The sequence below is a fragment of the Bacillus sp. TH50 genome (assembly GCF_016650565.1).
GTDB classification, from domain to species: domain Bacteria; phylum Bacillota; class Bacilli; order Bacillales; family Bacillaceae_G; genus Bacillus_A; species Bacillus_A mycoides.
Genome location: NZ_JAEKFM010000007.1, coordinates 1 through 57,671, shown reverse-complemented (window position 1 = coordinate 57,671; position 57,671 = coordinate 1). Strand labels below are relative to the sequence as shown.

Here is a 57,671-nt window from a genome sequence, read left to right as displayed (position 1 = left end):
TTGGAGTCGGTGCATTCGAATATGCTCCTTATGCTATATTGAATTTCATCGTACCTATTATCTCAATCATTTATGGTATAACTGGCTTCACAATTACGAAGCTATCTGATATTGAAAAAGCAGACCTACTGAAAAAACAAAAAGCACAACTAGAAGCTTAAAATTTTTGAAACGAATACAACGGTAAATTTAGCTCATATATTGCACGAGGGCGCCCTTGTTGATAGGGCATTTCCTCGCCGCAAATATTGGCATATCTGTAATCAACTAATTTCTTTAACAGCCTTTCCGTCGATCGCCGAGTCACTTGTAAGTACTCAGAAAGATCCGCCGCTGTAAATTTCAATGATGGATGCGATTGACTAAACTGAATAATTTTTGACAAGTTTGCAGGACTAAGCTTCGTTTCCTTCGCTATTTTCATTAATTCAGGAGTATCGTTTTTTAAATTTTGTACTCTCTGTTCTTTCGGGAACGGACCAAATAATTCTTTATCACTTGTTAGTATATAAAAGCAGCTTTCTATCGGATTATTCTTTGCGAAACCTCGAGCGATTTTTGCATTTTGTTCCGCTTCATTTACTGTTTTTCCGTAACCAAATCCAATAGATACTGCGCCTTCTATATTCATAAATAAACGATCTATCGTATTTGTTTTTATACTCAATTCAATATCACCACGAGTTGTATACAAAATAAAAGTCATTTCATCAACTTGTTTAAATGAACCACGTAATTCTTTTGAAATTACATTTAATTGTTCAAGCGAGCTTTCTTGTAACTCTATAAAGGATATAATACAAGCACCAACAGTAGCTGAATGGCTTTTTGCTAACTCAGCTTTTATTTTTGCATCTTTTAACCCATGTATAATTGATTGCGTTGGATCTATCATACGCTCTGAAGGAATCCCTATTTTTTGAAGTTCATCGTAGACAGCGTGAATACTAGTTAAAGCTAAATCAACCTCTCCAGATTGATATTTAGCTAAATGAAAATCAATGATTCTCTTAATTTCATCATTACTCCATAACATATTTTCATAATCCATCACTTGCGGCGTTTCTTTTAGACCGATGTCATGGAACACATTTGTAATAAACGAACGATCTACTAAATCAATTGAAATTTTATGAGGTTGAATACTTTGATGGTATATTATAGAAAGGAGTGAAGATGCGACAGTTGTCTCGTCTTGCTGCAAATATACACTTGGAATTGGTAATTGTTCTCTTATTTCTTTTGCCATATAATAAGGTAGGGCACCTGAGAAAAAGATAGCATCACAAGGTTTTAAACGCTTTAATAGTTCAGAAGATTCTGCCGGATGAAGGTAAATATATGGATCAATCTCTATTTCTTCTAGTTTATGAGCAATAGGTAAAAGATTCTCCATAAACTCTTTTGAACCGACAACTGCAATTTTTATCATCATTTTCTCTAACTCCTTATCATTAATTAACGACTATTTAACGTCAACTATATCAAATGTACAAAACCATTGTAAACAGGAAGGGGTCTTTATTCAATGAAAATTACAGCTATTCATCTTTACGCAATTCGTTTACCACTTCGCAATCCGTTTGTTATTAGTTATGGTTCTTATTCTGATATGCCTTCTATTATCGTCAAAATGGAAACAGATGAAGGCATTATCGGTTACGGTGAAGGCGTTGCTGATGATCACGTTACAGGTGAATCATGGGAAAGTACTTTCCATGTTTTAAAACATACACTAGCTCCTGCTCTAATTGGGAAAAATCCAATGAATATCGAAAAAATACACGATATGATGGACAATACGATTTACAGTGTTCCTACAGCGAAAGCTGCGATTGATATCGCTTGTTTTGATATAATGGGCAAAAAATTAAATCAACCTGTATATCAATTAATTGGCGGACGCTATCATGAAGAGTTTCCTGTCACTCACGTCTTAAGTATTGCAGATCCAGAAGACATGGCTGAAGAAGCTGCCTCTATGATTCAAAAAGGTTACCAATCTTTCAAAATGAAAGTCGGTACAAATGTAAAAGAAGATGTAAAACGAATTGAAGCTGTACGTGAACGTGTAGGAAATGATATCGCGATTCGCGTTGATGTAAACCAAGGGTGGAAAAATAGTGCAAACACATTAACAGCACTTCGTTCATTAGGTCATTTAAACATCGACTGGATTGAACAACCTGTTGTCGCAGACGATATTGATGCAATGGCTCATATTCGTTCGAAAACAGATCTTCCGCTTATGATTGATGAAGGACTAAAAGGCTCTCGTGAAATGCGCCAAATTATTAAATTAGACGCAGCTGATAAAGTGAATATAAAACTAATGAAATGCGGCGGCATATATCCAGCTGTAAAACTCGCTCATCAAGCTGAAATGGCAGGCATTGAATGCCAAGTTGGATCCATGGTCGAATCATCTGTTGCCTCTTCCGCAGGATTCCATGTCGCTTTCTCAAAAAAAATCATTACTAGCGTCGAGCTAACGGGACCATTAAAATTCACGAAAGACATCGGAAACTTACATTACGACGTACCATTTATTCGCTTAAACGAAAAGCCAGGACTCGGCATTGAAATAAACGAAAATACATTACAAGAATTAACCGTCTTTCAAGACGTTGTACGCTAAAGGAGGACTAACACATGACGACTCTTTACGAAGGAAAATTAAAACAAAACAACGATCCATTTCACGTTACATTACTATCTTTAGAACATATGGAACAAATTTTATCATTACAAAACGTTGTAGTTGAAGCGCTAGAAGATAAAGGTCGTTTACAACCACTCTCGCTAGAAGAATTTCAATACATTCTAGAAGGAAATGGCATGATGATCGGTGCGTTTATACAAAACGAGCTCATCGCATTTCGTGCCCTACTAGTCCCTCCTATCGACGATGAACATTTAGGGCTTGATATTGGTCTACCAGAAAGTCAGCTACACCGCGTCATCTATCAAGAAATCTCAAACGTTCATCCAAACTGCCGAGGAAATGGCACGCAAAAAATATTAGCCACAGTCATCATGGATGAATTACAAAAAGAAGACAGCCAGTACGACTATGTTTGTTGCACCGTTGCACCTTTTAACATTCCTAGTTTAAAAGATAAGTTTGCGCAAGGGATGGAAATTGCTGCACTGAAGGAAAAGTATGGTGGTAGTATGCGGTATGTTTTTGTGAAGGAATTGCGTAAGGATACAGAAAGAGATTGGACGGATGTTAAAGATGTCCCGATGAGTTATGCTGATGAACAGCAGGCGTTGCTTTCGGAGGGGTATCGTGGATATGAGATGGAGAAAATAGATGGGCATTTCGTTGTGAAGTTTGGGCGATAATCTATATGAAAAAAGGAAGGGATACCCCTTCCTTTTTACGTTCTCCTCACTGAACAGTTCCTTGGTAAAGGAAATTATATTAACGATTCAACAAGGAATATCGATTTACCGACAAAAATCGATATTTCCTACTAAACCGTCATCTTCCAACTAGATAACGCTAACCAGTTTTCCATTTCCTTATAGTCAGGCATTATCTTCCCGACAAGACGCCAAAAAGAGCGATCATGATTTAAATGAACCATATGACACATTTCATGAACGACTACATAATCAATTACTCGCTGTGGTGCCATTGCTAACTTCCAATTGAATGTTAGTTGTAAATTTGAATCACAAGTTCCCCACGTACGACTACTATCCGTAATACGAATAGAACGCGGTTTTGTTTTAAAATTACTTTGATGCGCTTTAATACTCTTCTCTACTAATGCCTTGCACTGCTTATAGTAAAATCGTTTTAAAGCTTGCTGGATTTTCTCATCCTTAAGCTCATTCACATAAATGTGTAGCTTCTCCCCTTCAAAAACTGCATTGTCTTGCGTAATAGTTGCATCTTGAGAAATCTGTATCGGATACGTATTCCCTAAATACAGAAAGCCCTCGCCTTGATCATAATCCTTTTCCTGTGGACCAAGCGCTCGCTCCTGCATTTCCTTACGTGTTTTCTGAATCCAATCCCATTTCTCCTCTAACAATTGGACTAAGTATTCAACAGGCGTTCCCTTTGGAGCTTGCACTTCCACATTTCCGTACGAATCTACAAAAAGACGCACCGACTTTTTCTTCTTATAAGTTATATGAAAATTAATTGTCTCACCTAAATATGTATGTACCATTTCATCACCTAGTGTATTATTTTACAAATAAAAAAGAATAGGACACAAACGCCCTACTCTATCTATTATATCATTTACTGTTTCACCGAACTTATTATCCTCTGTACTTTACACCTAATCCCTTAATGAAATTCCTTGCGTATCTATCGCCACACTCTTTGTAATGCTTATGGCCTTTCTTTCTTAATAAAGCGCCTAACTCTCCTTTTGTTACGATGACGCCCACGCTGTCTAATATATCAAGCACATCTTCACTCGTTAAAGATAGTGCTATTTTCATTTTCTTTAAAAGAAGGTTATTGGCACTCTCCTTGCTCTGTACAGGTGCCGGTTGCCCTGGTTTCGGATCTTGCTTCCCTCTTTTTAAAGTAATAAATCCATTTAAAAATGCCTCTAGCATCATCATGTTGCATGTTAATACGTACTCATCTTCGATTACATCATCATCTTCCGCTTCATGTTGTGGACTTCTCTTTACTTTTGTAAGCATATCAAGTACGTCCTCTTTCGTTACTTCCATCCCGCCAAGTTCAAAGATTTCTACCATATCTATATCTCTTATATCTAAAGCGTACCTTACTCTTTTTAATATATCGTTGTTGCTCATTGCCATTGTATTTCCTCCTGAAATGTTGATTATAGTAATGCTTTTAGCATGTATAAATTAATATCGTTAAGTTACTACTTTAACATTTTAGAGGTAGGTTTTGTAGTCTTAGGTGGATTAATGCTTTTGGGGATGATTTTAAAACAGCAAAAAAGGATGGGATAATCACGCAAAATTACGGATGGGGATTTACTATTAATTAACACACTTAAAAATGGACTAACCTGATATAGGTTAGTCCATTTCTTTTTATGCAACTCTAATTTAGTGGGCAACTCAAACATGAATGTTACGCAAAATTCAGGTGAAATATATTGATTGTGTTTACTTAGGTTTTCCTTTTTATTTGTGGTACGGTTCACCGTAACTAATCTAAATGAGGTTATTGCTCATTATTTTCATAATTAAATTTAACAAAAAAGGTAGTGCCTTCCGAGCCTGTTTGAATTTCTATTTTCGCATTATGCCGGGTAGCAATAGCATAACATACGCCTAATCCCAATCCAGTTCCATTATCTTTGGTCGTGTAAAATGGAGTACCCAGTTTCTCTAATACTTCAGGCCTGATACCTTTTCCTTGATCCCGCACTGCAAGCACCACACAATTTTGACATTCCTTGTAGGTGCTAATGGTTAGAACTTTCCCTGTGCTCATCGCTTCTAAGCCATTACGGTATAGGTTTATTAATAATTGTCGTATCTCATTACGATTTAAAAATAATTCCGGAATGTCATTTGTATCGACTTGAATAGATTTATTTTGATTATACGTATCAATCTTTATTAAAGGAATAATATCGTGGATAATTGAATTTAAATCTAACATCTGCAAATCCGATTTCCTTGTATTACCGATTGAGAGAAATTCAGTAATAATAGAATTGGCACGATCAAGTTCTTCAATCATTAAATTAAAGTACTTATTATGTTTCTCATAGGTGCGCTCTTCTTTTAATAACTGCAAAAATCCTCTTACTGTTGTCATTGGATTTCTAATCTCATGGCTGATACCTGCTGCCATTTGTCCTATTAAATCTATGTTGGATAACCTTTTCAATTCCTGCTCATATTGCTTTTTTTCCGTTATGTTTTTAAAAATACAACAAATACCATCATCATACGGGTATGCAATAACTTCGTGCCAATATTCATCAGAGATAGAAAAAAATTCGAAATGAACTGTAATTCGTTCTGACATTGCACGATGAAATTCCTTATACATAACTGCGTCGACGCTACTCGGGAAAACCTCCCATATATTCTTACCTAATACATCTTTTGCTGTTTTTCTTTGTGGAAAATATTGATGCTTATTTACGTACGTGAATTCCCATTTATTATTCAAAGTAAAGAATCCATCTGTAATAATTTCAATCACACTTGTAACTTTTTCATTAGCAGCAGCTAGTTCTCTCGTTCGCTCTTCCACCATGCTTTCAAGTTGATCCATATATAACAAGTTTGAAAACGTAGGAGCTGTGGCATCAACGATAGATTTTGCCAGTTAAATTTGGGAATTATCGTAATTGTGAGCTTTTCCCTCTTTGCCAACGACGATTACCCCTAATACTTCTCCCATTGAAACCAATGGAATCATCAGTAGACCCTTACTATCTATATTTTTTGTTTGAATAACCTCTTGGATCTTGGCTTCATAGCTTTTCTCCATCCAATCCGCTTCTGTCCAATCACAGTCCTTGCTTAACTTCGTTGTTTTAATCGTTGTTTTGTCTAGCGGGTCTAAAAGGTGGGCAGCCATGTTTTTACTCTCTAAAATCTGTCCTAAGTAAAAAAAACATTTATCAAAACTCTCCTGTATCGAGGAACACATTGATAAATCACGGGTAACATCTAGTAACAGCTGCTTCTCGGCAATAAGGTTTTCCTTTTGTGTTAAATTATTTGCGTTTTGAATTGCGACCGCAGCCATATTTACATAAGCTTCAACACTTTGAATCTCTGAATCTGTTAAGTTCATTGGAACTCCATAATCAAATAAAAAAACCAGACCAAATAACTCTTGTCCAAATGAGATAGGCAGGGCTAATAAGGACTTAATTTTGAACGCATCAACTGGTCTTGGATCCGGCCGATGATCCTTTGAGGTATCAGGGATATAGATGGTTTTTTTTGTTTCAATAACTTCTTTTGCCAGTAAGTCTATTTCAGGATCAATTACCTGAGTATCGAGCGTTACGCCATTTATGGTCTCTGGTTTCCCTGCAAACCCTCTAAATGTTCCATCTTCCTGGGGTAAATAAATTCCAACAGCGTTGCACCTAACAATCTCCTCTGATATCGCCATTGTTACACGCTGTAATACTTCACGTAGTTCTAATTTTGTATTTATTATTTTTGTTATATTCGCGAGCCTAGAATATCTCGTCTGATCACTTAACATTCACATAGCCTCCAAGTTATAGGCATAATAAAATAAACATGATAATATCAGTGAAAATCAAGACCAACCTGCCATTTTCAATTTTCTCCTGTATTCTTTTCTTACCCTTGTTTTACATAGAATACCTCACTTACTTATGATACGGTTCACCTTAATTAAAATGAAACAAACACTCATAAAATCGCTACACCCTATCCCCTCTAACCTTCAAAAGTTACACTGTTTCACTATCTCCATCCTTATCAACACTCGCCTCAAACTTATCAAGCAACGCACGCACTTCATCAGTTGATTTCGTGTTCATCAATTGATTTCTTAGTTCAGCAGCTCCAGGGAATCCTTTTACATAAATTTTGAAAAAGCGATGAAGCCCTGTGATTGAGCGTGGTAGTACTTCTGCATATTGATCTTGAAGATCAAGCTGTAGTCTTAGAAGATCAAGGTGTTCTTTACTGCTATGTTCTCTTGGCTCTTTTTCAAAAGCAAATGGATTTTTAAAGATACCTCGTCCAATCATAACTCCATCAATACCGTATTTTTCAGCAAGTTCCATTCCAGTTTGACGATCAGGAATGTCTCCATTGATTGTTATTAGCGTATTTGGTGCGATACGGTCACGTAATTTTTTAATTTCCGGAATTAGTTCCCAGTGCGCATCTACTTGACTCATTTCTTCTCTTGTACGTAAGTGAATAGAAAGGTTCGCAATATCTTGTTTGAAAATGTGCGTTAGCCAATCTTCCCATTCGCTTAATTCTTTAAAGCCCAGTCGTGTTTTTACGCTGACAGGTAGTCCGCCCGCTTTTGCTGCTTGAATAAGTTCTGCCGCAACGTCTGGACGTAGAATAAGGCCACTACCTTTTCCTCTTGATGCTACATTCGGTACAGGGCAGCCCATATTAATATCGATACCTTTAAATCCTAGCTCTGCCATACCAATACTCATTTGGCGGAAATATTCAGGAGTATCTCCCCAAATATGCGCGACTATCGGCTGTTCATCTTCTGTAAAAATTAAACGGCCACGTACACTTTTCATACCTTCTGGATGACAATAGCTATCCGAGTTTGTAAACTCTGTGAAAAATACATCTGGGCAACCAGCTTCACTTACTACGTGACGAAAAACAACATCTGTCACATCTTCCATTGGTGCAAGTACGAAAAACGGTCGTGGTAAATCATTCCAAAAATTATCTATCATTTCAAATTCAAATCCTCTCAATATGAATACAATTTCAAACTCTCAATTTAAAAATATAAAGCCAAATAGCAAAAGTACATTTGGACATTTATATTTTGTGAAAATCAGCAATACTCATTTTAACTAAAATCGTTGCTGAATGGTATTTTTATAAACCAAAAAGCAGATGGTATAGATTTTTCTATATCAACTGCTTTTTTATTATACCAACTTAAGCCAAGCCACACACTCCACATGCGTAGTATGAGGGAACATATCAACAGGCTGTACTTCCTGTGTTTTATATCCGCCTTCTTCTAGCACTTTTAAGTCGCGTGCTAATGTTGCTGGGTTACACGATACGTATACGACGCGCTTTGGCTTCATGTCGATGATTGTGTTTAGTAATGCTTCATCACAGCCTTTACGCGGTGGGTCTACGACCATTGTGTCGGCGATTACGCCTTCTTTGTACCATTTTGGAATGACTACTTCTGCTTCTCCTACGCCAAATTCAGCGTTTGTCATGTTGTTTAGTGCTGCGTTTCGGTTTGCGTCTTCGATTGCTTCTGGGACGATTTCAACGCCGTACACTTTTTTCGCTTTTTGCGCTAGGAATAAGGAGATTGATCCGATTCCGCAATAGGCATCGATTACTGTTTCGTCACCATTTAATTTTGCGTATTCTAACGTTTTATCGTATAGCACTTTCGTTTGTTCTGGGTTTACTTGATAGAATGAACGTGCTGAAATCGCAAATTTAATGTCACCGATAAAGTCATAAATATATTCTGATCCGTACAGTACTGTCGTTTTGTCTCCGAAAATAACGTTTGTACGTTTCGTGTTTACGTTTTGAACGATTGATTTTACTTCTGGGAATTTCGCTGCGATTTCTTCAATGATTGCTTCTTTATTTGGCAATTCAGCTGTACGTGTAATGAAGACAAGCATAATTTCCCCTGTTACTTGTCCGTAGCGAGCCATTACGTGGCGAAGTGTTCCTTTGTTACGCTCTTCATTGTAAGCCGAAATACCGTGCTTTTCACAAATACGTTTTACTTCTTGAATTAATGTATCGTTTTCTTCCGCCTGAATTAAGCATGATTCCATATTAATGATGTCATGCGTTCCTTGACGATAGAAACCAGCTACAAGTCCACCTTCACGTTCTCCAATTGGCACTTGTGCTTTATTGCGGTATACCCACGGGTTTTTCATGCCAAGTACAGGATGAACAGGAACATCACTTAATCCACCGATGCGCTGCATAACGTCACGTACTTGTTTTTCTTTCGCTTTTAATTGTCCTTCATATGTTAAGTGCTGAAGCTGGCAACCTCCGCACTCGTTGTACACGGGGCATTCTGCATCTTTACGATATGGACTTTCTTGATGAAGCTTCATTAAACGACCGAACGCGAAGTTTTTCTTCACTTTAATAATTTTAATTTGCGCTTCTTCACCTGGTAATCCGTTTTTTACGAAAATAGGATATCCCTTCACTTTCGCAACACCGGCACCATCATGTGTTAAATCTTCAAACACTACGTCTATAAACTCGTTTTTTTCAACTGGTGGCGTCATTTTTATACTCATTTTCCGACCTCTCTTTTTCATAACACTGCGTTACATTTTATCATACTTATATGGTCTATTTCTATTGGAAGAAAAAAAGCTATTGACGATAGTTCTCTAGTAATGTTACGCTACTACTAATTTAATACGGACGATGTTACCTCATATATAGTCGATAATATGGATCGAGAGTTTCTACCCGGCAACCTTAAATTGCTGGACTATGGGGAAAACTAATGAATATTAGCCTATGTATAAAAAAGACTCCTATTGATTAGCTTTCTCTCATAGATGAAAGTGAATCCATAGGGTCTTTTTTTTATTTTTCAAAAAGGTCAGACATCTTACGTATGACATGAAACTTCCATTACTTTATTTTTAGTAATATAACGAGCGTTTTATGTAAAAACTTTATACGAACTTCTGAAAGGGGCAACTACATGCAATATGTAATGAGCATTATCGGTATTCTTGTCGTTTTAGGTTTATGCTTTGCTTTGTCAAACAACAAAAGTAAAATCAACTTCCGTGCAATTGCTATTATGATTGGTTTCCAAATTTTAATCGGTTGGTTTATGTTTGGCACAAAAATTGGTCAACAAATTATCATCTTCATTAGTAAAGTTTTCAACAAACTAATTAAACTTGGTACGACAGGTGTCGATTTTCTCTTTAATGGAATTCAAAGAGATTTTGTCTTTTTCTTAAATGTATTATTAATTATCGTATTTTTCTCAGCACTACTTTCTATCTTTAGTTATTTAGGTGTTTTACCATTCATCGTTCGTATTGTCGGCGGTGCAATTTCAAAAATTACTGGTTTACCACGCGTTGAATCATTCCACGCAGTAAACTCTGTATTCTTCGGTTCAAGTGAAGCGTTAATCGTTATTAAAAACGATTTACAGCATTTTAATAAAAACCGTATGTTTATCATTTGTTGTTCTGCGATGAGCTCAGTTTCTGCTTCTGTTACAGCATCATACGTAATGATGTTAGATGCGAAATATGTGCTAGCAGCTCTTCCACTAAACTTATTCTCAAGCTTAATCGTTTGTTCGTTATTAACACCAGTTGATACGAAAAAGGAAGATGAAGTGATTCAAAAATTTGATAGAACTCTATTCGGAGACAGCTTTATCGGCGCAATGATTAACGGTGCACTTGATGGTTTAAAAGTAGCTGGTATCGTTGCCGCATTAATGATCGCCTTTATCGGTGTTATGGAAGTTGTAAACTACGTAATTAGCGCTGCTTCAGGTGCAATGGGATATGCTGTTACTTTACAACAAATCTTCGGTTATATACTTGCTCCATTCGCATTCTTAATGGGTATCCCAACTCATGATATTATCCCAGCTGGTGGTATTATGGGTACGAAGATTGTATTAAACGAGTTTGTAGCAATCCTTGATTTAAAAGGCGCTGCTGCAACATTAGATCCACGTACAGTTGGAATCGTTACTGTATTCTTAATTAGCTTTGCAAGTATTAGCCAAATTGGTGCAATCGTTGGTACAATCCGTGCCCTTTCTGAAAAGCAAGGAAGCATCGTATCAAAATTCGGTTGGAAAATGCTATTTGCATCAACACTTGCTTCTATTTTATCTGCAACAATCGCTGGATTGTTTATTTAATAAAAAATCACCTTACTTGTTTAAGTAAGGTGATTTTTTGATTCTTTATGAAACCGAGTGAAATTCGATCGCTTCTTCTGTATTGATAATCCTATCTTTATATATACCTTTTATTGAAATATAAATGATAGATTTGTTTATGTTTTTTAACTTTCCTAATGAAAAATGATAAAGTAATCCATCGCTTTTTAAGGTCCACATCTTCCCACTCCATGGCCCAGTAGCTTTTTGTTCATCCGATGCCTTTATTTCACCTTCATATTCACACTCTCCAAAAGGAGTTTTAATTGTATTCTTCTCTGTATCAATTCGAATATTTTTAATTAGTTTCAAATTCTCATCAGAGAGAATTTGAATTTCATGGTCTTTCTTTTTAAAAAAGAGTTTTCCGTCTTTTGTATTTATATATTCTGCATTATTCATTTCATCTATCATAAAATCATATTCTTCTTTTGTAATACCCAAGTTTTGATGATAAGGAAAAGTTTTTTTCGGGATAATTTCTTCTTCTGCATACTTCAAATACCAATCTAAATTATTTGTAATGCTAGCGCTCATCTTATTTCCGATTTTCTCCAATTTCTCTTTTATCCCATAAGGAAATTCTAGCGTCATAATATCCGCCGTAACTTCCGCATTCATAAGGCGTGATGGAATATACTCCTCCACACTATTCGCTTTACTCACTTTACTTTGACAACCGACTATGAATAGCGATATGAAAAGGATATATACTAGTTTTTTATATTTCATTTCTGTTCTCCACTCCGTACATCATTCTTACTTACATTTATAGCGGTTCTTATTATAGTCCAAGATCCTGATATTTTAATAGAAACTACTCTACATATGCAAAATTTCATATTAATAAACCTTTCTCTTACTTTAAAATTAACTTAAATTATTTACCAAAATATACAAATTACAAATGAACAATGTTATAATTTGTAAAAAATATATTGGAGGATATTATGAAAGCTCACGCCCTTTTCGACTTCTTACACTTACTAGTTTTAAGCATGAAAAGCTATTATGTATGGGGAATGCCAATCTATGTATTCATTATCCCTCTTATTTTTGTAGTAGGTTATATCATTATCAAATCAAATAAGAAACGCAAGAATACCTCTATTCAAAGTCACTAACCTACCATTCACCTAAAAATGATATGATGAACAAGGGTATATCCCCACCTCTCTTATAGCGGTGGGGATTTTAATGTAAGTATGCAACATAATACACAATAGAAGGTGATTTTATGAGAAAATACGCAGCGATTGCTTTATGTACATCTGCCATTCTAGCAGGATGTAATACTAGCAATGTAGAGCCTAAAAAAGAAAAAAAGGTTCAAGAGGTTAAGAAACAAGAAGAGACGGTGCGGGAACAAGGTAAAATTTCTTATAATCCAATTACGCACGAATCTACAAACGCAAATATTCATATTACAGACATAAAAGATTCTTTAACCGAAGTACAATATAAAATTTGGCGCACTGCTGATGGAAAGGAAAGTGCTAAATCTTTTTCTTCTAAAGAGAAAGATCAACAATTTACACTTCCCTTTGATATAAAAGAATTTGAAGGAAAACGCGGTGAATATCAAATTGAAGCTACAGGAACAACAGAGGGCGGAAAAACTATTCCACTTACGAAATCTACTATTACTTTCGAGCAAAAAGTTCCTGTTCTTATGTACCACGCAATTGATGATTATCATGGACAAGGTATTAAAGATTTATTCGTATCGCCTGCTAACTTTGAAGCACAAATGAAGTATTTAAAAGAAAATGGTTATACTTTGTTAACGTTTGAACGCTGGGGCGATATAAATAAAGTAAACAAGCCGATTTTCGTTACATTTGATGACGGTATGAAAAATAATATGAATGCATTTCATGTTTTACAAAAACTAAAAGACGATACATTTAAACCAGCGGCAACAGAATATATGATTGTTGATAACGTTGATGTAGAAGGAGCTATTTCTACATCTGAAATAAAAGAAATGGTTGATTCAGGTATTTTTTCTGTACAATCTCACACAGCAACACACGCAGACTTGCCGAAAATTACAAACTATGATGAAGAGTTAAAAGGATCAAAAGAAAAGCTAGAGAAAATAACAGGTAAGCCTGTTATCGCAATTGCTTATCCATTCGGTCATGTAGATGATAAAGTTGTCGCAGAAACAAAGAAACACTATCAATTTGCAACAACAACGAAGCCTGGACAATTCATTACGAAAGGTGAACCTGATGAGTTGTTAAAAATGAAGCGTGTTCGCATACACCATACAACGACTGTAGAACAATTTGCTTCTTCGATTAAATAACTATTAGAGCTCAATACATTTTGAGCTCTTTTTACGTTATATTTATATATATTTTTAGAATTTTCTTGTATTATATATAGTAAGAAATCTTTCAAACTAAAGGAGATTATACATATGTCATTTGAACAAACGTTAGAGAAATATGCTGCCCTTGCAGTCAATGTTGGTGTTAATATTCAACCCGGACAAACTTTATCAATCAGTGCACCTCTTGAGGCTGTACAGTTTGTACGCCTAGTTACAGAAAAAGCATATAAATCTGGTGCAAAACACGTATATGTTGATTGGAATGATGAGACGTTAACACGCTTAAAGTTCGATCTAGCTCCTGAAGAAGCTTTCTCTGAATTCCCTTCTTGGAAAGCACATGCTCGTGAAGAATTAGCAAAAGAAGGCGCTGCATTTATGTCCATCTATGCAGAGAATCCGGATCTATTAAAAGGTGTAGAACCAAAGAAAATTGCAACAGCTCATAAAGTAGCTGGAGAAGCGATGAAAGTATACCGTGATTATGTACAAGCAGATAAAGTAAGCTGGTGCGTAATTTCTGTTCCTACGAAAGAATGGGCTGCAAAAGTATTCCCTGACGTAGCGCCAGAAGAACAAGAAACAAAACTATGGGATGCTATCTTCAAAGCTACTCGTGCTGATTTAGAAAATCCTGTGGAAGCATGGAAAGAACATGATGAAACACTACATACAAAAGTAGATTACTTAAACGAAAAACATTATAAAGCTCTTCACTATACAGGCCCTGGAACAGACTTAACAATCGAACTTCCAGAGAAGCATGTATGGGCTGGTGCTGGTAGCTTAAATGAAAAGAACGTAGCATTTATGGCTAACATTCCAACTGAAGAGGTATTTACAATGCCTCTTAAAACAGGTGTGAACGGCCAAGTATCTAGCACAAAACCGTTAGCATTTGCAGGTAATATTATTGATAACTTTACATTAACATTCGAAAACGGACGTATCGTAGACTATAAAGCTGAATCTGGTGAAGAGGCTTTAAAACATTTAGTAGAAACAGATGAAGGTTCTCACTTCTTAGGCGAAGTAGCTTTAGTACCTCATGATTCACCAATTTCAAACACAAATATTTTATTCTACAATACGCTATTTGATGAAAATGCATCTTGCCACCTTGCAATCGGAAATGCTTATGCATTTAACTTAGTTGGCGGAAAAACAATGTCTAAAGAAGAACTTGCTGAAAATGGCGCAAATGCTAGTATTACACACGAAGACTTCATGATTGGATCAGCTGAGCTTGATATCGACGGCATTACAGCTGATGGAAGACATGAGCCGATCTTCCGTAGAGGTAACTGGGCGTTTTAATAAAAATAAAAGGCTATCTTCCACGCCGGAAGATAGCCTTTTATGATGCCGATGACACTTTCAGTCCAATTACTCCTAAAACAATAAAGAGAATACAAAATGCTTGGAATAAATTAATATGCTCTTTAAAAAAGTACACACTAATGATTGTAATAAGTAGCGTTCCCACACCAGACCAAATTGCATAAGCAATGCTTAAATGAATCTTTTTAACAACGATAGCAAACACGCTGAAACAAATTCCATAGAATACGAAAATAAGTACACTTGGAACAAGCTTTGTTAAACCGTTCGATAACTTCATCGCAATCGTTCCAGCTACTTCAAAAATAATTGTTACGAGTAATAATAGCCAATATACCATACTAGAATCTCCTTCTCTGTTACCTTATAGAGATTCTAGTATACTACTTATAGTCCTAACGAAATATATTTAATTTCTAAATATTCCTCGATACCGAAATGGCCTCCTTCACGGCCGATACCACTTTCTTTAAAGCCCCCAAATGGTGCTTGTGCAACTGATGGAAGGCCATCGTTTAAGCCGATAATTCCGTACTCTAAAGCTTCACTAATTTGGAATGCTTGGCTAATATCTTTTGTGAAAATATAAGCAGCCAAGCCATATGGTGTATTATTTGCTCGTTCGATTACTTCTTCAACTGTTTTAAATTTCGCAACTGGTGCAACCGGTCCAAATGTTTCTTCATTCATACAAAGCATTTTGTCATTTGCCAATCCAATTACTGTTGGCTGAATGAAATAACCATCTAACTCTGCAAATTTATGGCCACCGTATAAAACTTCTCCGCCCTTTTGAATTGCATCTTCAATATGTTCTTGTACTTTCGAAACTGCATTCGCATCAATAAGTGGACCTACCGTTGTTCCTTCGCCGAATCCATCTCCGACTTTAAGCTGCTCTACAGCTGTTGTGAACTTCCCTGCAAATTCTTCATACACTTCTTCTTGAACAAAGATGCGGTTTGTACATATACACGTTTGTCCTGCGTTACGGAATTTCGAACCAATTACCGCTTCTACCGCCTTATCTAAATCAGCATCATTCATAACAATAAATGGAGCGTGACCACCTAATTCAAGCGAAACCTTTTTCATCGTTTGCGCAGCGCTAGCCATTAATTCTTTTCCAATTTCAGTTGATCCTGTAAAGGAAACTTTTCGAACGCGCTCATCTTCCATCCACGTATCAGCAATTGCTTTTGCACTACCTGTTACAATATTTATTACACCTTTTGGAATATCTGCTTCATGTGCTAATTCAACTAACTTCAATGCAGTTAATGGCGTTTGACTCGCTGGTTTCACAACTGCCGTACAGCCTGCTGCAAGTGCTGGAGCTACCTTTCTCGTAATCATAGCAGCCGGGAAATTCCAAGGCGTAATAGCTGCCATAACCCCAACTGGTTGCTTCATAACTAAAATACGCTTATTCGGATGAGAAGCAGGAATCATTTCACCGTATATTCGCTTTCCTTCTTCTGCGTACCATTCAACAAAACTATTTGCATAATTCACTTCACCAAGTGCTTCTGCAAACGGCTTCCCTTGCTCTCTCGTCATGATTGCTGCAATTTCTTCTTTATTTTCATCAATGAGCGTGAACCATTTTTTTAACTTTACTGCGCGATCCGCTGCCGTTAATTTTGACCATAATTTAAAAGCCTCATGTGCAGCATCAACTGCTTGCTTTGCCTCTGTAATCCCGCCCTTTGGTACAGTTGCAAATACTTCCTTTGTCGCTGGATTATTCACTTCGATTTGTTCTTGCAGTGTAATCCACTCACCATTTATATACATCGCTTTTTTCTCTAAGTTTACGAACGTCGCTTTTTTATCCAATGTTTTCTTCCTCCTCTATGAACTTCTTAATCTTCCTAGTAGCAGCAGATTGACTTATTTGTAAAAACTCAGCCACTTTATAACTTGATCCATACGTTTTATACGCTTTAAGAATAATATTTCTCTCTACCTCTTCCAGCATTCTATAAAGACTTTGTCCGGATTGTTCAACTGTGGCCTCTTGCATAGATAGTGGCAAATCTTCTACCATTACAAAATCATCTGCAGTGATAACAATTCGTTCAATTACATTTTCAATCTCTCTATTATTTCCTTCCCAAGGGTACCCTACAAACATTTGTAACGTACTAGGAGCTAACTTTACATCCCGTCCGTACTTTTTATTAAAATGCTGTAAATAATGATAGATGAGCGGCAAAATGTCTTCTGTTCTCTCCCGAAGTGGTGGAATTGAAATTGGAATGACATTCAGACGATAGTATAAATCTTTCCGGAATGTTCCTTGTTTCACCATCGTACTTAAATCTCTATTTGTTGCCGCTACAATTCTAACGTCCACCTTTTTTAATTCTCTTCCGCCTATAGGACGAAACGTTTTTTCTTGCAATACTTGCAAAAGCTTCGCTTGAATTTCAAGCGGCATTTCACCAATTTCATCTAAGAAAAGGGTTCCTTTATGCGCTGATTCTAATAGCCCCTTTTTCCCTTCACGATTTGCACCTGTAAAAGACCCACCTGAATATCCAAAAAGCTCAGATTCGATTAAATTCGTAGGCAATGCCGCACAATTAATTTCATAGAAACTTTCATTCTTCCGGTGACTCACTTCATGCAAATGGCGTACTAATCGGCTTTTCCCCACTCCAGTCTCACCTAATACGAGAACAGTACTATCTACTACTGATACTTTTTTTATTGTTTCGATTATTTTTTGCATAGCGATACTTTTAAAAATAAGTCCTTCGTGTTCATATGTTTCTCTTAATTCTTTTTTATATGTTTTTAACTGATTATCCATTTCCTCTACCTTTTGACGTAATTGATAGAGTTCTGTAAGATCACGAGAATAACTAATCACTCTTCTTAAATTTCCCTCATCATCAAAAACAGGCCTTGTACGAACATGCAAATACTCTCCTGATTTCGTTGTTTGAACAAGTTCAACTGGCCTTTTCTTTTCAATTACTTCTAACGTTGCAGACGGATAAAAAATCCCTTCTTTTTGTAGTTCTTTTACATGCTTTCCTACTAATTCCTTAGCAGAGAGCTGGTAATGTCTTTCACACATGCTATTTACACGTACAACGATTCCTTTATCATCCGTAACAAAAATTTCGTCAAATGCATATTCAAATACATCTTGTAAATCCATCAACACTCGTTCCTTTTCTGCAACCATCCTAGCCACCCCTTACTTTAAATCCATCGATTCACTTCACTACCTTTATTATAAAGTGAATTTTCTGCATTTTATATAGAGTAAGCTAGAATGTTTTCAATTTGTTATTTATACAAATCTATTTATATTTTTCAACACATAATTCGCTGCCTTGAAAAATACAGAATGCTATCACAACCACACCCTCACTTTGTTTTAGCTTGGCATGGGGCAGGAAAAGGGGCTGATCGATTCTATATATGACCAGATGCTCTCTTCCGCCTAAAAAGAAAAGCTTTATGCCCTTTTTTAAGTTATCCCAATTCTTTAAACACGAGCGATATTTGCTTGCTCATAACAAGCTTGCAATGATTCTTCAATTATTGTTAAACCTTCCTCAAGTTGCTCATCTGTAATCACTAATGGCATTAAAACACGAATAACATTTCCATATGTTCCTGCTGATAGTAGAAGTAATCCATGCTTATTTGCTTCTGCACATAAATTAGACGCTAGTGTTTTATCAGGCGCTTTCGTCTTGCGATCTTGAACGAGCTCGAATGCACACATTGCCCCTAAGCCGCGCACATCACCGATGCAATTATATTTGTTTTTCATCTCTTGGAATCGGTTCATTACGACTTTCCCTACTTCTATCGCTCTATCATTTAATTTCTCTTTTTCTATTACATCAAGCACAGCTAATGCAGCCGCACATCCTAGTGGGCTTCCTGCATATGTTCCGCCCAGTTCTCCCGGTGCAGACTCATTCATAATTTCTTTACGCCCAATGACACCACTTATCGGTACACCAGCACCTAATGATTTAGATACCGTAATTAAGTCTGGAACGACATCATAATGATCAATTGCAAAGTATTTTCCGGTACGACTAAAGCCTGTTTGAATTTCATCAGCTACAAATAAAATACCGTGCTCTGAACAAATGCTGCGTACTTCTTGAACGAATTTCTTACTTGGAACGATAAATCCGCCTTCCCCTTGAACAGGTTCCATTACAACTGCTGCAATTGTTTCTGCTGCTACTTCTGATATGAAGAAGTTCTTGAACTCTTCAATGATAAAGTCATCATACTGCTCTTCTGTTAAACCTTCTGGGCGACGGTATTCATATGGGAATGGCGCTTTATATACTTCTGGAGCAAATGGGCCAAATCCAAATTTATATGGTTTTACTTTACTTGTCATCGTCATTGTCATTAATGTACGCCCATGAAATCCTTTAGAAAATGCGATAATTCCAGGTCTCTTCGTATATTTACGAGCAATCTTCACTGCATTTTCAACCGCTTCTGCCCCACTATTTAAAAACAGCACTTGTTTATCGAAATTACCTGGCGCTAATGCGGCCAGCTTTTCTGCCAATTCAATATACGGCTCATACATCATCACATTAAATCCAGTATGAATATATTGATCTACTTGTTTATGAAGCGCTTCTTTAACAGCTGGATGACAGTGTCCTACATTAATTGTCCCAATTGCTCCTGCGAAATCAATGTACTGATTTCCATCCACATCTGTTACGAGTGCACCATTTGCAGACTGTACAAATGTTGGAATACCATTACTTACTCCTTTTGGTACTATATTTTGGCGGCGTTCTAATAAAGACGCTGCTTTCGGTCCTGGAATTTGTTCATTTACTTTAGCAAATTTTTTTGTGTTCACTGTGTACCCCATCCTTTTCTATACAATGTTTTCTCTTTATATTGCAAGATGTATGCCAACTTCCTCTTTCTAGTATTCATCCCATTCTCTTACTATCTCGGCATAAAAAAATAAGTCTATAAAGACTCATATAGAGTCCTTATAGACTTATTCATTTATACATTAGACTTTCCTTGTTCCCAAATAAACTCACCTGAATGAGAAATTAAATCTTCAACAGATTGTAATACTAAATCTGCAAGTGGTTCTAACGTTTGACGATCACCCGTACCAGATAGTACGCCAATCGCATAACAGTCGCCACCATTTTTCGCTAAATGTAAATCCGTCGGTGTATCCCCGATGACTGCTACTTCACATGTCTCTAAATTAAATCTCTCACAAAACGATTCTACAATTTTTTTATCTGGCTTCTGTGCTGGAAATGTATCTGAAGCTATAACACAATCAAAAAAAGCTTCCAATTGATATTGCTTTAAAAATAATTCTGTCGGCGCGAAATCATCAGCTGTAACGACACCTAGAATAAACCCTCTATCCTTTAACGCTTGTAAAACTTTCGGTAAATCTGCCGTCATTCTCATATGTGAACGATGCTCGTACATAAGAGCAAACAACTTTTCACTCACCCATTGATGCATCTCTTCTTCTCTAGATGATGCAATATACTTACAAAGCCCCTTGGCCACATCAAGACTCGTTCCAGCAGCGAGCGCACTACGCGGGTGAACAAATGCTCCATCTACGCCAATCTCTTTTAATAAAGCCTGCTGCATTGACTGTGGGAGTTGATATAAATTTATACATTCTGCAACAAGCTCTTCAGCTACTTTTATCCAAATTGAATGAAAATCCATTAATGTCCCGTCTTTATCAAATAATATTGCTTTTACCTTCTCCATAGCATCCTACCTCTCATTTCTTATCTCTTCCAGTGTATCAATAAAATATGGATATAAAATAAACGGATTGTAAAAATACCATAAAAATCAAACTAACTTACAATTTACAATTCATCTGCACATAGAGAAACTTTAATCAGTGAGGGAATCTTATTACTCGCAAATAGTGAGGTGAAAGCAAAAAAAAGATGCCTTTACAGGGCATCCTCTTGATGTTCAGGAACAAATAGTTCCAGACAATGATATATATTTTCAAATTCCATTGGTGCATCTCCGCCATATTCACCATCTAAGTTGATCATTAATTTATCAGGTGAATGCACTTTAATACGATTCGCTTGTGTATATAGTACTTTCGGATTGTTAATATGTTCCCCACGCTGCGCTTGTGTTGCTGCTTTAATTAAATCAGCGATAGAACCTTTTTTCAGTACTAATAAATCAAATAATCCATCGTTAATAGATGCATATGGTGCTACTTTTTCGAATCCACCAACTGAACGAGTATTCGTAATTAAAAACATCGTAATTTCTTCTTGTAGCAACTTCCCATCATACTCAATTTCAACATATGTTGGATGTAATGATGGTAACATTTCGATTCCTTTTAAATAGTAAGCAAGTTGGCCTAATACCGTTTTTAGCTTGCTTGGTACTTCATATGTTAATTCTGTAATACGGCCGCCACCAGCGATATTAATGAAATATGTATCATTTGCTCTACCAAGATCTAACGGTACCGTTGTTCCTTCACAAATAATATCCGCAGCCTCTTCAATAACACGAGGTACACCGATCGCACGCGCAAAATCATTTGTCGTTCCAACTGGAATAATTCCAAACTTTGGACGATGCTCATGTCCTACTAAACCGTTCACTACTTCATTTAACGTACCATCACCACCAGCTGCGATAACAACATCAAACTTACGATCCGCAGCTTGCCTCGCTGCCACAGTCGCATCTCCAGGACCAGTTGTCGCATGACAAGACGCTTCATATCCAGCTTGTTCTAATTTTTGTAATACTTCTGGTAAGCTCTTCTTAAATAGCTCGCGCCCAGAAGTAGGATTATAAATAATTCTTGCTCGCTTCATCATTTATTAGCACAGGAAATTCCTTATTCATTGAAAAACGAATACACCGAACCCTTATTCAGTATCCCTATGCTTACCTCCTCTCATCTTCCTATCCTTCTTTAATTCCGCTCAAACAGGCAGTAAGAACCCGATTCGTGTAGCCCATCAAAAGTAACTATTCACTCCTGATAGTTTTGCTTTATTTAACCAAGAAATTTATCCCGCTATTTGCAGGCAGTAAAACTCCCACTGATTAAAGTTTCACTTTATGTCTATCCATTCTCTCACATCAATTTACATATAATGAATAATAATTATCTATTATTTCATGAGATGAAAAAACTCTCTATGTCTAGATTTATCATTATTCCCACCTTTTTGCAACTATCATACCATAGTTGCTATACAAACATTTTTTCACTTTTGACAGTTAATCAAACGTTTGTTTAAATTATTTTTCACCATTTAAACAAACGTTTGATTAACTCAGAAAAAACACCCACATACGGGTGTTTTTTCTGTTTAATCTTTAAGAATCTATACTATTTTAGCGTTCAAAAATAAGAATTCTTCTCTTTTTTTAGCGCTTATTAATCTCTTCAAGTAAGATTTTATTAACAAGCGGTGGATTTGCTTGTCCTTTTGTAGCTTTCATAATTTGACCAACTAAGAAGCCAATTGCACGGTCTTTACCGTTTTTAAAGTCTTCAATAGATTGCTCATTATTATCAAGAATTTCTGTTACAACCTTACGAAGTGTTCCTTCGTCAGAAATTTGAACAAGACCTTTCGCTTTAACGATTTCTTCTGGGTCTCCACCTTTTTCAATTAATTCATTAAATACTTTCTTCGCGATTTTAGAAGAAATTGTACCTTTTTCAATTAATTGAACCATTTTAGCTAAGCCAGCTGGCGTTAATGCAACGTCTTTTAATTCTTTTTGTTGTTTGTTTAAGTATGCAAGTACTTCACCCATTAACCAGTTTGATGTTAATTTCGCATCAGCACCGTCTGCAACTGTTGCTTCAAAGAAATCAGACATCTCTTTCGTTAATGTCAATACATGCGCATCATAAGCTGGTAAGCCAACTTCTTCAACATAGCGAGCTTTACGTGCATCTGGAAGTTCTGGAATAGAAGCACGAATTTCTTCTTTCCACTCATCGTCGATGTAAAGTTCAACTAAGTCTGGCTCTGGGAAGTAACGGTAATCGTCAGATCCTTCTTTTATACGCATTAAGATTGTTTTCTTCGTTGCTTCGTCATAACGACGTGTTTCTTGTTGGATGATACCACCAGATAATAATTCTTTTTCTTGGCGCACTTGCTCATGCTCAAGACCTTTTTGCACGTAAGTGAAAGAGTTTAAGTTTTTCAGTTCTGCTTTTGTACCGAACTTCTCTTGTCCAACTGGACGAAGTGAAATATTCGCATCACAACGAAGAGAACCTTCTTCCATCTTACAATCAGATACACCTGTATATTGAATGATTGATTTTAACTTCTCTAAGTACGCATATGCTTCTTCTGGAGTACGCATATCTGGCTCAGATACGATCTCGATTAAAGGCATACCTTGACGGTTGTAGTCTACTAATGAACCGTCAGCTGCATGCGTTGATTTACCAGCATCTTCTTCTAAATGAAGACGTGTAATACCGATACGTTTCTTTTTACCGTCTACTTCGATTTCAATCCAACCATTTTCACCAATTGGCTTATCAAATTGAGAGATTTGGTAAGCTTTCGGATTATCTGGGTAGAAATAGTTTTTACGGTCGAACTTCGTTTCCGTTGCGATTTCACAGTTTAATGCCATTGCAGCTTTCATTGCAAAGTTAACTGCTTCCTTATTTAAAGTAGGAAGTACCCCTGGGTATCCTAAGTCAATTACACTTGTTTGTGTATTTGGCTCCGCTCCGAATTCTGTTGGACTCGCAGAGAAAATTTTCGAATTTGTTTTTAACTCAACGTGAACCTCTAAACCAATAATTGTTTCTAAATTCATCTATGCTCGCCTCCTTACAGACTTGCTTTTTTTGTATGATAGTCTGTTGCTTGCTCAAACGCATGTGCAACGCGGTAAATCGTCGTTTCATCGAAGTGTTTACCAATGATTTGTAGACCAAGTGGCATGTTGTTAGCACCGAATCCACATGGAACAGAAATCGCTGGAACACCCGCTAAGTTTACTGGAATTGTTAAAATGTCATTTGCATACATTGTCATTGGATCGTCCACTTTTTCGCCCACTTTAAATGCTGGAGTTGGCGTTGTTGGTCCAATAATAACATCGTAGTTAGCAAATACATTTTCAAAGTCATTTTTAATTAATGTACGTACTTGTTGTGCTTTTTTGTAATATGCATCATAGTAACCAGAGCTAAGAGCAAATGTACCAAGCATAATACGACGTTTTACTTCATCACCGAAACCTTCGCTACGTGTATTTTTGTAAAGATTTAATAAGTTATTTACATTATCAGAACGAACACCGTAACGTACGCCATCAAAGCGTGAAAGGTTCGCAGATGCTTCAGAAGAAGATAATAAGTAATACGTTGCTAGAGCGTATTTAGAGTGCGGAAGAGATACTTCCTCCCAAGTTGCGCCCATACCTTCTAACACTTTTAAAGCAGCTAGTACTGACTCACGAGCTTCTTCGCCAACACCTTCGCCTAAGTATTCTTTCGGTACAGCAATACGTAAACCTTTAACATCGCCTGTTAAACCAGCTAAGTAGTTTCCTACTTCAACGTTTGCAGAAGTTGCATCCATACGGTCAATACCTGAAATAGCTTGTAATAAGTATGCATTGTCTTCTACTGTACGTGTAATCGGTCCGATTTGGTCAAGTGAAGATGCGAATGCTACTAATCCGTAACGAGATACGCGTCCGTAAGTTGGTTTTAAACCTACAACGCCGCAATATGCAGCTGGCTGACGGATAGAACCACCCGTATCAGAACCTAGAGAGAATAATACTTCTCCTGCTGCTACTGCTGCTGCAGAACCACCACTAGATCCGCCTGGAACGTAATCTAAGTTCCATGGATTTTTTGTAGCGTAGAAGCCTGAGTTTTCATTTGAAGAACCCATTGCGAACTCGTCCATATTTAATTTACCGATTGTAACTGTGTCAGCAGCTTTTAGCTTTTGTACAACTGTCGCATCGTAAATTGGATCGAAGTTTGCTAATATTTTGCTCGCACAAGTTGTACGAAGACCGTTAGTTACAATGTTATCTTTTACACCAATTGGCATACCGAATAATAAACCATTATCCTCAGCACCAATCTTTGCATCTAATTCTTTCGCTTTCGCGCGTGCATTTTCTTCATCTAATGTAAGAAAAGCTTTTACGTTATCTTCAACATCCGAAATACGTTTGTAAGATTCTTCTACTAAATCCGTAACGGAAATTTCTTTGTTGTTTAACTTCTTATGTAACTCTGATACAGAATGATCAAATAATGACATCGAAATTCCCTCCTCTATTCTAATACTGCTGGAACACGGATTTGATTATCTTTGTGATCCGGTGCATTTTTTAATACTTCTTCTACTGGTAAACCTTTTTCTGGCACATCTTCACGCATAACATTTTTCATAGTTAATACATGAGTTGTTGGTTTTACATCAGTTGTATCTAATTCATTTAACTGTTCTGCAAATGTAACAATTGCATCTAGTTGTTTTTGAAATTTTTCTGCTTCTTGATCAGTAATTGCAAGACGTGCTAAATGTGCTACGTGCTTTACATTCTCAACGGAAATTCTTGACACGGCTAGGCCACCTCCATAATATATCGTTCAATCTACAATACTATTGATGATACCAAATTTTCAGTACTTCAAGCAAGTCAACACACGGCACTTACGGTATTTTTACATAAAAAAAGAAAGGCAAATGCCTTTCTTTACAATTTACTCTTTATCTAACGATTTATTTTTCGGAAATCTCTCGTTATCTTCTTCATTATCACGAATTGTTTTTTGTAATACAAAACAAGACATCGTTAGAAATAATGTTCCGATTAAATAGTATCCTTTTACACTAAGCGTTTCATCTAGCGTATAAATCCCAATTAGCATTCCTGAAAGCGCACAAACAAATGAAGTCCATGCTAAAAACGTGAACGCTTGCGTATTTCGTCTTCTCATCGTTCTCCCCCTCGTTAGCTGTACACCTATTATAGATAAATATATTTATCACAATGGGTTTTTATGTAAAATCATTTTTCTATTTATTAATCTATCACAAAAAATTTCTATTTTGAAGATAATTTTCTTTCTAATCTGAAAAAACAGTTAAAAATATTGACATTTATTTCAATTCCACATAAAATAAAAACAAATATTACGAACCTCGAAATATACGGGAGTGGAAATAATTGTTACAATATGAACATTTTTTAGACTTACTGCTAGATAACGCCAAGAAACTTTTCTATCCAGAAGAATGGGTAAGCCTTGATTTAACACTTTCCAAGACAGAAGTATTTTGTTTACTTTGGATGGAGCGAAATACGGATATTACAATGACAAAAATTGCTGATCTTCTTGATATACCGATGAGTACAACAACGGGCGTTGTAAATCGCCTTGTAAAAAAGGGATATATTGAACGCTACCGGAATGAAAGCGATCGACGCATTGTATTAATTCGTTTAACAGAAAACGGCGTAATGCTCGTTCAAGAAGTAAAACAAAATGCGGCCCATTACTTTAGCCTAGTGACAGATGCATTGTCAGAAGAAGAAAAAGCATTCTTACTACAAATATTCCAAAAGATCATGAATCACATTGCTACGTCACAGCAAAAAACAGAAGAAAAGGTTTCTACACCTAAAATGAAAAACATTCCGATTGAATAAGACCCTAGTTGGGTTTTTATTCAATTAAATATTTCGACACTCGTAATATTCGACATTCGAAACAAAGGGGATATTAATGATGAGAATTATTCTGTATACAGGTAAAGGCGGCGTAGGAAAAACTAGCATTTCAGCAGCAACAGCAATCCAAAGTGCAAAACAAGGATTAAAAACATTAGTAATGAGTACAGATCCTGCTCATAGTTTAGGGGATTCATTTGGCATAAAACTATCTTCTGAGCCACTAGAAATTCGCGAAAACTTGTGGGCACAAGAAATTAACACTATTTATGAAATGGAAAAAGGCTGGGGGAAATTGCAGAAATATATTACACTACTCTTCACTTCAAAAGCAGCTGATGATATTACAACAGAAGAATTAACGATGTTCCCTGGTATGGAAGATTTAATTAGCTTACTTCGAGTACTCGATTACTATAAGCACAACACTTACGACGTCATCATTATTGATTGCGCACCGACTGGAGAAACTTTAGCAATGCTTAGCTTTCCAGACATGCTCGGCTGGTGGATGGAAAAACTCTTTCCTATTAAAAGGAAGATTTTAAAAGTTGTTCGTCCTGTAGCTCAACCACTTCTTGGTGTCCCCCTTCCAACTGATGATATTATGGACGAATTAACGAATACGCTTGAACAACTTGGAGAAATGAGAGATATTTTATCAAACCGAGAAGTAACGAGTATTCGCGTTGTTGTAAATCCTGAAAAAATGGTCATTAAAGAAGCTCAGCGTAGTTTTACTTATTTAAACTTATACGATTATAACGTAGATGCCATTATGATTAACCGCGTCATCCCTAACACTGTTACCGACCCTTACTTTCAGGCATGGAAAGATACACAAAAGAAATATAAGGCGTTAATTAAAGATAGTTTTCAGCCACTTCCTATTTACGAAGCTCCCATGTTTGAACAAGAAGTTGTTGGTTTAGCTATGTTAGAGCGTGTAGGAAATGCTTTATTTAAATCAGACCCTTCTCCTACTGAAGTGAAATTTAATGGCCGCACACAATATGTAAAAAAAGATGGCGATGAGTATATTTTCGTTCTGTCCATTCCCTTCTCAAACAAAAGTGAACTTTCATTAAATCAAAAAGGTGATGAACTTATTATTCGAGCCGGCTCTATGAAGCGAAATATCACCTTACCAAAAACATTAACACACCTTTCTATTCAAGGAGCTAAGTTTGAAGATGATGTACTAAACATTCGGTTTGGAGGTGTAGTACATGCATGATGAATTACTAAGAAAGGTAATTCGTACAAAAATAAAAATCGGTATGCGTATATTAGAAGAGCTACCGAATCCGATTCAGCAATCAGCTAAGCACGCACTAAATATTTTGCAAGAGGAGCTCTCCTCCTATGCTGAAGAACAACCGCAACCTGAGAGTAATTTAAAAAGCATCATAATTGAATAACTATACCCTTGTAGAAAGCCTTTTCTTATAGGCTTTCTATCCCTTTATTGGAGCTGATATAAGTTGATAAAAACATCTTCAACAAGACATTTCACCACTAATACAATCTGGCTAATCCCCCTTCTATTCTTTTTTCATAACCTTGAAGAAGCTTTCCAAATGCCACAATATATCGCTAATCGATTTTCGATCCATTTTATAACTAACAAACAATTTTTCATTGCAATTTCCATATTAACAACCTTCGTCTTACTCATAGTCATTCTATATCAATTAAGCATCATATCTTCTATTTATTTGATCATTTTTATACAGGGCTGTATCTTCTTTAACGCCGTTCAGCATATTATCTTGTATTTCATTTATCGTTCTTATAATCCAGGAGTAATCTCAGCATCTATCATTATCCTATTTTCTCTTTTCTTATTTTCATCAAAGAAACTATTAATCCCTAAAAAGAAATTAGCAAGTACACTCATTTTTAGTTTAATCTCTTACCCAATCATAATTTGGATTTCCTTATTATTAGCCAGCTGCTTTAATTAAAAAAAGACCAGAAAACTCCTGGTCCATCACTCTACTTAACAAACATTGGATTCTATGTTATACAAAATTAGAAGGTACAGAATTAGGGTTTTGTTTGTTAAGTAGATTATATGTTGAACGAGCTAACAGCGGAGGGGTTCCTACTGTTAGTCGTTAAACTCAATAATTATTTTACGATTTTTTCAAGCTCATCAAGTGAAAGATCTACTGAAATTGAACCATCATTTGTTTCTTTCTTAATTGCATCTGTTACTTCTTTTGAATGGTATAACTCAATTACTTTTTTCAGTGTTGGATCATTTTTATCTTTCGTACGAGCTGCGAAAATATTAATATAGGCCTTTGCATTTTCATTATTTGGATCTTCTAAGAAAATTGGATCCTTCGCTGGGTCTAATCCAGCTTGACCAGCAACACCGTTATTAATAACTGAAGCCGCTACATCTTTTAACACACGAGGTGTTTGCTGTGCGATAACCGGTGTAACTTTTAGCTTCTTTGGATTTTCAGCGATACCGCTTGGATCCCCAAATAGACCAAAATCTTTCTTAAGCTTTAATAATCCAGCTGCATCAAGAAGTTTTAATGCACGTGCTTGGTTCGTTGGATCATTCGGAATAGCAATTTCCGAACCATCTGGGATTTCATTTGCTTTCTTATATTTTTCAGAGTATAAGCCCATCGGTGCAATTTGCGTTGTACCAACAGCTGTAATATCTAACTTATGCTCCTTTTTAAATTGCTCTAAGAAAGCAATGTGCTGGAATGAGTTTAGTTCAATATCTCCATCAGCTAACGCTTTGTTGGGTGTTGTGTAATCAGAGAACTCAACCAGTTTAATTTTAATCCCTTCTTTTTCAGCTTTTTTCTTTAAAATTTCCCAAACGTCTCCATCTGTTCCAGTTACACCGACGCGAACTACTTTCTCTTTCGCTCCTGCACCTGTGTCTCCACCTGAGCAGCCGCTTAATGCTGTAATTCCTACGATCGCTGATAATGCAAATGCTAAAATTTTCTTCATTTTCTTTTCCCCTCTTCCTTTTTATGATCTGCGTAAAAAGACTTTCGCAAAGTAGTTCCCTAAATTTTGAGCCACCTGTACAAGAATAATAAGTAAAACGACCGTTACGAACATAACTGACGTATCAAAGCGTTGATAACCATATGTCATTGCTAAGTCACCAAGACCGCCACCACCGACAAGTCCTGCGACTGCAGAAAATTCAATTAAACCGACCGTCATAAACGTGACACCTAGGATCAATGGTGCTAAAGCTTCTGGTACGAGGATTTCAAAAACAATTCTAAGTGGTGAAGCGCCCATTGCTTGTGCTGCTTCAATTACTCCTTTCGGAACAGAAACAAGATTTGTTTCAACCATTCTAGCAATACCAATTGATGCAACTAACGTCATTGGGAAGATTGCTGCAGCCGTTCCAATCGTCGTTCCAATAACACTTCTTGTTAGTGGGCTTAAAGCTACTAAAAAGATAATGAATGGAACCGGACGAATTGTATTAATTATGATATTAAGAATAGAAAAGACCCATTTATTTTCTAAAAAATTCCCTTTTCTCGTTACATACAATAGTAAACCTAGAGGTATACCAAGAATTGTAGCGAATATAAGGGTTACAATTACCATTAAGAGGGTATCCCCCGTCGCATCTAATATGCGAGGCCAAAATATACTCCAATCAACTCGCATGAGCTTCTACCTCCTTCAGCTGCACTTGCAGTCTTAGATGTTGTAATGCTTTTTGAATTTCTTTCTGTTCACCTTGTAGTTCTACAAGAAGATTTCCAAATAGCACATTTTGGAGTTCAATAATATTTCCATAAAGAACATTTACATCGACGTTATAGTTTTTCGCAATATATGATAGTACAGGCTGCCCTGTCTCTTCCCCAGTAAAAGTCAGGCGATAAATCTGACCTCCGTTTTGAATTTTCGCTAGAACACTTTCTGGTAAGTGATCATTAATAACAGAGCGTACAAAATTTTGAGTTGTCTTTGTTTTTGGTTGTGTGAAAACGTCAAACAGTTTTCCTTCTTCAATTACTTTTCCTTTTTCCATAACGGCTACACGGTGACAAATTTCTTTCACAACGTGCATTTCATGTGTAATAAGTAGAATCGTTAAATTGTACTCTCTATTTACTTTCTTTAATAAATTTAAGATTTCTTTTGTTGTTTCCGGATCTAAAGCTGATGTTGCCTCATCACATATGAGAATATCCGGTGATGTCGCAAGTGCTCTTGCAATCCCAACACGCTGCTTTTGCCCACCTGATAACTGTTCTGGATAATAGTTCGCTTTATCTTCTAAACCAACAAATTTTAGTAGTTCATTCACTCTTTCTTTTATCTCATTCTTCGGCAATTTCGCTAACCTTAATGGATAAGCAATGTTCCCAAACACCGTTCTTGAATTAAATAGGTTAAAATTTTGGAAAATCATCCCAATTCTTTGTCTTAGTTTCCGTAATTCTTTCGCCGATAATGATGTAATATCTTTATCATCTATTGAAATTGTTCCTGCAGTTGGTCTTTCTAACATATTTACTAAACGTAATAGCGTACTCTTTCCAGCACCACTAAATCCGATAATGCCAAAAATTTCGCCCTTTTCAACTGACAGCGTTACATCCTCAACCGCATGAACAGATTGCCCACCTGATTCATATACTTTACTTACATTGTTAAAAGAAATCATTTTCTTCCCTCCTATATGCTGTAAAAACTTGAAGTAGAGCTTTCGAGGTAAAATAAAAAGTGCTCTCCTTCTTATCAGTAATAAAAGATAAGAAGGAGAGCACTTTTATATGTACTCATTCACATCTTCTCATCTTCCAAGCCTTTATAGGCTTGCTGGAGTTAGCACGGTATTAAAAAACCCGTTGCTGAGGTATCGTAGGGCCAGTCCCTCCACCTCTCTGGATAAGAGTGTATCGATTTAATTGTCGTTTAATTAAGTCTTATTATAGAACTCAGAATAATGAGAGTCAATACATTTTTCGGAAAAATATTAATCATTTCTCTATTTGAATTTTAAAATAAGAAGTAACAATACAATAGTGATTTTTAAAGTTATGTAAAATCCTTCTCACTCATACTTTTAAAAAGGAGAATCTTCTCTACTCATTGAATAACATTATTTGAATATGAAATCGGAGGAAGATAGATATATGAAAACAGCTCTTTTGCTCGTCGACATTCAAAATGATTATTTTCCAAGCGGAATGATGGAATTACGTAATCCAGTAGAAGCAAGTGAATATGCTAGTCAGCTACTACAACATTTTAGAATAAGAAACGAACCTATTTTTCATATCCAACATGTAGCTATAAAAGATAGCGCTACTTTTTTCCTACCCAATACAGAAGGTGTCCATATTCACGAAAATGTCCGTCCACTTAGAGAGGAAACCGTTATCCTTAAACATTATCCAAATAGCTTCCGAGAAACTGATCTTCTAGAACAATTACAACGTTCAGGAATTGAACACGTCGTAATATGCGGGATGATGACCCATATGTGTATTGATGCTACAGTAAGAGCTGCTTTTGATTTTGGCCTTCACTGTACCGTAATACACGATGCTTGTGCTACAAAAGATCTTTCATTTAAGAATGCTACTATACCAGCTGTTTATATTCATAATACAATTTTGGCGAGTTTAAATGGAGTATACGCAAATATAATGAGTACAGAAGAGTTTTTAGCGACCTAAAAAAAACACTCCTTTCAGTTAGCAAAGCCGAAAGGAGTGTTCTCTTGTCTAACCATAGATTTTCTTTCAAATTGTATTATACAGGAAATCCTCAAAATGAATACTAAAAAATATGACTAATAAGTCAATTTTTCTCGCTGTTTTGTTTCTATTTTCATGTTTATCCCGATATTAATAGGGTTTAACTAATTCAAAAGAACAAATAGTAATATTTGGAAACCTTTTCTTGATTGAAATTAACTAGCTTCTATAAAATCGATTGCTTCTGCTATAGAGAGTTTCTCAAAAAGAAAAGATCTTCACAGTCTGTGAAGATCTTTTCTACTATTTCTTATAAAGTTTCAGAAGTAGTTTTTGCTTGCATGTGAAGTGCTAAGTAGTCAGGGCCACCAGCTTTAGAGTCTGTACCAGACATGTTAAAGCCACCGAATGGTTGGTAACCTACGATTGCACCAGTACATCCACGGTTGAAGTATAAGTTACCAACGTGGAAGTCTTCGCGTGCTTTTTCAATATGGTCACGGTTGTTAGAAAGAACTGCTCCTGTTAAACCGTATTCTGTATTATTTGCAATTGCAAGTGCATGATCAAAGTCTTTTGCTTTACAGAATGCTACTACTGGTCCGAAGATTTCTTCTTTCATTAAACGAGCATCTTCTGCAACGTCAGCAACGATTGTTGGTTGGATGAACCAGCCTTTAGAATCGTCTCCTTCGCCACCTGATACGATTTTACCTTCTTCTTTACCAATTGCAACATAGCTCATTACTTTATCGAATGCAGCTTGGTCATTAACAGGTCCCATGTTGATATCTTTTGCATCTGGGTTACCTACTGTTAATTCTTTTGTTAATTCAACAGCACGATTTAATACATGATCGTATACATCTTCATGGATTACTGCACGAGAACATGCAGAACATTTTTGTCCTGAGAATCCGAATGCTGATGCAACGATAGATTTAGCTGCTAATTCAAGATCTGCCTCTTTATCAACAACGATTGTATCTTTACCGCCCATTTCAGCGATAACACGTTTTAACCAAATTTGTCCTGGGTTTACTTTTGCTGCACGTTCGTAAATACGAATACCTACATCGCGAGATCCAGTAAAGCTAACGAAACGTGTACGAGGGTGATCTACTAAGTAGTCACCAACTTCAGAGCCATTACCTGGAACGAAGTTTACTACGCCAGCTGGTAAACCAGCTTCTTCTAATACTTCCATAAATTTCGCTGCTACTACAGGAGTTGTACTAGCTGGTTTTAGTAATACTGTGTTACCAGAAACTACAGCAGCTGTTGTCATACCTGCCATAATTGCGAATGGGAAGTTCCAAGGAGAAATGATAACACCTACTCCTAATGGAATGTAAGAGAAACGATTATATTCAATTGGACGGCTTTCTACTGGAATACCGTCTTTTAATTTCAACATTTGGCGAGCATAATATTCCATAAAGTCGATTGCTTCTGCTGTATCAGCATCTGCCTCATTCCATGGTTTACCTGCTTCTTTTACAAGAATAGCAGAGAACTCATGTTTTCTACGACGAACGATTGCTGCAGCACGGAATAAAATATCTGCACGCATTTCTGGTTTTGACTTTCTCCAAGTTTGGAATGTTGCATCCGCTACTTGCATTGCTTTTTCAGCTAATTCACGGCTTGCTTTTGAAACACGACCAACAAGTTCCTCTTTATTTGCAGGGTTTACAGAAACAATTTTGTCTTCTGTAGTGATTTTTTCTCCCCCGATAATTAATGGATAGTCTTGTCCAAGATAAGATTCTACTTTCTTTAAACCCTCTTCAAACGCTAATTTGTTAGCCTCTACTGAAAAATCTGTAAATGGCTCATGTTTGTATGCTACTACCATCTTTTTAGCCTCCCCTTAGAAAAACGTTTACATTTTACAACATTATTCTACACGATAATTTAGATTTATTCAAATATTCCTAGACTTATATTTTAAAAATTAATAAATTTTTAAAATATAATAAAAAAGAGATTCATACATACGTATGAATCTACAAAATATGAGTATATTCCAAAACATTTTTCCCGATTAATAAAATAGTAACTAATAAAAATAAAGTCCTTACATATCCAACACCTTTTTGAACCGCAAACTTCGATCCAAAATAAGCACCTAAAATCATTGATAAGCCCATAATTATACCGTATTCAAAATGAATCACATCTAAAAATAAAAAAGTAATTAAAGATACGATATTACTAACGAAGTTCAAAAGTTTTCCAGATGCTGCCGCTTGAATAAAATCCAAACCAATTAATAAAAATGCAAAAATTAAAAAGGATCCTGTCCCTGGTCCAAAAAATCCATCATAAAATCCTATCATTAAAATAACAAAGAAAAACATTAATGTTTTTCCTTTTGTCATCTTTTTATAGGTAGATGCACTTCCCCAATCTTTTTTCGCAATAATATAAATGGCAATAAAAACCAACATTACGAGTACTAGCGGACGCAAAATATCAGGGGGAATAAACTTTACTACTAAAGCCCCTGCGACTGCTCCAATAATAGTTAACGGGATTAACTTTCCTACAATCCGAAAATTCACCTTGCCTGATCGAATAAAATAAATTGTGCTCGTAAGCGTCCCCATCGTTGCAGCTAATTTATTCGTTGCGATTGCCGAAGCTGGTGATAAACCAACAAACATAAGTGCAGGAAGCGAAATTAATCCTCCCCCTCCAACAACCGAATCAATAAAAGCAGCTAAAAACCCGAATGCAATTAATAAAATAATGACTTGAAAGCTTAGTTCTTCCATGACTTTGCCCCTTACCCCTTTATTTGTAACATTTAAAATTATAACAAAATTTTTCAAGAAAAAAAGCTGTTCCTTTATGGAACAGCTCTCATCTTTAATCTAAAATTTTCACAAATGGTTCATCTTGCTTCGCTTCACGTATAATAATTGCTTCTGGACGTTCTACAGATTTAATTGTTACTTGTACTTTCATATAATTCGGGAAGTATTCCATAACAAGTCCAGCTACATATTGTGTAAAACCAATTACTTCAGCTTTCCCATTGAATTGGACAGGAATATCGAGCTTCATTTCTTTTAATTCATCATCTCTATACATTCCAGTACCGATAACAGCTGTATAATCGCCTTGGAAATACTCACTTAACTTCGCTTTAAAGTTTGACACCCTTGCAAGGTCTTCACGTTTATTATCCGCTTTTGCTTGTTCAGATGGGAATAAATAGTATTTCTCATTGATCGGCTTCCAATCCTCAACCGTTTCACTGCCTTTTTCTACCTTAGCATAAGAAACAAAATTTCCTGGTACAAGCGAAGACTTTGGACCTTGACGATAAATCGCAAATGTAACCGGAATATTTTTTATTTCAGGCTTTTTTTGCTGCATTACTTTCAAGATTTCTTGGGCCATCCTTTTCCCTTCAGCTAACATTTTCACATCTGGAATTGCAGCCTCACGCGGATAACCATGCTCTTCCTCATAATATTGAACAGAATTCATCGCTAATCCAACTACAATGCCATCAGGTTCATTATCGTTCCCACCTTTTTGCACGTAGTAATCATGCTCTAAAATGTTTGAGATATACATTGGATGTTTTTTATTTTTCACTTCTAGTGACTCCGAACCTTCACTTAAGGCTGGATTCAGTCCGATATTTGGAAATTTAACTGCATCTTTTTTCAACTTATCCTCTAGCTCTTTTTGTTCAGCATCTGTACGCTTTCTTTTTACAAGCATTTGTATATCTTGAGCCTCTAGAAACTTTCCGCCTTTAAAGAAATAATCTTTCGTACTAAACGATTCTTTGGCAATGCGCATTAATCCTGTTTCAAATTCATCTACATCTAGACGACTATTTAAACCTTGTACAACTAAACCACGTGCCTTACCTGGATCAAATTCAACCGTTGTCTTATAATATTCATCCGAAATGGAGTATTTCGGGATAACTGCTTGTTCTTTCGCTTTCCCCGATTTCTCAACTGCTTTTTCATCTTTATTGGAACCCATACTACACCCACTTACAAGTAGGCTAAGACTTAATACCGCTAACGCTATTTTTTTCATCGTAAGTTTGCACCTCTTACTTATTCAGCTCTTGTAAGAACCTCTCTTCATTCCAAACTTCAACATTGTGCTTCTCTGCTTGCGCTAATTTCGAGCCTGCAGCTTCACCAGCAACAAGTAAATCCGTACTTTTACTAACACTTCCTGTTACTTTTCCACCTAATGCCTCAATTTTCTTCTTCGCTTCACTGCGGCCCATAACTTCTAATTTCCCTGTTAAGACGACAGTTTTTCCTGCGAAGTACGATTCAACATTTTGTAAATCAGCAATTTTTATACCTTTGTATGCCATGTTCACGCCATACTCTTTAAATTGTTGTAATAGCTCTAATACGTCTTCATTATCGAAATACGTTACAACGGATTGAGCCATTTTTTCACCAATCTCATTAATTGTTTTTAATTCTTCTTCCGTCGCTTTCACAAGCTCATCCATCGTTTCGAAATGCTCAGCAAATGTACGTGCCGCTTTCGCACCGACATGACGAATACCAAGACCGAATAATAATCGCTCTAATGAGTTTTCCTTAGAATTCTCAATTGCTTGGACTAAATTTGTTGCTGATTTTTCACCGAAACGTTCTAGTTCTAATAATTGCTCTTTCGTCAATGAATATAAATCAGCAAACGTACGAATATAATCCGCATCAAAGAGTTGTGTAATTACACGTTCTCCGAGTCCATCAATATTCATTGCATTTCTTGAAACGAAATGGATTAATCCTTCACGAATTTGAGCTGGGCAAGTCGGATTTATACATCGAAGTGCTACTTCTTCTTCTAAACGAACAAGTTCACTCTCACATGCTGGACAATGCGTTGGCATATGATATTCTTCTTCCTCACCAGTACGCTTATCAAAAATAACGTTCACAACTTCAGGAATGATATCTCCAGCCTTTTTCACAACAACGTAGTCACCAATTCGAATATCCTTTTCACGAATTAAATCTTCGTTATGTAAAGAAGCACGACGAACGATAGTACCAGCCACTCTAACTGGCTCGAGCTCTGCAGTTGGTGTTACAACTCCTGTGCGGCCGACACTTAATTCAATCCCTGTTAATCTCGTCACAACTTCTTCAGCTGGGAATTTATAAGCTATTGCCCATCTTGGACTCTTTGCTGTAGTTCCTAAGCTTTCTTGAATAGCAACATCGTCTACTTTTATAACGATTCCGTCAATCTCATAATCAAGATGCGGGCGTTTTTCTTGCCACTCTTCTACATAGGCTATTACGTCTTCAATTGTTTCACATGTACGACGATTTGGATTCGTCTTAAATCCAAGCTCACCTAAGAAATCCAGTGATTCACTGTGGGATGGAATTGTTTTTTCTTCTACATTAGCAAGACCATACACAAACATAGATAAGTTACGCTTCGCTGCAATTTTCGGATCAAGTTGGCGTATCGATCCTGCTGCCGCATTACGTGGATTCGCAAATACATCTTCACCATTTTGTTCTTTCTCTTCATTCAATTTAACGAATGAACGCTTCGGCATATAAGCCTCGCCTCGTGCTTCTAACGTTACTTCTTCATTTAAACGCAGCGGGATAGCTTTAATCGTTTTTAAGTTTTGGGTAATATCTTCACCCGTTATACCATCACCACGTGTTGCTCCTTGAATGAAGCGTCCTTTTTCATAATGAAGTGAAACAGCAAGTCCGTCAATTTTTAATTCGCATATATATCTTACATTCGCATCATCAATTCCCTGATGTACTCTTCGATCAAAATCACGCAAATCTCCTTCATTAAACGCGTTTCCTAAACTTAACATTGGTGATTTATGCGTTACCTTTTCAAATATATCAAGAACAGTCCCCCCAACGCGAATGGAGGGAGAGTCTTCACTCATAAACTCTGGGTTCTCTGCTTCTAATTTTATAAGCTCCTGCATATCACGGTCATATTCCGCATCAGAAACAGAAGGATTGTCTAATACGTGATATTGATAGTTAAATGTATTTAACAAATCACGCAGTTCTTCTATACGTTTTTTGGCTATCTCTTTTGACATATCCTCAGTCCTTTCCTATTGTTTCGTCACAGGTGCAAATTTTGCTAATAAACGTTTAATACCAATTGGGCTTGGGAATGCAATATCTAATTCTTTTGAATCACCTTCACCCTTTACACTTACAACTGTACCGACTCCCCACTTCTGGTGAGCTGCTTTATCGCCTATTCCCCAGCCAATTTGCTCGCCACCTGTCGTCTTAACAGCCGGACGCGCGAAAGCTGAACGAGAACGTGTTGTAGTTGCGCTTGTCGTTCTTCCCTTTGCACCAAACGAAGTTTCACGCTTCGGTGCTGTTTCGTTTAATGGTTCTACTAATTCTGCCGGAATCTCTGTAATAAATCGAGATGCTGCATTCATACTTGTTCTACCAAATAAAGTACGCATTTGAGCATTGGATAAGTATAGCTCTTCTTCTGCACGAGTAATACCTACATAGGCAAGACGACGCTCTTCTTGCATTTCATCCTCTTCCATAAGAGAACGAGTATGCGGGAATATCCCTTCCTCTAAGCCAACAATAAAGACAACTGGGAACTCTAATCCTTTTGCTGAGTGCATCGTCATTAAAATAACTTCTTCACCGGCAGTTGGATCTTCATCTACACGATCAATATCAGCAACAAGAGCTAAGTCTGTTAAGAATGCAACAAGGCTCTTATCTTCGCTTTGGGATTCAAATGTTTGTGTAACAGATAAAAACTCGTCTAAGTTTTCTAAACGACCTTCTGCTTCTAAAGATCGCTCATTTTTCAGCATATCGCGATAGCCTGTCTTTTCAATAACTTCTTCTACTAATTCTGTAACAGATAAATACTCTTGCATATTTACCCAGTTGTGTAATAAACTTGCGAATTCTTTTACTGCTTTTGTTATTTTTGCACTTACACCAACATGCTCAATCTCATCAAATACAGCAGTTAATGAGATTCCGTTTTGCACACCATAATTAATAATTTTATCGATAGAAGTCGCACCAATCCCGCGCTTTGGCATGTTAATAATACGTGCAAAACTAATCTCATCATCTGGATTCCCAATTAAACGTAAGTACGCCAAAATGTCTTTAATCTCTTTACGATCATAGAACTTAGTACCGCCGACAATTTTGTAAGGGATATTAGATTTTAGGAAAATCTCCTCAATCATACGAGACTGGGCATTTGTACGATATAACACTGCAAAATCAGTATATTTTCGGTTCCCCATTTGAATATCGTCACGAATTTTTTTCGCAACAAAATACGCTTCGTCCTTTTCGGTTGCAGCACGATAATACGAGATTTTGCTTCCAATTTGATTTTCTGTCCATAATTTCTTCGGTTTACGGTTTGAATTTTTTTCAATTACAGCATTAGCTGCATTTAAAATATTTTGTGATGAACGATAGTTTTGTTCTAACAGAATAACTTGTGCATTCTCATAGTCTTTTTCGAATGACAAAATGTTCGAAATGTCAGCCCCGCGCCAGCGGTAAATAGACTGATCCGAATCACCAACAACACAAAGGTTTTTAAAACGTGATGCCAAATGTTTAACAAGAAGGTACTGAGCTTTGTTCGTATCTTGATACTCATCAACGTGAATATATTGGAATTTACGCTGATAAAACTCTAGTACTTCTGGAACACGTTCAAATAGCTGAATCGTCGTCATAATTAAATCATCAAAGTCTAATGAGTTATTTTTCAAAAGACGTTTTTGATATTCTGTATATACATCGCTCGTTAATTTTTCATATGGATCAGCGGTTGTAATTTTTTTTGCATATTTATCTGCAGATAACAGTTCATTTTTCGCATTGCTAATACCCGCTAAAATAGAGCGCGGCTCAAACTTCTTCGGGTCAATATTGCGCTCCTTCATAATTTTTTTTACTACAGTTAACTGATCACCTGAATCTAAGATTGTAAAGTTACGATTAATACCAATGCGGTCAATATCACGTCGTAAAATACGTACGCACATAGAGTGGAACGTAGAAATCCAAATATCTTCTGCTTCTGGTCCAACAAGTTTATCAATACGCTCACGCATTTCACGAGCAGCTTTATTTGTAAAGGTAATTGCTAGTACATTCCATGGCGCCACACCTTTTTCACCAAGTAAATATGCAATACGGTGTGTTAACACACGTGTTTTCCCACTACCTGCGCCTGCCATTAATAGCAGTGCTCCATTTGTTGTTTGTACTGCTTTTTGTTGCTGCGGATTTAAACCATTTAATAACTTATCTGTCGTACTCATATGTGCCTGCACCTACTCTCCTTTTACTGCTTTAACTGTTTTTAATGCCGATTTTATATCATCATAAATAATATTTCCAACAACTACTGTATCAGCATACTGTGCCATTTCTTTCGCTTGTTCTGCATTAGAAATACCACCGCCATAATATAGCTTAGCTTGTTTCAATTCTGCTTTTACATTTTTAACAAGCTCAATGTCTCCATACGTCCCGCTATATTCTAAATAGAATATCGGTAAATGTAATAGCTTGTCTGCTAAACGCGCATATGCAATAACATCATCTTCTGTTAAATCACATTTTGCATCTGTAAGCTGGGCTACTTTCGCTTCTGGGTTTAAAACACAATACCCTTCCATGTAAATTTCGTCCCAGTCCATAATATCCCCAAATTCTTTCAATGCCTCATGATGAACACCTGTTACCCATTCTACTTTTCGGCTATTTAAAACACTTGGGATGTAATAAAAATCAAATCCTGGTGTAATTGCCTCCACATCAGAAACCTCTAACACACAAGGCACTGCATATCTACGAATGCTAACTAGCATGTGTAATACGTTATCAATTGTTATACCGTCACTTCCGCCTACAATAACAGCATCCGTTCCAGATTCACAAATCATTTCTAAATGTTCGTCACTTAACTCCTTATTTGGATCAAGCTTAAATACATGTTTCCATTTGGAAATATCGTACATGAAAACACCCTTTCTTTTCTCTAGTTATATAATTTCCGTTCAAAATAACAGTTAATTTTTATCAAGATTTTTTACATTCCTTGCTATATCTTTACCGGACTGGCGTATGCAACGATGAAATGCGACAGCTATCTTTACCGGACTTTTTGAACTTCCTTTTACGCATTCTTTCATTATAACAAAAAAAGCTACCTACACACACGCCCAATCCAACATCTTTTTCAACGTCAAATGTTGGATTACATATCAAAAAACTTATACGGAATACTAACAAATGAAATAGTATTTTCTATTTCGAAGTTAATTAAAAAGGAGTGTTTTTCTAATGAAGCAAAACATCGGCACAATTAGTGCTCTAATTCGAATTACACTCGGACTCATCCTCTTCGGTTGTAGTACAGCTAAACTCGTACGTAAACCTTCGTGCACTTGGTCTAAAGTTTTGCTATGGATTGGTGCCATGAAAATTGCGGAGGGGATCGTTCGTTTCTGCCCTATTGTTGAAGCCTGTAAGTTTGGAAAATATATGAATATGAGCGCATTTAAAATGCCTAGCATGAATTTCACTGAAAAAGGACATAATAAAGAAGAAGTTAATTCAGCTTCCAGTCATGACAAGCCAAAGTCAAAGTCAGATGGAAGTTATGACACTTCTGACAAAGAGATTGAGTCAGCGATTGAAGAATTAATCCTGGCAAAACCGCTTTGAATCATTTGTCACGATGCAAGATGCTCTCAAAGGGACTTAGCTGCTGCAGTGGGCAGCTAAGTCTTCTTTATTTTACCACGAAACAGAACGTACATTCTTATCTTTACCCTTAAAACGTACATAAAAGATATCAAACAATAAAATTCAGAAAATTAGGTGTAACCCTCTTGCATGTAATGATATAAAAGTGATATCATTTTTATATCAAGGAGGCGATCATATGAAAGAAAAACAAGTATTTTATGTTAATGGATTTCTCGGCGTTATTGGAATTTTAGTTTTAGCCGCTATCGGTGTATTTTGCCTTGTACAAGAAATGTTTGTAATAGCTATTTTAGCTCTCATATTAGCATCTGTTTTAGCTACAGGTATCGGTATCGTTCAACCGAATCAAGCGAAAGTTATTACGTTCTTCGGTAGTTATTTAGGAACAATTCGTCAAAATGGTTTGTTTTTAACAATTCCATTCGCGTTTCGTCAAACTGTATCTTTACGTGTTGAAAACTTTAACAGTAAGAAATTAAAAGTAAACGATGTTGAGGGCAATCCAATTGAAATTGCAGCCGTTATCGTATATAAAGTTGTTGATTCCGCAAAAGCAATGTTTGGTGTTGAGCATTACGATCGATTCGTAGAAATTCAAAGTGAAACAGCAATCCGCCACGTTGCTACAAAATATCCTTATGATAATTTCCAAGATGAAACTTGCATCACGTTACGAGGAAATACTGAAGAGATCTCTGAAGAATTAAAGCGTGAGTTAGAAGCACGACTTGAAATCGCTGGCGTAGAAGTATTAGAAACTCGTTTAACACATTTAGCTTACGCAACAGAAATTGCCCATGCAATGCTCCAGCGTCAACAAGCAAAAGCAGTATTAGCTGCTAGAAAAGAGATTGTTGAAGGTGCTGTGAAGATGGCGAAAGATTCAATCCATATGTTAGATGAAGAAGGCGTACTGGAACTCGATGACGAGCGTAAAGCAAATATGGTGAACAATTTATTAGTTGCCATCGTTTCAGATAAAGGTGCGCAACCAGTTATTAATACAGGAAGCCTATACTAAAGGTTGTAAGTGATTATGGCCAAAAAGAAAAGCTTTCCATTACGTATTGATCCTGAATTACACGCAGTCATCGAAAAATGGGCGAATGATGAGTTTCGTAGCGTCAATGCACACATCGAGTATTTACTTCGAGAAATGGCAAAGCAAAAAGGGAAATTAAAAAAAGATAAAGATGCATAAAAATCCCGCTGAGAAATCAGCGGGATTTTTTATACATTAGCTTTTCATCATCTCATGCCCAATTGCACGATATCCTATATCACTTCGGTAAAATAAACCATCACTCTCAATTTTACCGATTTCTTTATAGACCTTATCTTTCGCTTCTTGTAAACTATTCGCCTTACAAGCAACAAATAATACACGGCCACCGTTTGTTACAAAGTCACCATGTTTCATCGCTGTACCCGCATGGAAAACTATTACATCTTGCAGTGCATCTAATCCGTTAATAATTTCACCTTTTTTATATGCTTCTGGATATCCTTTCGAAGCAAGTACGACACCAATAACTGCTTCCTTTGACCATTGTAACGTTAATTCACTTTCATCTAATACAGCGTTACATACATCAACTAAATCATTTTCTAAGCGTGGTAATACAACTTCCGTTTCAGGATCGCCAAAGCGTGCATTGAACTCAATTACCTTTGGACCATCATTTGTTAAAATAAGACCTGCGTATAAAATACCTGTAAACGAACGGTTTTCTTGGATCATCGCTTTAGCAGTTGGATGTAATACTGTTTGAATCGCTTCTTGAACCGCTGACTCCAGAATTTGTGGTACTGGGGAATATGCACCCATTCCGCCTGTATTTGGACCTTTATCAGCATCAAAAGCTCGTTTATGATCTTGAGCAATTACCATCGGATGCACAGTTGTTCCATTTACGAATGCCATTAATGAAAATTCTTGTCCATCTAGAAACTCCTCAATAACGACCTTCTTGCTTGCTTCACCGAATTTCACATCTTGCAGCATTTCTTTCACAGCTTGTAATGCATCTTCAAGCGTCATTGCTACTGTTACACCTTTACCAGCAGCTAACCCATCTGCCTTAATTACGATCGGTGCACCAACTTTCTGAATGTACTTTACTGCCTCTTCATAGTCTGTAAAAGTTTCATATGCCGCAGTTGGAATATCATACTTTTTCATCAATTCTTTTGTAAAAGCTTTACTACCTTCAATAACCGCAGCCGCTTTATTAGGACCAAATACACGAAGGCCCTCTTCCTTAAAACGATCCACGATTCCGTTCATAAGTGGAATCTCTGGTCCAACGAAAGTTAATTCAACATTCTTCTCTTTTGCAAATAAGACTAATGCATCGAAATCATTCTCATCAATATCAACTGGTGTTGCAACATCTCGCATACCTTCATTACCTGGCGCTACATATACTTTTTCTACCTTTTCAGATTGTGCAAATTTCCAAGCTAAAGCATGCTCACGTCCACCACGGCCAATTACTAAAACATTCATATTTCATCCCCCAATAATTAAATAAGTACAAACTAGAAGCTATGCTCCTAGTTTGTTTTCATATCAATAAAAGGTTAAAAAGGAGGATCAAGAGAACCGAGCAGGTCGAGGCGCATTTGCCAGGAGGACACGGAGTGTAGCTTTCCTACATGAGTACCGCACTGGCATTGCAACGACGACATGCGACAGTTATCTTGACCGGACTTTTTTAACATCCTCTATTAGTGTTTGAAATGACGTACGCCAGTGAACACCATAGTAATCCCATACGCATCTGCCATTTTAATAGAATCTTCATCACGAATCGATCCGCCTGGTTGGATGATTGCTGTAATTCCAGCTTTTGCTGCTTCTTCTACTGTATCTGGCATTGGGAAGAAAGCATCAGATGCAAGTGCGCTACCTTGTGCTTTTTCGCCAGCTTGTGTAATTGCGATTTTTGCAGAACCTACACGGTTCATCTGTCCCGCGCCTACACCAACTGTCATGTTATCATTCGCTAAAACAATTGCATTTGATTTCACATGTTTTACAACTTTCCAAGCTAGTTTTAAATCTTTCCATTCTTGCTCTGATGGTTCACGTTTCGTTGGAATTGAAATTGCGTCCTCATCTAATGATAACGTATCTTCTTCTTGAACAAGAAGACCACCTTGTACAGAAGTTAGTTTTTTGCTTGCACTTGTCGCTTTTTCAATATTTACAGTTAGTAAGCGTAAGTTCTTCTTACTTTGCAACACTTCTAAAGCTTCTTGCGAGAACGAAGGAGCGATAACAATTTCTAAGAAAATTTCGTGTAACTTTTCTGCTGTAGCTTTATCAATTTCACGATTTGCTGCAATAATACCGCCGAAGATTGATACTGGATCCGCTTCATAAGCACGAGTATATGCTTCGTGAATATCAGTTCCTACTCCAACACCACATGGATTCATATGTTTTACCGCTACTACTGCTGGTTCTGTAAATTCTTTCACGATGCTAAGTGCTGCATCCGCATCGTTGATATTGTTATAAGATAATTCTTTACCATGTAATTGTTCTGCATATGCAACAGAAGAAGTTGCTGCGAATGGCGCTTTATAGAACGTTGCTTTTTGATGTGGATTTTCGCCATAGCGTAAATCTTGTTTTTTCTCAAATGTCACCGTTACTGTTTCAGGGCTTTCTTCGCCCATTTGCTTTGTTAAGTAGTTAGAAATTAACGCATCATATGCCGCTGTATGACGGAATACTTTCGCTGCTAATTTACGTTTCGTTTCCTCTGTTACTTCACCGTTCTCTTTCAGTTCTGCTAATACAACATCATAATCTACTGGATCTACAATTACCGATACAAATTTATGATTTTTCGCAGCAGAGCGAATCATTGTTGGGCCACCGATATCAATATTTTCAATTGCATCAGCAAATGTTACATCAGGCTTAGCGATTGTTTCTTTAAATGGGTATAAGTTAACAACAACAAAGTCAATTGGCTCCATACCTAATTCATTCATTTGCGCTACATGCATTTCATTATCACGAACTGCTAATAGACCACCATGAATATTTGGATGTAATGTTTTTACACGACCATCCATAATTTCTGGGAAACCAGTTACTTCAGAAATACCAATTACTTGCAAGCCGTTTTCTTCTAATAATTTTTTCGTACCACCTGTTGAAATGACTTCAATCCCTTGTTCAAGTAAACCTTTAACAAATTCTACTACTCCTGTTTTATCTGAAACACTTACTAATGCACGCTTTTTCATTTATCCTTCACCCCTGGTTGTATGTTAGTTAACAGTTGGTTTTTTCACAGACTGAACAATTTGATTCACTGTATTTACGTATAATTTATGTTCAACTTGTTGAATTTTCTTTTGTAAGCTTTCTCTCGTATCCCCTTCAGAAACAACTACTGCTTCTTGCGCAATAATTGGACCTGTATCCATACCTGCATCTACATAGTGAATCGTTACTCCGGTTACTTTCACACCCGCTTCTAACGCTTGACCAACAGCATCTTTCCCTGGAAAACTCGGTAGTAGTGATGGATGAATATTAATAATTTTCCCGCCGTACGCTTCTAGTAAAGTCGTTCCAATTAAACGCATATATCCAGCTAAAATAACATAATCAATTTCATACTCTTCTAGCTTTTTTAATATCTCTTTTTCAAATGCTTCTTTTGACTCATATGCTTTCGCTGAAAAGGAAAAACACGGAATATGGTGATAATGTGCCCGTCCAATAGCGCGTGCCTCTGGTTTATCACATACTAATAAACTAATATCTGCATCCAATATTTTGTCTTCTACCGCATTAATGAGAGATTGAAAGTTTGAGCCGCTCCCAGAAGCAAAAACTGCTAATCTACTCATACTTCTGTTCCCTCAATAAAGGTAACACCAGACCCTTGTACAGTGTGTCCAATAATATGAGCTTTCTCGCCTTGTTCCTCAAGAAGACGAACAATATCTTTTGCCTCTTCTTCCTTTACTGCTACTACCATACCAATACCCATGTTAAAAATATTGAACATTTCTTTCTCTTCTAGTTTTCCAACCTCTTGAAGTAAACTAAAAATCGGTTGAACTTGCCAAGATCCTAATTCAATTTCCGCACCGATTCCTTCTGGCAACATACGTGGAATATTTTCAATGAACCCGCCACCTGTAATATGCGCCATACCGTATACTTCATGTTTCTTCAATAGTTCTAAAATAGGTTTGACATAAATTTTCGTTGGTTTTAATAATTCTTCACCAAGAGGTAGTTCTAGGCGGCCGTAAATACGGTCTAAAGATAGTTCTCCATCTTCTAGTAGCACTTTTCTTACTAAAGAATAACCGTTACTATGAATACCGCTAGATGCTAAGCCAATTAATACGTGACCAGCTTCAATTTTTTCACCTGTTACAATTTTCTTTTTATCAACAATTCCAACTGTAAAACCAGCTAAATCGTATTCTTCTGTAGAATACATTCCTGGCATTTCAGCTGTTTCTCCACCAATTAATGCACAACCAGCTTGGCGACAGCCCTCTGATATTCCTTTGACGATGTTTTCAATTTTACTAGGTTCAGCTTTACCACAAGCAATATAATCAAGGAAGAAAAGCGGCTCTGCTCCTTGGACAACAATATCATTTACACACATTGCTACTGCATCAATACCAATTGTGTCATGTTTATCTGCCATAAAAGCGAGCATCAATTTCGTTCCCACGCCATCTGTTCCAGATACTAATACAGGTTCTTCTAATGCAAATTTTGATAGATCAAACATACCTCCAAAACCGCCTAAACCGCCTAGCACTTCTTTTCTCATAGTTGTTTGTACGTGTTTTTTCATGCGAGATACCGCTTCATATCCAGCTTCAATATCTACTCCTGCTTGCTTATATGCATTCGCCATCGTTTTTTACACCTCGTCTTTTAATTTCTCCCCATCCAGGGCGGCCGTTTTAAGAAAGAAGCTAGCTTCTACATCAAAAGAAGTAGAAGCTTTTTTCTTCTTATTTCATACTTTCTAAAAGCTCTTGCTCATAATCATAAAGAGCTGTTGGATAGTCTCCATTGAAGTAAGCCATACATAGACCACCGTATTTTCCTTCATATGGGCGTCCAATTGCATCTACTAATCCATCTTCACTTAAAAATGTTAGTGAATCTGCTCCGATGATTTGACGGATTTCTTCTATTGAATTATTTGCTGCGATTAATTCTTTTCTCGTTTGAATATCAATGCCATAGAAGCATGGATACTTAAGAGGTGGTGAAGCAATTCTTACATGGACTTCTGTCGCTCCAGCCTCGCGAAGCATACGAACAATTCGTTTACTTGTCGTTCCTCTTACGATAGAATCGTCAATCATAACAACTCGTTTTCCTTCAACTACGCCTCTTACTGCTGAAAGCTTCATCTTAACCCCTTGCTCACGCAGTTCTTGAGAAGGTTGAATAAACGTACGTCCAACGTAACGATTTTTAATTAACCCTAACTCATACGGAATTCCTGTCGCCTCCGCATAACCAATTGCTGCTGAAATACTAGAGTCTGGTACACCAGTAACAACATCAGCTTCAATAGGAGCTTCCGCCGCTAAACGTTTCCCCATGTTTTTACGTGCTGCATGAACATTAATACCAGCTATATTAGAATCTGGACGTGCAAAGTAAATGTATTCCATACTGCAAATCGCATGGTCTACTTCATTTGTAAAACGATCTACGTGAATTCCTTCATCATTGATAATAAGCAATTCACCAGGTTCTACATCACGAATGTATGTTGCACCAACTACATCGAAAGCACATGTTTCCGATGCTACAACGTAAGCATCCCCCATCTTTCCAATTGAAAGAGGACGGAATCCATTTGGATCTAGCGCAACGATCATTTCATTTCCAGTTAGTAAAAGATATGCAAACGCACCTTTCACTTTATTTAGAGCCTCTTTTACACTATCAATTAAAGAATCTTTTGTACTACGCTTAATGAGGTGTAAAAGTACTTCTGTATCTGAACTTGTTTGAAAAATACTTCCCTCTGCCTCTAATTCACGACGAAGCATTTTTGCATTAATTAAATTTCCGTTATGAGCTAACGCCATGCTATGATCGGAAAAACGGAATAATAATGGTTGAACGTTAGCAACTTCACTTCCACCAGCTGTTGCATATCGTACGTGTCCAATTGCTGATTTCCCGTTTAATCCCTCTAGCTCACCTCTTGAAAACACTTCTGATATTAAACCTAACCCCTTGTGACCGATGATTTTTTCCCCATTATTTACAACAATGCCTGCGCCCTCTTGCCCACGGTGCTGCAAACTGTGCAATCCGTAGTACGAAACTTGTGCTGCATTTTCATGCCCCCAAATTCCAAAAACGCCACATTCTTCATTTAACCCCTTTATTTCAGCAAGCATGGGATTGCCCCTTTCCAAGCCTTTCTCATTTCATCTACATTTGCTGTAAGTAATACTTCATTTTCTTCATTATGAATTGTTACTTCATTTGTATTTGTCACTTCTCCAACTTGAATTGCTTCAACCACTTTCTCAAATGCTTCTTTATTTTCACGTTTTACGGTTATAACGAAGCGCGATTGTGATTCTGCAAATAATACTGCTGTTGCTTCTCCGTCTAATTTCACAGTAGCACCTAAACCGTTAGCACCAATTGCACTTTCAGTAATTGCAACTGCTAAACCACCTTCTGCAACATCATGTGCAGATTGAACAAGGCCAGCTTGAATTGCTGCTAGTACTTGCTTTTGGCGTTTTAATTCTACATCTAGATCGATGCTTGGTGATTGACCGAAAATTTTTCCGTAGATCATTTTCTGTAATTCACTTCCACCAAACTCAGCTTTCGTCTCTCCAATTACATAAACTAAATCGCCAGCTTGTTTAAATTCTTGTGTTGTTACGTGTTTTAAATCGTGTACAAGTCCAACCATCCCAACAGTTGGTGTTGGATATACAGCTTCACCACTACGCTCGTTATACATTGATACATTCCCGCCGATAACTGGCGTTTGTAACTTGCGGCAAGCTTCACTCATACCGTCTACTGATTTCTCAATTTGCCAGAAAATCTCTGGTTTTTCTGGGTTACCGAAGTTTAAGCAATCTGTAATTGCAAGTGGCTCCCCGCCAGAACATACGATATTACGTGCTGCCTCTGCTACTGCAATTTTACCGCCCACTTCTGGATCTAAATAAATGTAGCGAGAGTTACAATCTGTCGTCATTGCTAATCCTTTTTCTGTACCGCGTACACGTATAACCGCTGCATCTGAACCTGGTGTAACGATTGTGCTAGTGCGCACTTGATAATCATATTGATCATATACCCACTCTTTACTTGCAATCGTTGGTTGTTGTAATAAAGATAATAACGTTTCTTTATAATCTTCTACTTTTGGTGTTTCCATTTTCATCTGCTGGAACTCAGCAAAGTATGCTGCTTCTTTTGACGGTTTATGATAAATTGGTGCTTCTTCTGCAAGAGCATCCGCTGGTACTTCAGCTACCATTTCATCTTTATGGAATAAGCGAAGCATTTTATCTTCAGTTACTTTCCCCATCGTAACTGCTGCAAGACCATACTTCTCAAATAAATCTACTATTTCTTGCTCTCTACCTTTTTTCACAACGATTAACATACGCTCTTGTGATTCAGATAACATCATTTCATATGGAGTCATGCCAGTTTCACGCTGCGGTACATCATCTAAGTACATTTCAATACCCATACCTGCTTTACTTGCCATTTCTGCAGAAGATGATGTTAAACCAGCAGCTCCCATATCTTGAATTCCAACAAGTGCATCAGACTGAATAAGTTCTAAACATGCTTCAATAAGAAGTTTTTCCATAAATGGATCCCCTACTTGAACTGCCGGACGCTTCGCTTCTGAGCTTTCAGATAACTCTTCAGATGCGAATGTTGCACCGTGAATACCATCACGACCAGTTGATGCTCCTACATACATTACTGTATTACCAGCACCATGTGCTTGCCCTTTTTTAATATCTTCATGATTAATTAGGCCTACACACATTGCATTTACAAGTGGATTTCCTTCATAACATGGATCAAACTGTACTTCGCCGCCAACAGTAGGAATACCGATGCAGTTACCGTATCCTGCGATTCCTGCTACTACTTCTTCGAATAAATATTTCACACGTGGTGATTGTAATTCACCGAAACGAAGTGAGTTTAATAGAGCTACCGGACGTGCGCCCATAGAGAATACATCGCGAATAATACCACCGACACCTGTTGCTGCCCCTTGATATGGCTCAATTGCAGAAGGATGGTTATGACTTTCCATTTTAAATACCACCGCTTGATTATCACCGATATCTACAATTCCAGCGCCTTCTCCAGGTCCTTGTAAGACACGCTCACCTGTCGTTGGAAACTTACGAAGAACTGGCTTTGAATTTTTATAACTACAATGTTCAGACCACATAACAGAGAATAGTCCCGTTTCTGTATAATTCGGCAAACGGCCTAAAATCTTTTCAACCATGGCAAACTCTTCGTCTGTTAGCCCCATTTCCGCATATATACGCTCTTCTTTAATTTGTGTTGGATTTGGCTCAAGCATTAACGACATATGTTTCCCTCCACTGTTTTAAGATAGATTGAAAGACTTTTAAACCTTCAGCACCGCCAAGTAATTCATCTACAGCACGCTCTGGGTGTGGCATCATACCAAGAACATTTCCTTTTTCATTTACAATACCCGCAATATTTGAAACGCTTCCATTCGGATTTTCTACGTAACGGAATGCGATTTGATTATTCTCTTCTAATTGTTTAAGAGTCGCTTCATCACAATAGTAATTTCCTTCGCCATGTGCAATTGGAATATTAATTACTTCATCTTTTTCATATTGTGATGTAAACATAGTTTCATTATTTTCAACACGTAACTGAACCGTACGGCACATAAACTTTAAGTTTTCGTTTCTCATTAATGCTCCTGGTAGTAATCCTGATTCAACAAGAATCTGGAATCCATTACACACTCCTAAAATTGGCTTTCCTTGCTCAGCAGCTTTTTGCACTGCTTTCATTGCGTTAGCAAAGCGAGAAATAGCACCACAACGTAAATAGTCACCGTAAGAGAATCCACCTGGTAGTAAAATTGCATCATATTCATCTAAATTCTCTCTATCGTGCCAAACGTAATCTACTTCTTCACCAAGCTCATCTTTAATTGCATGGAACATATCGACATCACAGTTCGAACCTGGGAATACTATGACTGCAAATTTCACTGTGCGACAACCTCCTCAACTTCATAACGGAAGTCTTCCATTACAACGTTTGCTAATAATTTTTCACACATTTCTTTTACCTTGCTATCCAGATCAGATACTGATTTATCAATTGTTAATTCCATATATTTTCCGATTCGAACGTCTTGTACTTCTGTAAATGAAAGACTATGAAGTGCTCCCTTTACCGCTGTTCCTTGTGGATCTAATACACTTTCTCTTAACGTTACATATACCTTAACTTTATACATGTGAAGCTCCCCCTAAACGTTTTAAAATTTCTTCATATGCTTCTGTTAAATTCCCAAGATCACGACGGAATACATCTTTATCAAATTTTTCATTGCTCGTTTCATCCCATAAACGGCAAGTATCTGGTGAAATTTCATCTGCTAATATGATTTCCCCTTCTTCTGTTACGCCAAACTCTAATTTAAAATCTACTAATCTTACACGACAGCTTGCGAAATGCTCAATCAACACTTGATTGATTTGTAGAGCTGCATCTCGTAATACGCTTACTTGCTCTGGTGTTGCAACATTTAACAAACGAATATGATCTTCCGTTACAAGTGGATCTCCTAAATCATCATCTTTGTAGTAAAATTCTACGATTGATGTTGTAAGAGCAGTTCCTTCTTCCATTCCTAGTCTTTTTGAAAGACTACCTGCAATTACGTTTCTTGTGACAACTTCTAATGGAATAATACTCACCTTTTTGACAAGTTGTTCTGTATCAGATAACTTCTCCACAAAGTGTGTTTTAATTCCAACTTCTTGTAACTTTCTGAACAATAAAGTTGTAATCTCATTGTTCAAACGACCTTTTCCTGTAATTGTCGCTTTTTTCTCCCCATTGAAAGCAGTCGCACTATCTTTGTACTCTACCCAAACCATATCTGCTGCTTCTGTACGATAAATTCTTTTTGCCTTACCTTCATACAGCAATTCTAGCTTTTGCATTTCGCAAGCCCCCTGTAGTTTGAAAAATGTGAATAATATTTTTATAAAGAATGGCACAGAATGACTCTATTCTGTGCCATATGAAATTTTACGCTTCGTTTAATCCAAGGCGTTCAAAGATTGTATCAACGTGTTGCATATGATGTTCATAATTGAAACATTCGTTAATTTCTTCTTGCGTTAACTTACTTGTAATACGCTCGTCAGATTCTACAAGCTCTTTAAATTGTACTTGTGTTTCCCAAGCTTCCATTGCTTTAGGCTGTACGATATCATAAGCTTCTTCACGTACCAGACCTTTGTCAATTAGTGTAAGCATTACGCGCTGAGAGTAAATTAAGCCGTATGTTCTTGTCATATTGCGTTTCATATTCTCTGGGAATACAGTTAAGTTTTTAACGATATTACCAAAGCGATTTAACATGTAATTTAACGCGATTGTAGCATCTGGTAAAATTACGCGTTCTGCAGAAGAGTGAGAGATATCACGCTCATGCCATAACGGAACATTCTCGTAAGCTGTCATCATATAACCGCGGATAACACGAGCTAAACCAGTCATATTTTCAGATCCAATTGGATTACGTTTATGTGGCATTGCAGAAGAGCCTTTTTGACCTTTTGCGAAAGCCTCTTCAACTTCACGTGTTTCACTCTTTTGTAAACCACGTATCTCAACTGCCATCTTTTCAACAGATGTTGCGATTAGTGCAAGTGTTGACATGTAATGTGCATGACGATCACGTTGCAATGTTTGTGTTGAAATTGGTGCTGCTTCTAATCCTAAGTTTTCACAAACATACTTTTCTACGAATGGATCAATATTTGCATATGTACCAACCGCACCAGATAATTTACCAACGCGAACTGTATCAGCAGCTTGTTTGAAACGCTCTACGTTACGTTTCATTTCTTCATACCAAAGACCAAGTTTTAAACCAAATGTTGTTGGCTCTGCATGTACACCGTGTGTTCTTCCCATCATGATCGTGTATTTATGCTCTTTCGCTTTATTAGCTAAAATACTAACAAAGTTTTCTAAGTCTTTTAACAAGATTTCATTTGCTTGTTTTAAGATATAAGATAACGCTGTATCTACTACGTCTGTAGATGTTAAACCGTAATGAACCCATTTACGTTCCTCGCCTAATGTTGGTGTTTCTGATACAGCACGAGTGAAAGCAACTACGTCATGACGTGTTTCTTTTTCAATTTCATAAATACGATCAATATCAAATGATGCATGTTCACGAATTTTTTTCACATCTTCTTTTGGAATATCGCCAAGCTCAGCCCATGCTTCACACGCTAAAATCTCAACTTCTAACCACGCTTTAAATTTGTTCTCTTCCGTCCAAATCGCACCCATTTCAGGGCGTGTATAACGATTAATCATCTTTTTCCCTCCAACAGTTGTTCTTGATGGTCCCAAATATGCAAACTCTTCGCTTTTTCTAGAGCGACTTCAATATTATCATTTAAAATATTAACATGCCCCATTTTTCGCTGCGCTTTTGCTTCTTCTTTTCCATACAAGTGTAAATAGCACCCGGTTAGTCTATTCACTTGTCCTAGGACCCCTTCTATATGTTCGCCTAAAATGTTAACCATGACAACTGGTTTTAACAAATTTGTTTCTCCAAGAGGTAAATTACAGATTGCTCGAATATGTTGACCAAATTGACTCGTTTCACATGCATCCTGTGTATAGTGTCCTGAATTGTGAGGTCTTGGTGCTAATTCATTAATGTAAATCTCACCGTCAGCTGTAGCAAACATCTCTACCGCTAGTGTTCCCACAAGTTCTAGTTCATCCGCAAGTACCTTTGCGTAAGCAATTGCTTTTTGAGAAAGTTCTTCTGTAATGCGGGCTGGAACGATAGATTCATGCAAAATGTTATTTACATGAATATTTTCCGCTACCGGAAATACTTTCGTTTCACCACTTACACTACGAATTACAATAACTGATACTTCTTTTTCAAAGGGCACCCATTTTTCTAGAATGCACTCTGCTTTATTAGTAAGTTCTTTTGCTCTCACAACATCAGCTTCACTCTTTAAAACCACTTGCCCTTTACCATCGTATCCACCTGTCGTTGTTTTTAAGACAGAAGGGAAAGATAACTCTTTAATTGCTTCTGTAAGTTGATCTTGATTTTGAACCAATCTATACGATGCTACTGGTAACCCAGCTTTTTCAATTGCATTCTTTTCTGTAAAACGATTTTGCGTTTTATTTAACAACTGACTACCTTGTGGTAAGTAAGCATGTTTTTCAAGCCATTGTAAACATCTATAATCAATATTCTCAAATTCATATGTGACAACGTCGCTTATCTCTGCTAAATGCTGAATTGCTTTTAAATCGTCATATGGTGCAACGACTTCAACATCAGCAACTTGTGCACATGGTGAATGCTTTGTAGGATCTAAAACAGCAATTTTATAACCCATTTCCTTAGCTGCCAACGCCATCATTCTTCCAAGCTGGCCGCCTCCAATAATGCCGATTGTTTTTCCAGGTAAAATGATTCTCGTCATACTAGCTCACTACCTTCACGCACAGTTTTCTCAATAGCTTCTCGTCTCAACTCTAATGCATCATGTATATCATCATGAAATGATCCAAGTATTTGTGCAGCAAGTAATCCAGCATTCGTTGAACCAGCCTTACCAATTGCAACAGTTGCAACTGGAACCCCTCCTGGCATTTGGACAATGGATAATAACGAATCTAGGCCGTTTAACGCCTTTGATTGAACTGGGACACCGATTACAGGAAGATTTGTCTTCGCTGCAACCATTCCTGGTAAATGCGCTGCTCCACCGGCTCCAGCAATAATAACTTTTAATCCACGTTCACGAGCTGTTTCTGCATATTCAAACATATAATCCGGAGTCCGATGAGCGGATACAACTTTTTTCTCATACGGTATATTTAATTCATCTAAAATGTCACAAGCATATTTCATTGTTTCCCAGTCTGACGTGCTTCCCATTATGACTCCAACTAGTGATTTCATATTAGAATCCCCCCGATTCAAATAAAAAAAGCCTGAAATAGAACAGTTTCTCTTTTACTATGAGAGAAAGCGCTCTACTCAGGCATACGTATCCCTTGTGAATAGAAAAATACCGAGTGACTTTCCCTCATAGTCTAACGAATAACGGTCGTTAGGTAGAGACTTGCAGGCCATATCCCCGCGATTATATGAGGTCTTATATATTATTGTTTCTATGGCTATATTAACAATATTTCATAAACAATGTCAATAAATAATCGAATGTTTTTTTATTAGCCATCGATAACGTTCGTGTTTTAGTTATATTCAAAAGAAGAATTGCAACTATATACAAGAAGGAAAGGGAATTAGAATATATATTTCTAGAGATCTATTTTACGTATAACTATTTATATAATACTTCAGTATGTTTTAATCAATATATATACTCTCTTGTATTCTATACATCAATAGAACTTATATTATAACGATTTAATTTCTAAGGAGGAATAACCGTGAAAAAAAATAACTGTGCTATTATCCTATTTATTTTTCTCTATCGCAGTAATTGCTGTAATTATTGAATGCTTATTTATATCATCCCATTTTTCTACTCTCATTATTATGATAGAAATAATCTTTCCTATTCTTAGGGATTATTTTAGGAGCATTCGAAAAATCCGGAGCACAAAAAATTATTACCATTATTTTAAACTGCCTCTATTTCATTCTTTTTTTCATCTTTAGGGTTATTAAATTTATGGATTTTAACCTTCGGTAAATAAAAATAAACACAAAAAAACCTAAGTCGAAACGACTTAGGTTTTTGCTTGG

The 57,671-nt window shown here is 36.8% G+C and carries 51 protein-coding genes, 2 pseudogenes and 3 riboswitches (1 of these 56 running past the window's edge); of the genes and pseudogenes, 15 read left to right on the top strand and 38 right to left on the bottom strand.

Going from position 1 to position 57,671, the window contains the following annotated elements:
* Positions 1–161 carry the final stretch of a Na+/H+ antiporter NhaC gene (gene nhaC / locus JFU23_RS17495; protein ID WP_002010164.1) on the top strand. It extends 1,261 nt beyond the left edge of the window, so the window shows 161 of its 1,422 coding nt (coding positions 1,262–1,422); its start codon lies beyond the left edge, outside the window; the stop codon is at positions 159–161.
* On the opposite strand, the gene JFU23_RS17490 is transcribed toward nhaC, so the two are convergent.
* Positions 158–1,435, bottom strand: coding sequence for a transcriptional regulator (locus JFU23_RS17490; RefSeq protein ID WP_085308871.1), 1,278 nt, complete (start codon positions 1,433–1,435; stop codon positions 158–160). The two genes, nhaC and JFU23_RS17490, sit on opposite strands and share 4 nt — an antisense overlap.
* A gap of 93 nt (positions 1,436–1,528) precedes the next feature.
* On the opposite strand from JFU23_RS17490, the gene JFU23_RS17485 reads away from it, so the two are divergent.
* Positions 1,529–2,638 (top strand): mandelate racemase/muconate lactonizing enzyme family protein, encoded by a 1,110-nt coding sequence (locus JFU23_RS17485; RefSeq protein ID WP_201032371.1) that lies wholly within the window; start codon positions 1,529–1,531, stop codon positions 2,636–2,638.
* A gap of 14 nt (positions 2,639–2,652) precedes the next feature.
* The gene (locus tag JFU23_RS17480; RefSeq protein WP_201032370.1) at positions 2,653–3,348 is read left to right on the top strand and encodes a GNAT family N-acetyltransferase; all 696 of its coding nucleotides are present in this window, start codon (positions 2,653–2,655) and stop codon (positions 3,346–3,348) included.
* Positions 3,349–3,479: 131 nt separating this feature from the next.
* Here JFU23_RS17480 and JFU23_RS17475 read toward each other — a convergent pair whose 3' ends face one another.
* The 5 genes and pseudogenes from JFU23_RS17475 to rlmD form a co-directional block, all read right to left on the bottom strand.
* A complete protein-coding gene (locus JFU23_RS17475) occupies positions 3,480–4,187 on the bottom strand; it encodes a M48 family metallopeptidase (RefSeq protein ID WP_201032369.1) in 708 nt (235 codons plus the stop codon).
* Positions 4,188–4,281: 94 nt separating this feature from the next.
* The gene (locus JFU23_RS17470; RefSeq protein ID WP_002029506.1) at positions 4,282–4,800 is read right to left on the bottom strand and encodes a YehS family protein; all 519 of its coding nucleotides are present in this window, start codon (positions 4,798–4,800) and stop codon (positions 4,282–4,284) included.
* A 376-nt stretch (positions 4,801–5,176) separates the two neighbouring features.
* Positions 5,177–7,195: pseudogene (locus tag JFU23_RS17465) on the bottom strand (GAF domain-containing sensor histidine kinase).
* Between the two features lie 214 nt (positions 7,196–7,409).
* Entirely contained in the window at positions 7,410–8,399 is a 990-nt protein-coding gene (locus tag JFU23_RS17460; protein WP_002091313.1) for a tRNA dihydrouridine synthase, read from the bottom strand.
* A gap of 201 nt (positions 8,400–8,600) precedes the next feature.
* A complete protein-coding gene (gene rlmD, locus JFU23_RS17455; RefSeq protein ID WP_044444283.1) occupies positions 8,601–9,977 on the bottom strand; it encodes a 23S rRNA (uracil(1939)-C(5))-methyltransferase RlmD in 1,377 nt (458 codons plus the stop codon).
* Between the two features lie 121 nt (positions 9,978–10,098).
* Positions 10,099–10,200, top strand: a riboswitch (purine riboswitch).
* A 196-nt stretch (positions 10,201–10,396) separates the two neighbouring features.
* Between rlmD and JFU23_RS17450 the strand changes: the two genes are divergently transcribed.
* Positions 10,397–11,593 (top strand): NupC/NupG family nucleoside CNT transporter, encoded by a 1,197-nt coding sequence (locus JFU23_RS17450; RefSeq protein WP_061676135.1) that lies wholly within the window; start codon positions 10,397–10,399, stop codon positions 11,591–11,593.
* 45 nt (positions 11,594–11,638) lie between these two features.
* Here the strand turns inward: JFU23_RS17450 and JFU23_RS17445 are convergent, their stop codons facing one another.
* Complete coding sequence (locus tag JFU23_RS17445; protein ID WP_061676134.1) at positions 11,639–12,346, bottom strand: hypothetical protein; 708 nt, start codon at positions 12,344–12,346, stop codon at positions 11,639–11,641.
* 505 nt (positions 12,347–12,851) lie between these two features.
* Here JFU23_RS17445 and JFU23_RS17440 point away from each other — a divergent pair.
* Both JFU23_RS17440 and JFU23_RS17435 read left to right on the top strand, forming a co-directional pair.
* The gene (locus JFU23_RS17440) at positions 12,852–13,928 is read left to right on the top strand and encodes a polysaccharide deacetylase family protein (protein ID WP_201032368.1); all 1,077 of its coding nucleotides are present in this window, start codon (positions 12,852–12,854) and stop codon (positions 13,926–13,928) included.
* A 114-nt stretch (positions 13,929–14,042) separates the two neighbouring features.
* Entirely contained in the window at positions 14,043–15,272 is a 1,230-nt protein-coding gene (locus JFU23_RS17435) for an aminopeptidase (RefSeq protein WP_201032367.1), read from the top strand.
* 40 nt (positions 15,273–15,312) lie between these two features.
* Here JFU23_RS17435 and JFU23_RS17430 read toward each other — a convergent pair whose 3' ends face one another.
* The 10 genes from JFU23_RS17430 to JFU23_RS17385 all read right to left on the bottom strand — a co-directional run bounded on the left by JFU23_RS17430 (position 15,313) and on the right by JFU23_RS17385 (position 26,310).
* Positions 15,313–15,636, bottom strand: coding sequence for a DMT family transporter (locus tag JFU23_RS17430; RefSeq protein WP_000263259.1), 324 nt, complete (start codon positions 15,634–15,636; stop codon positions 15,313–15,315).
* 47 nt (positions 15,637–15,683) lie between these two features.
* Entirely contained in the window at positions 15,684–17,135 is a 1,452-nt protein-coding gene (gene gabD / locus JFU23_RS17425; RefSeq protein WP_002191777.1) for an NADP-dependent succinate-semialdehyde dehydrogenase, read from the bottom strand.
* Positions 17,128–18,495: a sigma-54 interaction domain-containing protein gene (locus JFU23_RS17420; RefSeq protein ID WP_002167042.1), complete on the bottom strand. Its 1,368-nt coding sequence runs from the start codon at positions 18,493–18,495 to the stop codon at positions 17,128–17,130. The genes gabD and JFU23_RS17420 overlap by 8 nt, the downstream gene beginning before the upstream one ends.
* A gap of 306 nt (positions 18,496–18,801) precedes the next feature.
* Positions 18,802–20,166, bottom strand: a complete 1,365-nt coding sequence (gene gabT, locus JFU23_RS17415) for a 4-aminobutyrate--2-oxoglutarate transaminase (protein WP_201032366.1) — start codon at positions 20,164–20,166, stop codon at positions 18,802–18,804.
* A gap of 155 nt (positions 20,167–20,321) precedes the next feature.
* Positions 20,322–21,068: an HAD family hydrolase gene (locus tag JFU23_RS17410; RefSeq protein ID WP_088004745.1), complete on the bottom strand. Its 747-nt coding sequence runs from the start codon at positions 21,066–21,068 to the stop codon at positions 20,322–20,324.
* Between the two features lie 194 nt (positions 21,069–21,262).
* Positions 21,263–22,168: a diacylglycerol kinase gene (locus JFU23_RS17405; RefSeq protein WP_002010051.1), complete on the bottom strand. Its 906-nt coding sequence runs from the start codon at positions 22,166–22,168 to the stop codon at positions 21,263–21,265.
* A 559-nt stretch (positions 22,169–22,727) separates the two neighbouring features.
* Positions 22,728–24,155, bottom strand: a complete 1,428-nt coding sequence (gene gatB / locus JFU23_RS17400) for an Asp-tRNA(Asn)/Glu-tRNA(Gln) amidotransferase subunit GatB (protein ID WP_002010050.1) — start codon at positions 24,153–24,155, stop codon at positions 22,728–22,730.
* 14 nt (positions 24,156–24,169) lie between these two features.
* Entirely contained in the window at positions 24,170–25,627 is a 1,458-nt protein-coding gene (gene gatA, locus JFU23_RS17395; protein ID WP_201032365.1) for an Asp-tRNA(Asn)/Glu-tRNA(Gln) amidotransferase subunit GatA, read from the bottom strand.
* A 14-nt stretch (positions 25,628–25,641) separates the two neighbouring features.
* Positions 25,642–25,932: an Asp-tRNA(Asn)/Glu-tRNA(Gln) amidotransferase subunit GatC gene (gene gatC, locus JFU23_RS17390; RefSeq protein WP_000086999.1), complete on the bottom strand. Its 291-nt coding sequence runs from the start codon at positions 25,930–25,932 to the stop codon at positions 25,642–25,644.
* Between the two features lie 141 nt (positions 25,933–26,073).
* Positions 26,074–26,310, bottom strand: a complete 237-nt coding sequence (locus JFU23_RS17385; RefSeq protein ID WP_002029490.1) for a YiaA/YiaB family inner membrane protein — start codon at positions 26,308–26,310, stop codon at positions 26,074–26,076.
* Positions 26,311–26,540: 230 nt separating this feature from the next.
* On the opposite strand from JFU23_RS17385, the gene JFU23_RS17380 reads away from it, so the two are divergent.
* From JFU23_RS17380 to JFU23_RS17365, 4 genes are all read left to right on the top strand, one after another.
* On the top strand, positions 26,541–27,023 hold the full coding sequence (locus JFU23_RS17380) for a MarR family winged helix-turn-helix transcriptional regulator (RefSeq protein WP_000942491.1): 483 nt from the start codon (positions 26,541–26,543) through the stop codon (positions 27,021–27,023).
* Between the two features lie 76 nt (positions 27,024–27,099).
* The gene (locus JFU23_RS17375) at positions 27,100–28,281 is read left to right on the top strand and encodes an ArsA family ATPase (RefSeq protein WP_087955989.1); all 1,182 of its coding nucleotides are present in this window, start codon (positions 27,100–27,102) and stop codon (positions 28,279–28,281) included.
* Positions 28,274–28,465, top strand: coding sequence for a DUF3926 domain-containing protein (locus JFU23_RS17370; RefSeq protein ID WP_002091335.1), 192 nt, complete (start codon positions 28,274–28,276; stop codon positions 28,463–28,465). Before JFU23_RS17375 ends, JFU23_RS17370 begins: the two co-directional genes overlap by 8 nt.
* 63 nt (positions 28,466–28,528) lie before the next feature.
* Positions 28,529–29,011 carry an HXXEE domain-containing protein gene (locus JFU23_RS17365; RefSeq protein ID WP_002091337.1) on the top strand — a complete coding sequence of 161 codons (483 nt, stop codon included), beginning with the start codon at positions 28,529–28,531 and terminating at the stop codon, positions 29,009–29,011.
* A 166-nt stretch (positions 29,012–29,177) separates the two neighbouring features.
* Here JFU23_RS17365 and JFU23_RS17360 read toward each other — a convergent pair whose 3' ends face one another.
* Genes JFU23_RS17360 through JFU23_RS17350 form a run of 3 tightly spaced genes read right to left on the bottom strand, consistent with a single transcriptional unit; the run spans position 29,178 to position 31,728 of the window.
* Positions 29,178–30,032: a MetQ/NlpA family ABC transporter substrate-binding protein gene (locus JFU23_RS17360; protein WP_002029488.1), complete on the bottom strand. Its 855-nt coding sequence runs from the start codon at positions 30,030–30,032 to the stop codon at positions 29,178–29,180.
* 21 nt (positions 30,033–30,053) lie between these two features.
* A complete protein-coding gene (locus JFU23_RS17355) occupies positions 30,054–30,719 on the bottom strand; it encodes a methionine ABC transporter permease (RefSeq protein WP_002091343.1) in 666 nt (221 codons plus the stop codon).
* The gene (locus JFU23_RS17350) at positions 30,709–31,728 is read right to left on the bottom strand and encodes a methionine ABC transporter ATP-binding protein (RefSeq protein WP_201032364.1); all 1,020 of its coding nucleotides are present in this window, start codon (positions 31,726–31,728) and stop codon (positions 30,709–30,711) included. The genes JFU23_RS17355 and JFU23_RS17350 overlap by 11 nt, the downstream gene beginning before the upstream one ends.
* Before the next feature lie 126 nt (positions 31,729–31,854).
* A riboswitch (SAM riboswitch) is annotated at positions 31,855–31,959 on the bottom strand.
* Positions 31,960–32,200: 241 nt separating this feature from the next.
* Between JFU23_RS17350 and JFU23_RS17345 the strand changes: the two genes are divergently transcribed.
* Positions 32,201–32,746 (top strand): cysteine hydrolase family protein, encoded by a 546-nt coding sequence (locus JFU23_RS17345; RefSeq protein WP_002091344.1) that lies wholly within the window; start codon positions 32,201–32,203, stop codon positions 32,744–32,746.
* Positions 32,747–33,077: 331 nt separating this feature from the next.
* On the opposite strand, the gene pruA is transcribed toward JFU23_RS17345, so the two are convergent.
* From pruA to pcrB, 6 genes are all read right to left on the bottom strand, one after another.
* Positions 33,078–34,625 carry an L-glutamate gamma-semialdehyde dehydrogenase gene (gene pruA / locus JFU23_RS17340; protein WP_002029484.1) on the bottom strand — a complete coding sequence of 516 codons (1,548 nt, stop codon included), beginning with the start codon at positions 34,623–34,625 and terminating at the stop codon, positions 33,078–33,080.
* A gap of 151 nt (positions 34,626–34,776) precedes the next feature.
* Positions 34,777–35,547: a TSUP family transporter gene (locus JFU23_RS17335; RefSeq protein ID WP_002029466.1), complete on the bottom strand. Its 771-nt coding sequence runs from the start codon at positions 35,545–35,547 to the stop codon at positions 34,777–34,779.
* Positions 35,548–35,641: 94 nt separating this feature from the next.
* Positions 35,642–36,838 (bottom strand): CamS family sex pheromone protein, encoded by a 1,197-nt coding sequence (locus JFU23_RS17330; protein WP_201032363.1) that lies wholly within the window; start codon positions 36,836–36,838, stop codon positions 35,642–35,644.
* A gap of 16 nt (positions 36,839–36,854) precedes the next feature.
* Complete coding sequence (ligA, locus tag JFU23_RS17325; protein WP_002010032.1) at positions 36,855–38,864, bottom strand: NAD-dependent DNA ligase LigA; 2,010 nt, start codon at positions 38,862–38,864, stop codon at positions 36,855–36,857.
* 15 nt (positions 38,865–38,879) lie between these two features.
* The gene (pcrA, locus tag JFU23_RS17320; RefSeq protein ID WP_060748969.1) at positions 38,880–41,111 is read right to left on the bottom strand and encodes a DNA helicase PcrA; all 2,232 of its coding nucleotides are present in this window, start codon (positions 41,109–41,111) and stop codon (positions 38,880–38,882) included.
* Positions 41,112–41,123: 12 nt separating this feature from the next.
* The gene (pcrB, locus tag JFU23_RS17315; RefSeq protein WP_002029470.1) at positions 41,124–41,813 is read right to left on the bottom strand and encodes a heptaprenylglyceryl phosphate synthase; all 690 of its coding nucleotides are present in this window, start codon (positions 41,811–41,813) and stop codon (positions 41,124–41,126) included.
* A gap of 325 nt (positions 41,814–42,138) precedes the next feature.
* On the opposite strand from pcrB, the gene JFU23_RS17310 reads away from it, so the two are divergent.
* The 3 genes from JFU23_RS17310 (at position 42,139) to JFU23_RS17300 (ending at position 43,768) form a co-directional block, all read left to right on the top strand.
* The gene (locus tag JFU23_RS17310) at positions 42,139–42,522 is read left to right on the top strand and encodes a YgaP family membrane protein (RefSeq protein ID WP_201032362.1); all 384 of its coding nucleotides are present in this window, start codon (positions 42,139–42,141) and stop codon (positions 42,520–42,522) included.
* A gap of 220 nt (positions 42,523–42,742) precedes the next feature.
* Positions 42,743–43,588, top strand: a complete 846-nt coding sequence (locus JFU23_RS17305; protein WP_002063557.1) for an SPFH domain-containing protein — start codon at positions 42,743–42,745, stop codon at positions 43,586–43,588.
* Positions 43,589–43,603: 15 nt separating this feature from the next.
* Positions 43,604–43,768, top strand: a complete 165-nt coding sequence (locus tag JFU23_RS17300) for a type II toxin-antitoxin system antitoxin (protein WP_001085171.1) — start codon at positions 43,604–43,606, stop codon at positions 43,766–43,768.
* A 36-nt stretch (positions 43,769–43,804) separates the two neighbouring features.
* Here JFU23_RS17300 and purD read toward each other — a convergent pair whose 3' ends face one another.
* From purD to purE, 12 genes are all read right to left on the bottom strand, one after another.
* Positions 43,805–45,076, bottom strand: a complete 1,272-nt coding sequence (gene purD / locus JFU23_RS17295; RefSeq protein WP_201032361.1) for a phosphoribosylamine--glycine ligase — start codon at positions 45,074–45,076, stop codon at positions 43,805–43,807.
* A gap of 221 nt (positions 45,077–45,297) precedes the next feature.
* The gene (gene purH, locus JFU23_RS17290) at positions 45,298–46,833 is read right to left on the bottom strand and encodes a bifunctional phosphoribosylaminoimidazolecarboxamide formyltransferase/IMP cyclohydrolase (protein WP_002010021.1); all 1,536 of its coding nucleotides are present in this window, start codon (positions 46,831–46,833) and stop codon (positions 45,298–45,300) included.
* A gap of 24 nt (positions 46,834–46,857) precedes the next feature.
* Positions 46,858–47,445, bottom strand: coding sequence for a phosphoribosylglycinamide formyltransferase (gene purN, locus JFU23_RS17285; RefSeq protein ID WP_002124872.1), 588 nt, complete (start codon positions 47,443–47,445; stop codon positions 46,858–46,860).
* A complete protein-coding gene (gene purM, locus JFU23_RS17280) occupies positions 47,442–48,482 on the bottom strand; it encodes a phosphoribosylformylglycinamidine cyclo-ligase (protein ID WP_002010019.1) in 1,041 nt (346 codons plus the stop codon). The genes purN and purM overlap by 4 nt, the downstream gene beginning before the upstream one ends.
* Before the next feature lie 100 nt (positions 48,483–48,582).
* Positions 48,583–49,998 carry an amidophosphoribosyltransferase gene (gene purF, locus JFU23_RS17275; protein WP_002124870.1) on the bottom strand — a complete coding sequence of 472 codons (1,416 nt, stop codon included), beginning with the start codon at positions 49,996–49,998 and terminating at the stop codon, positions 48,583–48,585.
* Positions 49,983–52,202, bottom strand: a complete 2,220-nt coding sequence (purL, locus tag JFU23_RS17270; RefSeq protein ID WP_002124868.1) for a phosphoribosylformylglycinamidine synthase II — start codon at positions 52,200–52,202, stop codon at positions 49,983–49,985. The genes purF and purL overlap by 16 nt, the downstream gene beginning before the upstream one ends.
* Positions 52,186–52,869, bottom strand: coding sequence for a phosphoribosylformylglycinamidine synthase subunit PurQ (gene purQ, locus JFU23_RS17265; protein ID WP_201032360.1), 684 nt, complete (start codon positions 52,867–52,869; stop codon positions 52,186–52,188). The genes purL and purQ overlap by 17 nt, the downstream gene beginning before the upstream one ends.
* On the bottom strand, positions 52,866–53,120 hold the full coding sequence (gene purS / locus JFU23_RS17260; RefSeq protein WP_000278823.1) for a phosphoribosylformylglycinamidine synthase subunit PurS: 255 nt from the start codon (positions 53,118–53,120) through the stop codon (positions 52,866–52,868). Before purS ends, purQ begins: the two co-directional genes overlap by 4 nt.
* Positions 53,113–53,832, bottom strand: a complete 720-nt coding sequence (purC, locus tag JFU23_RS17255; protein WP_201032359.1) for a phosphoribosylaminoimidazolesuccinocarboxamide synthase — start codon at positions 53,830–53,832, stop codon at positions 53,113–53,115. Before purC ends, purS begins: the two co-directional genes overlap by 8 nt.
* Before the next feature lie 88 nt (positions 53,833–53,920).
* Positions 53,921–55,228, bottom strand: coding sequence for an adenylosuccinate lyase (purB, locus tag JFU23_RS17250; RefSeq protein WP_002139387.1), 1,308 nt, complete (start codon positions 55,226–55,228; stop codon positions 53,921–53,923).
* Positions 55,225–56,376, bottom strand: coding sequence for a 5-(carboxyamino)imidazole ribonucleotide synthase (gene purK, locus JFU23_RS17245; RefSeq protein WP_002140188.1), 1,152 nt, complete (start codon positions 56,374–56,376; stop codon positions 55,225–55,227). Before purK ends, purB begins: the two co-directional genes overlap by 4 nt.
* The gene (gene purE, locus JFU23_RS17240; RefSeq protein ID WP_002010008.1) at positions 56,373–56,858 is read right to left on the bottom strand and encodes a 5-(carboxyamino)imidazole ribonucleotide mutase; all 486 of its coding nucleotides are present in this window, start codon (positions 56,856–56,858) and stop codon (positions 56,373–56,375) included. Before purE ends, purK begins: the two co-directional genes overlap by 4 nt.
* A 110-nt stretch (positions 56,859–56,968) precedes the next feature.
* Positions 56,969–57,070: riboswitch (purine riboswitch) on the bottom strand.
* A 298-nt stretch (positions 57,071–57,368) separates the two neighbouring features.
* Between purE and JFU23_RS30595 the strand changes: the two are divergent.
* Positions 57,369–57,622, top strand: a pseudogene (locus JFU23_RS30595) (hypothetical protein).
* Positions 57,623–57,671: the final 49 nt, after the last annotated feature.

Excerpts from the sequence above, each read along its gene's own strand:
- JFU23_RS17490 (WP_085308871.1), bottom strand. The coding sequence starts at position 1,435 with ATGATGATAAAAATTGCAGTTGTCGGTTCAAAAGAGTTTATGGAGAAT.
- JFU23_RS17485 (WP_201032371.1), top strand. The coding sequence starts at position 1,529 with ATGAAAATTACAGCTATTCATCTTTACGCAATTCGTTTACCACTTCGC.
- JFU23_RS17480 (WP_201032370.1), top strand. The coding sequence starts at position 2,653 with ATGACGACTCTTTACGAAGGAAAATTAAAACAAAACAACGATCCATTT.
- JFU23_RS17475 (WP_201032369.1), bottom strand. The coding sequence starts at position 4,187 with ATGGTACATACATATTTAGGTGAGACAATTAATTTTCATATAACTTAT.
- JFU23_RS17470 (WP_002029506.1), bottom strand. The coding sequence starts at position 4,800 with ATGGCAATGAGCAACAACGATATATTAAAAAGAGTAAGGTACGCTTTA.
- JFU23_RS17460 (WP_002091313.1), bottom strand. The coding sequence starts at position 8,399 with ATGATAGATAATTTTTGGAATGATTTACCACGACCGTTTTTCGTACTT.
- rlmD (WP_044444283.1), bottom strand. The coding sequence starts at position 9,977 with ATGAGTATAAAAATGACGCCACCAGTTGAAAAAAACGAGTTTATAGAC.
- JFU23_RS17450 (WP_061676135.1), top strand. The coding sequence starts at position 10,397 with ATGCAATATGTAATGAGCATTATCGGTATTCTTGTCGTTTTAGGTTTA.
- JFU23_RS17445 (WP_061676134.1), bottom strand. The coding sequence starts at position 12,346 with ATGAAATATAAAAAACTAGTATATATCCTTTTCATATCGCTATTCATA.
- JFU23_RS17440 (WP_201032368.1), top strand. The coding sequence starts at position 12,852 with ATGAGAAAATACGCAGCGATTGCTTTATGTACATCTGCCATTCTAGCA.
- JFU23_RS17435 (WP_201032367.1), top strand. The coding sequence starts at position 14,043 with ATGTCATTTGAACAAACGTTAGAGAAATATGCTGCCCTTGCAGTCAAT.
- JFU23_RS17430 (WP_000263259.1), bottom strand. The coding sequence starts at position 15,636 with ATGGTATATTGGCTATTATTACTCGTAACAATTATTTTTGAAGTAGCT.
- JFU23_RS17420 (WP_002167042.1), bottom strand. The coding sequence starts at position 18,495 with ATGGTTGCAGAAAAGGAACGAGTGTTGATGGATTTACAAGATGTATTT.
- JFU23_RS17410 (WP_088004745.1), bottom strand. The coding sequence starts at position 21,068 with ATGGAGAAGGTAAAAGCAATATTATTTGATAAAGACGGGACATTAATG.
- JFU23_RS17405 (WP_002010051.1), bottom strand. The coding sequence starts at position 22,168 with ATGATGAAGCGAGCAAGAATTATTTATAATCCTACTTCTGGGCGCGAG.
- gatB (WP_002010050.1), bottom strand. The coding sequence starts at position 24,155 with ATGAATTTAGAAACAATTATTGGTTTAGAGGTTCACGTTGAGTTAAAA.
- gatA (WP_201032365.1), bottom strand. The coding sequence starts at position 25,627 with ATGTCATTATTTGATCATTCTGTATCAGAGTTACATAAGAAGTTAAAC.
- JFU23_RS17385 (WP_002029490.1), bottom strand. The coding sequence starts at position 26,310 with ATGAGAAGACGAAATACGCAAGCGTTCACGTTTTTAGCATGGACTTCA.
- JFU23_RS17375 (WP_087955989.1), top strand. The coding sequence starts at position 27,100 with ATGATGAGAATTATTCTGTATACAGGTAAAGGCGGCGTAGGAAAAACT.
- JFU23_RS17370 (WP_002091335.1), top strand. The coding sequence starts at position 28,274 with ATGCATGATGAATTACTAAGAAAGGTAATTCGTACAAAAATAAAAATC.
- JFU23_RS17360 (WP_002029488.1), bottom strand. The coding sequence starts at position 30,032 with ATGAAGAAAATTTTAGCATTTGCATTATCAGCGATCGTAGGAATTACA.
- JFU23_RS17355 (WP_002091343.1), bottom strand. The coding sequence starts at position 30,719 with ATGCGAGTTGATTGGAGTATATTTTGGCCTCGCATATTAGATGCGACG.
- JFU23_RS17350 (WP_201032364.1), bottom strand. The coding sequence starts at position 31,728 with ATGATTTCTTTTAACAATGTAAGTAAAGTATATGAATCAGGTGGGCAA.
- JFU23_RS17345 (WP_002091344.1), top strand. The coding sequence starts at position 32,201 with ATGAAAACAGCTCTTTTGCTCGTCGACATTCAAAATGATTATTTTCCA.
- pruA (WP_002029484.1), bottom strand. The coding sequence starts at position 34,625 with ATGGTAGTAGCATACAAACATGAGCCATTTACAGATTTTTCAGTAGAG.
- JFU23_RS17335 (WP_002029466.1), bottom strand. The coding sequence starts at position 35,547 with ATGGAAGAACTAAGCTTTCAAGTCATTATTTTATTAATTGCATTCGGG.
- JFU23_RS17330 (WP_201032363.1), bottom strand. The coding sequence starts at position 36,838 with ATGAAAAAAATAGCGTTAGCGGTATTAAGTCTTAGCCTACTTGTAAGT.
- ligA (WP_002010032.1), bottom strand. The coding sequence starts at position 38,864 with ATGTCAAAAGAGATAGCCAAAAAACGTATAGAAGAACTGCGTGATTTG.
- pcrA (WP_060748969.1), bottom strand. The coding sequence starts at position 41,111 with ATGAGTACGACAGATAAGTTATTAAATGGTTTAAATCCGCAGCAACAA.
- pcrB (WP_002029470.1), bottom strand. The coding sequence starts at position 41,813 with ATGTACGATATTTCCAAATGGAAACATGTATTTAAGCTTGATCCAAAT.
- JFU23_RS17310 (WP_201032362.1), top strand. The coding sequence starts at position 42,139 with ATGAAGCAAAACATCGGCACAATTAGTGCTCTAATTCGAATTACACTC.
- JFU23_RS17305 (WP_002063557.1), top strand. The coding sequence starts at position 42,743 with ATGAAAGAAAAACAAGTATTTTATGTTAATGGATTTCTCGGCGTTATT.
- JFU23_RS17300 (WP_001085171.1), top strand. The coding sequence starts at position 43,604 with ATGGCCAAAAAGAAAAGCTTTCCATTACGTATTGATCCTGAATTACAC.
- purD (WP_201032361.1), bottom strand. The coding sequence starts at position 45,076 with ATGAATGTTTTAGTAATTGGCCGTGGTGGACGTGAGCATGCTTTAGCT.
- purH (WP_002010021.1), bottom strand. The coding sequence starts at position 46,833 with ATGAAAAAGCGTGCATTAGTAAGTGTTTCAGATAAAACAGGAGTAGTA.
- purN (WP_002124872.1), bottom strand. The coding sequence starts at position 47,445 with ATGAGTAGATTAGCAGTTTTTGCTTCTGGGAGCGGCTCAAACTTTCAA.
- purM (WP_002010019.1), bottom strand. The coding sequence starts at position 48,482 with ATGGCGAATGCATATAAGCAAGCAGGAGTAGATATTGAAGCTGGATAT.
- purF (WP_002124870.1), bottom strand. The coding sequence starts at position 49,998 with ATGCTTGCTGAAATAAAGGGGTTAAATGAAGAATGTGGCGTTTTTGGA.
- purL (WP_002124868.1), bottom strand. The coding sequence starts at position 52,202 with ATGTCGTTAATGCTTGAGCCAAATCCAACACAAATTAAAGAAGAGCGT.
- purS (WP_000278823.1), bottom strand. The coding sequence starts at position 53,120 with ATGTATAAAGTTAAGGTATATGTAACGTTAAGAGAAAGTGTATTAGAT.
- purC (WP_201032359.1), bottom strand. The coding sequence starts at position 53,832 with ATGCAAAAGCTAGAATTGCTGTATGAAGGTAAGGCAAAAAGAATTTAT.
- purB (WP_002139387.1), bottom strand. The coding sequence starts at position 55,228 with ATGATTAATCGTTATACACGCCCTGAAATGGGTGCGATTTGGACGGAA.
- purK (WP_002140188.1), bottom strand. The coding sequence starts at position 56,376 with ATGACGAGAATCATTTTACCTGGAAAAACAATCGGCATTATTGGAGGC.
- purE (WP_002010008.1), bottom strand. The coding sequence starts at position 56,858 with ATGAAATCACTAGTTGGAGTCATAATGGGAAGCACGTCAGACTGGGAA.